Origin of the sequence: Candidatus Bathycorpusculum sp. (assembly GCF_009778815.1) — an archaeon.
In the GTDB taxonomy this organism is placed as follows: domain Archaea; phylum Thermoproteota; class Bathyarchaeia; order Bathyarchaeales; family Bathycorpusculaceae; genus Bathycorpusculum; species Bathycorpusculum hydrogenotrophicum.
Window position 1 is genome coordinate 1 of the sequence record NZ_WRFL01000009.1, and the last position, 52,461, is coordinate 52,461.

Genomic DNA, 52,461 nt, shown 5'->3' on the forward strand with positions numbered 1-52,461 from the left:
CAAACCCGCCCTTGGCGACTTTTTCAGACAAACATTTTTTGCAATGCACCATACGAACTAACCTTGTTTGGCGATATATGTACAGCATCACATAAAATTATCTATAAGTGAACACTCTCAAATATTTAATGAAATGGTGCAGGAAGTTAACTTAAAAGCAAACAAATTGAGAAGAGAGAAGAGAGAGGGAAAAATTTTGTCTGCTTTTAAGTCAATTTTTTCCCACAGGACTAGTTTAGTTTGATCCATAAATATCGATGTGACCCACCTTGTGGGTAACAATTTTCAAGGTCGCAGGCAAAAAATAGCGTTAAGCGGATTCAGCCGCGTGCTAACATTGAGAGGACATAAAAATATTGAGACAGCCGCCTCAACGTTAGCAGCCGGACCCGCCCAACTTGTCGGGCACATACTGCTTTTCCACACAAGTAACCTAAGTTTAAAATAAAGATAAAAGATGATGCTGGTTCAGCTATACAGTAACAAAGCGATAAAAGTGCCGCTTAGGCGACTATGAAAAATATTTCACGCTGTCTCGCCAGAGACGATATAGTATACGCCATCACAAACAGGCCATTAAATCGATAACAGCATCAAACATCAGCCATAAAAAAGAGGTCTATATGCTATCAGTAAAGCAGGACAACACAGGTTATTTAGGATAAATAAGGACTAATTTAGGGTCAGGACAGTTTTTGTTGGTTTAAACTGGGAATATTGTGCTATTTAACCGTGAATTGGGGAAACCCTTTAAAGCCACTCAGAAAAGTTAGCTAAGCTGGTAACTGTGTAGCATGGCGAAAGATGAGAAGAAAGAAGAAAAGAAAGAAGAAAAGAAAAAGCTTGCTTTCGATTACCGATCTTCACGGTTTTTTGCGTTGCTTTTTCCAGTTGTGTATCTTATAGCCATAGCTATTTTTAGCATCACATACAGTATAATTCCCGGCCCTGAATTTTTGATTTTAGCTTTTTTGATTTATGCGGCTTACAATAAAACGACTTGGAGATTTCTCAAAGATTGGTTACCCTTTATCACTGTGTTTATCTCCTATGAAATTATGCGCGGTATTGTTGGCAGTGCCATCACTCAAGAGGTCTGCCATCTAGGCCCCTACATTCTGGAAATGGGCATATTTAACAACCAGCTGCCCTCGATTCTACTGCAGAGTGCAATTCGGTTTCCCATACTTGATTATGCCGGTGCAGCCTTCTACTCGCTGCACTTCTTTGCACCCACCATATTTGCCTATATCCTCTGGAGAGCCAGTCCACCAAATTACTGGAAATACACCGTCGCTTTTGGCATCTGCACCTATGCAGCGCTTATAACGTTTCTATTCTATCCGGTAGCACCGCCTTGGATTCAAGATCCCAGTGTCCTTCGTATATTAACCGAGTCCGTTGATGCTAACTTGGGCATACCGGTTTACCGTACAATGTTTGATTTTGTAAGTCCCAACCAGTTTGCCGCATTTCCCAGTATGCATTCTGCCTTGCCGTTTCTCATCTCCTTGTTTGCCATAAAGATCTGGAAGAAAAAGGCACTGCCTATTCTCATTTTCCCCATCGGGGTATGGTTTAGTGCCGTTTATCTAGGTGAGCACTATATAGTGGATGTTTTGGGCGGAATTGCTTACGCTTTGATAGCGTTTGTGGCTGTGGAAAAGTTGTTACCACTTTTAACCAAAAAAAATGGGCTACTTAGAAGGTATCTACCTCAACTCAAACCCCCTGAAAAACAGAGCACAAAAGAAGAAGATAAGCAAAAGATTGATGCTTAGAGTTTAAGCCAGAGCAGAATGCCTAAGATTAAGCCATAGATGGCCAGGGCCTCAGCCAAGGCAACGATAAGAAAGCTACGGAAAAATGTTTCAGGTTTCTCGGCTAGTGCGCTGATTGCGGCGCTACCAACAGAGGATATGGCAAGTCCAGAAGCGATTGCAGGAATTCCTATGGCTAAGGCGGCAGAGATGGCAATAGCAACTCGATCATAGTTGACAGGGGTAGTTGTTTGGCTTTGGTTTTGTTGTAATTGGACTGTTTGGGCAGTTAATGTTGCAGCCACACTCATAAGGGGCAAAATTACAAGCAACAACAGGATAACGAATAAAACCCTTTGTTTCAAGTTAAAACACGCTCCAATAATTATTAAGTACATGTAATTAGCTATTAAGTTTTTTCTAGTTTAAGATCCAAGCGCTCTCTATTGAAATTATGCAACCGGTTCCTCGACTGAATAAGCAACACTTCTAAGAGCATCCAACAGCAAACAAAGCTTCTCAACCTCTAAAGAAACCCGAACATCAATCTGAGATAACATTTTTTTATAATCAGCCTCTATTCTCTCAGCCATAGCTATACCCCACACTATTTGATAACCAAAACCGGACACTGCGAGTACTCTATAACACGCTCAGCAACACTACCCAAAAGAATACGCTCAGCACCACGGCGACCATAGGTACCCATCACAATAATATCTACATCCAAACTCTTTGCAAACTCAATAATCTGCTCAAAGGGCCGGCCCTCTGCAATCATAGAACGAGCGGCCACACCAGCTTTCTCTGATAAATCCAGAGCATACTTGATATGGCGATGACCATTATTTTTGAGCTCTTGCGCCACCGCCTCACGCGTAGCCATCGCCGAGAGCCGCTCAACAACCAAATCATCCACCACATAAACAAGCACTATTTCTGCTTGATGGGTTTGGGCGATGCTTAGAGCATACTCCTCAGCACGGATACTATAATCAGAACCGTCTATTGGAACTAGAATCTTCTGAATGGACTGGGAACTATACGTTTTCACTCTTAGAAAGCTCCTTTTGATGTTTTTGGATTACATTTTTAATATGTTTAGTTCGAATAAACTCTTCACGATCTTTTTCTTCTAAAACCATCTCAATCCACTTGGCTAGATTACGGTAACGAGGAATAAGCACATAATTAAGAGCGTTTACCCGACGCTGAGTACGACGCACATCATTAGCAAGCTGGAAAATAGTGCCTTCCGCCTTTGCCAAATCAGACAACAACTGCAACACCACATAGAACTGTTTAAACGCGTCATCTAGGTCAGCATTGGTATCAGCAAAACCATAGTCAGGTCTAACAGCAACCGTTTTTTCATTAAAACTTACAAGTGGAACTGGGACACCCATGATGCTTCGGTAATCCACCAGATATTCCGCCTCATTAGTTGATCCCAATATGGCATTGGCTATGGTTTGAGATCCCTTAGCCATGTTTGCCTTATGCAGACTCTGGTAAGCTTTGTTCAAGACCTCCAAAAGCTCACTGCGTGTATGTTCAGCATCGAAAATATTATTTCGAAGTTCGCGCAACAAAATGTCACGTTTGCGCTCTAAAACATCACGTCCGGATTCTGCGAGGTTGAGTGTTTTTTTGGTTTGGATAAAGTTGATTTTTGTGGCGTTGATGTTTTCTGCCATTGCTATTTTGCCTCAGTTTTGGTTTTATGCAGGTACTTTTGGATGTATTCGGGTTTAATGGCAAGCAATTCTTCTTCAGATAAATCAGAAAGCGTACTCCAAGCCAGATCAAGGGTTTGTTCGATGGTACGATTTTCGGTTCTATCTTGATTGATAAAGGTTCGCTCAAAGCGTTCGCCAAAACGCAGATATTCTTTGTCACGGGCATTTAACCCTTCTTCACCTATGATGGTAACCAATGATTTGACGGCATTATATTGGGCATAGGCGCTGTAGAGCTGACTGGAGAGGTCTGCGTGGTCTTCACGGGTGTTGCCTTGGCCGATACCGTCTTTCATCAATCGAGATAGGCTTGTGGTAATATTGATTGGCGGGTAGATACCTTGTTTTTCGAGGCTACGGCTGAGCACAATTTGTCCTTCGGTGATGTAGCCGGTTAAATCTGGGATGGGGTGAGTGATATCGTCGTTTGGCATTGTCAAGATAGGCATCTGGGTGATGCTGCCTTTTTTATTCACGATTCTACCGGCGCGTTCGTAGAGACTGGCTAAGTCGCTGTACATATAGCCGGGATACCCTTTACGGCTGGGCACCTCCTCCATCGCCGAGCTGATTTCTCTGAGGGCCTCACAGTAGTTAGTCATATCGGTCATGATAACTAGCACATGCGAGGCTTGATCGTATGCGAGGTATTCTGCTAAGGTTAAACCGGCCCGAGGGGTAATAATGCGCTCAACTGGGGGGTCATCAGCTAGGTTGAGAAACATGGCGACATTTTTGATTGCACCTGTTTCCTCAAAGCCTTTTCTGAAAAAGTCAGCGTCGTCATGTTTGAGTCCCATGGCAATGAAGACTATGTTGAAGGGTTCGTTGGCATTGCGGATTTGGGCTTGGCGGACTATTTGAGCTGCTAAGGCGTTATGGGATAAGCCTGGACTGGAAAACACGGGAAGTTTCTGTCCACGCACAAGGCTGGATAGGCCGTCAATGGCAGATATGCCTGTTTGGATGAAGTCTTTGGGGTATTCACGGGCGGTTGGATTTAGGGGGTAACCATTGACGTCACGTTTTTCTTCGGTGAAAAAGTTGGGGTGTCCATCTATGGGCTCGCCGTAGCTGTTCATGATTCGTCCCAGCATCTCGGTGGAAACAGGTACTTCAAGAGAATGACCGAGAAAACGGGTACGGGTTTGTGAGGGAGACAAGTCAGCGGTGCCTTCGAAAACCTGTACAGTTACAGCTTTTTGGCTGACTTGTATGACTTTACCTATGCGGGTTTTACCTGTGGGGGTTTTAACAGAGACCAATTCGTCATATCCGACGTTTTTGACGTTTTCAACAATTATGATGGGGCCGTTGATTGAGGAGACTCCTCGGTATTCTAAATTTGAATTTAGCATAAATCTATCCCAGAGTTGTAACTAGATTGTCCATATCTTGGTGCATCTTTTTTTCAACGTCATCTAATTGTTCGAGTTTATTGTTGGGTATGTTGTCTTTCATGCGCATGATATCGACTATAACGGGTAGTTGGGTGACTTTGAAAATTGGAGCGCCTTTGGTAATGATGGTTTCTGCTAGGTGATGGAAGTCAATGATTATTTTAAGCATCTTGTGTTGTTTTTGTGGGCTACAGTAGGTATCAATTTGGTCAAGGGCGTTTTGTTGGAGAAAGGCAATGCGAATTATGCGTGCGGTTTCAAGGGTAAGACGTTGTTTATCTGGCAGAGCTTCTGAGCCTACCAGTTTTACGATGTTTTTAAGTTCGTCTTCGGCTTGGAGGATACGCATTGCCTCGTCACGGTAATTGCTCCAGGTGGCATCCACATTTTTATGCCACCAGTCGGTGAGGTTAGGGATGTATTCGCTGTAACTTGCCATCCAGTTGATGGCGGGATAGTGACGGGATCCGGCGAGTTCAGCGTCTAGCGCCCAAAATACGCGGGTGAAGCGTTTGGTGTGTTGTGTGACGGGTTCTGAGAAATCTCCTCCGGGGGGTGAGATGGCGCCAATGGCGCAGATGGATCCGGTTCGGTTATCGGTGCCTATGGTTTTAACGACGCCTGTGCGTTCATAGAATTCAGCGAGTCGGGAGGGGAGGTAGCTGGGAAAGCCTTCTTCGGCAGGCATTTCTTCGAGTCGTCCTGAGACTTCACGTAGTGCCTCAGCCCATCGGCTAGTAGAGTCTGCCATCAATGCGACCGCATAGCCCATGTCGCGATAGTATTCGGCCAAGGTTATGCCGGTGTATATGCTGGCTTCTCGGGCGGATACCGGCATGTTGCTTGTGTTAGCTATCAGAATCGTGCGTTCCATAAGCGGTCGTCCCGTTGTGGGATCAAGTAACTGGGGGAAGGTATCGAGCACTTCGACCATTTCGTTGCCGCGTTCACCGCAACCCACATAGATAATGACATTGGCGTCGGACCATTTGGCAAGTTGCTGTTGAACAATGGTTTTTCCTGCACCAAAGGGGCCGGGGATAGCGGCGCTTCCGCCTTTAGCTATTGGAAAAAAGGTGTCGATGATACGTTGTCCCGTTATGAGGGGCGTGGATGCAAAAAGACGCTGAGTATAGGGTTTTGGGGTGCGAACGGGCCATCGCTGGAGCATGGGTATGTTAGTTTTTTTGCCGTTTGCACCTTCTTCTTGGATAAGGGCGATTTTTTCAACTATGGTATAGTTGCCTTCGGGGGCGATTTCGACTAGTTTACCTTTGATACCTGCTGGCACCATAATGTGGTGTTCGACTAGGTTGGTTTCTTTTACTGTACCCAAGATGTCGCCGCTTATGAGTTGGGTGCCGGGTTTAGCTTTGGGTTGGAAGGGCCAAATTTTTTCGCGTGAGAGAGCGGTTACGCCGTGAGTTTGTTTGATAAAGGGTCCAGTTAGTTTTCGGATGGATTCAAGGGGTCTTTGGATGCCGTCAAAAACGCCGCCTATGAGTCCTGGACCTAGTTCGACTGAGAGCAGGTTTCCGGTTCCTGTGACGGGTTCGTTTAGTTTGAGGCCGCTTGTGTTTTGGTAGATTTGGATGGTTGCATATTCACCTTCGAGGCGGATGATTTCACCAATTAGGCTATTGCGGCCCACCTCGACCATCTCGTGCATAACGGCTTGGGACATGCCTTTGGCTTCGACGACTGGCCCAGCAACACGTATAACACTGCCTTCTGCAGGGGTCAGATTATGTATCATCTCCTAAAAGAGCGGTTATGATTTGGCTTCGCAGGGTTGATTTGAGTTCTTGGAGACGGCTGTCAAAAGTGGCGTCATAGCTTATTTTGCCGTCCTCGAGTTGGATTTTGCAACCTCCTATGATATTGAGTGTTTCGGGGGCGAGTTGGAGCTCAATGTGGAGTTTTTTAGAAATTGGGCTTAACATTTCTTTTGTTAACCAGGTTTTATCGTTAGTGTTGACATAGACAAGGAGGTTGGGTTGCGCCAGTTTTTCTGCGGTTGTCTGGATTAGTCTTAGGAGATAGTTGTGGTATTTGGGGGTTTTTGTGAATTCTTGGATGGCTTCTGTGGCGTGGTTTAGGGCTTTATCAACTAGGTCTTCTTTGGTTTGAAGTAGATAGTTGCGCATTTCCACTTCGGTTGCAGAGGTGTGTTTGTTTTTTTCGGTTTCTGCGTGTTTTTTTGCGTCGGTGATTAGGGTGTGGTAGGTTTCTTTGGCTTTTTCATGGGCGGTTTGGAGTGTTTCTTTGGCTTGGTTTTGGGCATCTGTGAGGTTGTTTTCGGCTTCTTTTTGTATATCGGTAATGATTTCGTTGGCAATTGCCGAGATTCCAGTTTTTATATCCATAAGTTGGCCTCATATTTTTATACCTAAAATTTTGCTGATAGTGTCGGAGAGTTTAGCGTTGTTTTGGGGGCCTTTGCTGTCGGGTAGTTCAAGGATTATGGGTGTGATTTGTTCTTGGCGGATTTTGTCGACTTGTTTGCGGATGGTGGGTTCTGCGGCAAAGGTTTCGCTTAGAATGATTAGGGCTATGGTGTTATTTGAGAGGGCTTGGCTTAGGGCTTGGTTTGCTTCATCAACTGTGGTGACTTCTGTGCCTTGGATGCCTACAAGTTTAAAACCGGTGATCATGTCGCTGTCACCTATTACATGACCAATCATGTAATCACCAAAAGATATTGGTACTAAACGGTATTAAATGTTTATTAGCAAATTCTAACATTATTATCAAAAATGTTGCGACCCCAACGGATGACGGCGGCGTCTATTTTTTGTCTAAAAAAATATACTGAAATAGTATTTGAAACGCTAAATCGCTTCGGCGAATTCCATATTGAGTCAAGCGCTCCTGAAAATACGGATGTAACAGAGTATGAGCAAAATATCCAACGAATTGAACAACGCCTACGAGACATCAAGGGTCTAAGCAACCAACTTGCAGAGAAAAAAACAAGCCCACTAAGCATTTTTCGATTAAACCAGCCCACAATAGTGCCAATTACCACAGATAACTGGCATAGTCTAATAGAAGAAACAGATCAAAACGTTTTAGCCCTTAAAGAAAAAATAGAAACCCTAAATGCAACCATAGCAAACCTGCAGAAGCAAAGAGACGAACTCACACAACAAAGAGATATGCTTGCCTGCATGAACAGCTTAGAGGTAGATATCGCCAGCATTAAACGGTTTAAACATATACATGTGGAAATTGCAAGTCTACCTATCAACACCTATGAGGCATTTAAAGCAACCACCAGAACCCTACCCCTTGAGATACGCCGATGCCGTCTAAACCCTAGCGCCTACTTGGTATGTCTTGCCATGCCCGCAAAACACAAAGAAGAAATACAAAAAATTCTACACTCCTACCATGGCGAAATTTTTAGTATCCCCCCACATTTGCCCGAGAACACCAAAATGGCCCTAAGGGAAGTTAAAAACGCTTTAAAAGAAAACCGTGAAAAAGAAAAAACAATCTACAATAACCGGCAACATTTGGGCGAAGAGAATCGACCTAACCTTGATGTCTGGGGAGAAACAGCCCAAAACATCTTGGCACTTCTAAACGCTAAAAAACAGATGCTTCAATCAGGCCGATTGGCAACCATTAAGGGATATGTACCCCAAAGCAGATTCTGCGAATTGGAAAGTACCATAGAGAGTATGTTAAATGGAAAAGTCATCATTCTGCCAGATAAGGCTCAAGAAGCCCCAGTTGTAGAACCACCGTCTAAGATTAAGCATAGTCGTTGGATAGAGCCTTTTGGAGAAATCACAAAACTCTATGGGGTCCCAAAATACGATGAAATAGATCCCACACCTGTTATGGCCATAACTTTTCCTATTCTCTTTGGGTTAATGTTTGGCGATATGGGACATGGCTTAGTTCTTCTAGTCGGAGGGGCCGTTGGGGGCAGTCTTGTCAAGGGTAATCAAAGTATCAAAAATATTTGCTGGATTATGGCTACATGCGGAGCCGCGGCCATTATTGCAGGTGCACTGTTTGGTGAGTTTTTTGGTCAGCCATTTTTTGAACCGCTGTGGTTAAACCCTTTCCATGGCGGCGGGGTGTTTGAGTTTCTCCTATTTAGTTTAGTTGTGGGTATTGTGCAGATTACAAGCGGAATAATTATCGAGGTAGCAAATTATGCCATTAAACACAACTGGTCAGATGCTCTGCTCACCTCTGCACCCAAGATTGCATTCTATTTAGGCGGTGTCTACTTAATTGCCGTCTATCAACTAAACTTTACAAACTGGCTTAGTGGACCCATACTAATACCGCTCATTCCCTTCATCATTATGGTTATAGGTAAACCCTTGTTTTTAAGGACTATAAAATCTAGAGGACCAAAATTAGGCGGGTCTTATGCTCAGCAAACAGGAGAACACACCGAACAAGATAGTGTGGCAACTCGATTTTTTGAAGGAGGAAACACTCTCACGCGTCTGCTTAGCAATACTATTTCGTATAGTCGAATTCTGGCTTTGCTTATGGCGCACTGGGCACTGATGATGGTTATCTATACGGTTGCAGGGTTAATTGCACCCGCGGGAGCAAGCCCATTGCTACTAGTTCTAGCGGGGGTGGTTATCGTGATTGGTAATGTATTTGTATTGGCGTTGGAGGGGTTAATTGTGTTTATTCACACTTTGAGGCTACACTTCTATGAGTGGTTTAGCAAGTTCTATGCGGGTACTGGAACAGAATTCAAACCTTATAAACAAAACTTTACCTACACAAAACTGACGCTCAAAGATAGAAATTAGCGTAAAAAAAGCTGCTTTTGGATTGCCTCAGAGGGCACAGAGGCATCGATGCCTAAAGATAACATGCGCAGGTTGGAGGTTTCGGTTTCTTTTAGGGTTATATATGCAAGCGGTAAGCCAATGTTGAAGAAAAAGCGGGGGCTATTTTGGGCGTGCTTGACCACTGCGTGTTGGAATCGTCGCTCGGCTTTTGCCAAGGTTTCATCTGGAGAGGCGTCTTTGGAAAAATAGTTGGCGTAGTAGCCATTGAGAGCGATTTTAAGAGTGGAATCAAAGTTTGGTGCTAAAATCAGGGCTTCAACCTCTTTGGTGGGTAGGTGGAAGTATTTATGGGGCATTGTAAGACGTAGTTCATTAGAGTCATAGTTGAGGTTTTTGCCGCGGAGAATTGAGAGCAGAGTGTAGCTGTCGTTTTTGAGGCTTGCATAGAAGTTTGCGTGGGGTTTTTCTGTTTCAGGTAACTTTTCGTAGGAATCATAGAGATGATCATAGAAGAAGACATCGAGAAACATATCAAAGCAGGCAGCGGAGCCGCTTTTGTTATAGTTATTTAGACCTCTGTTAAGGGTAGATAGGTAGGGAGTTTTTTTGAATGTGTTGATTAGTTGGGTAAGGTTTGAGGCTTTGGCGGCATTCTCAAAAACGTTGTGCCACTCAACATAGCGTGATGCAGAGGAGGGGTAAGTTTTAGATGTTTTCTGTTCTGCGGAGTAACCAGCGAGGGTTCCTTTGAGGAGTATCTTTATGTTTTCTATCTCAAAGTGCAAAAGATAGGTTTGAAGATAATCAGAGACAGATTGAGGGGCATATTTGATTATTTTTTGGCAGGTTTCTATGAGGTTTTCATTGAAGGCGTGTTCCAGTTTGCGTCCTGAGAGAGGAAGCTGAATTTTGCTGATCTGTTTGTGATATGGGGTTTCTTGTAATTGAGCAGTGAAGTCAGGGAGGGTTGGGCTATCGGAGAGGACTTTGAGTTTAGCTTCGCTTAGCAGGTTGCTTCTTTGGGCGCCGATTTTTGCAAGAACAGAAGCATAATGGGTGGTCTGCATCAAGAAGAGGTTTCCTCAAGAACGGCAGTTACAACTAGGCGAACGGCTTTGTCCATGTGTTCTTCAGCTTGGGCTTTGAGCTTGGCGGCAGTTTTCTTGGTAGCCTCTAAGAGCTCAGCATTGTTCTGTTTTGCTTCCTTGTCAACTTGTACGTAGAGTTTCTGGGCTTCTTGTTGTCCATACACTTTACTGTTAGCAACTAGTTTGTCAGATTCTTGATGGGCAAAAGCGAGTATTTGTTTGGCTTGGTTTTGGGCGTCAGCTTGAATTTGTTCGGCTTGGGCTTCGAGTTTTTTTAACTCATCCCACACTCTTTGCATGCTACTATCCACAGTTGTATAGAGACAAAGTCATTAAAGATATTTATGGTTTTTAAAGTTTGTAACTGCCAAGCATTTAATCGACAGCAATTTTTATATATAAAGTTTTAAAGAAAAAATCAAGAGGAATTAAATGAGTTTTATGGTTTATCTGTATTTTTTGGGTTTTGTTTGCAGCACAGTTCTGAACCTTCTTTAAAAAATACCCAACGGTCTCACTACACACCCAATGGTCATAACTGCTTGGAGATTTATCATAATTTTTTGGATATTTGACATATTTTGTGGCATATGGCACTTCGATGAAATAAAAGAGATTAAACGTATCCCCCTCACATAACCAATACCGATTTTATTGCCCTTTTTGTCCAGGCCGGCGTTTGTTAGCTAGGTGGACTAAATGAAACGTCGGTGTCTTTTGGAGGCTGATTAGACCTAGGCAAAGAAAAGGGTGTATGCTCTTTGGCGGTAGATGGATTGGGCTAATTTGAGCTCGGTAGGTGCGTCCGTAAAATGTGCATTTAGTATCGTCGGAAGTGATGATGGATTGATGAAACGTTCAGTTGATCATTTGGTTTACGTGGGATGACTTTAATAACTTGGCTGACTATATTTTTATGACGTTCCAAGTTATAATGGGGATTATAACTATGATCACAAAAAATAAAAAAATTTTGGCGGTATTAACAATCGTTATGGTTGGGGCATTATTTGGCGGTATATTAGCTGTCTCTGTTGCATCCGACTGGAGTTTAGGACAAGAAGCAACCCCTGCACCGGGTGCATCTTTCTATGAGTCGGCGTATGCCAAGGCAACAAGTGAGCAGAAAGAAGAGCTAGACAAAATCATTGCAGACAAAAGCATTGATTTGCCGGGCGAATGGATACGACCTGTTCTTATCGCCATCGGAGACCTACCAAAAGACCAGCCAAGATTAACCGCTGAGCAGGCAGGGAAGATATATGACAGTATAGGTAAAGACGTGGGCGCTTTAGAAAGAGAATTCAACAAAATCGCAGGTGCACCAGACTTTGTTGGCGGTAGCGGAATTGAACGCTCTGTTTACTATCTAAACGACGATAGATCACAAGCAATCTTTCTAATGCTAGACGACGCAATTCTCTGTACAGTTAATGACGACGGAATTTACAACATAAGATTACCGTTAGGCAACCAGAAACTTCCTGTCGACCCAGGCCCATCAATAGCACCAAAAGACACACCTCAAACGTTTCCTGTCCCGCAAAGCCCAACAAAAGCACCAGCACCATAAACACCAACATCAGACAAAGGCAGTTAGCCCTTTTGTATATGCGATGGTTATGAGATGCCCCAAGTGCTATCGATGCCCCCCATGTGGGGGGTTCAAATCCCAGTAGTCCCATGACAGTAGAGCAACAGATTTTCAGTTACCGATGATTTCGCGGTAACTACAGATGAAAAAAGCTCAAATCAAAAGCCGCACTATTCGATCTAAATTGTCAAACATGACGCAGTGACCTTGTTTGGGAAAGATTTCTAGGTTCGTTCCCTCAAATTTGCGGGCTATACCATATGCATTGTTCACGGGACATGTTTTGTCTTCTTGTCCATGCCAAACCCAGAGTTTACCGCTAATTTCTTTGAATGGGAGATTCCAGGGGTTTAGGAAAAGTTGGTGCTCGTCAAGTATCGCCTGAACACCGTCTTTTTGTCGAAATGCCTCAGCCATAGACTGATACATCAAATCCATCCATGCGGGGTCAGAAAAAAATACCTCATCACGAGTTGAACAGCCATTAAGCATCTGTCGGCCATGAGTAGAACGCAAAAAAGATGCTGATCCGTCTGTTTTTAGAACCTGCCGACGCATATTTTGCATGGCTAATGCACCTATTAGGGGAAGTTTTAGCACATATTTAGCAAGAGGCATGTTGTGTGCGGTTGAGACATCAAAGGGCAAATTGGGTGCACCGACGACTACTCCACGGTTTATGCGTTGAGAAAAACAGGTCATGTATGCAAGTGCAAAAACGCCGCCGCCAGACCAGCCCAAAACACTGAAGTGAGAGAGACCTAAGTGGTCGGCTAAAAAGTTGAGGTCACAGTTGAAGTCTTGAATAGTTTTTCGAGGTTTATAGGTGGATAAACCATAGCCAGGTCGGTCGACAGATATGAGTTGAATATTTTGATTGATAAAAGGTTTTAGGAGAAGAGCTTCTAGGCGGCTACTGGCAGTACCGTGGAAATACAGAACTGGGACGCCTTTACCGGCTACAAGGTATCCCAGTTGGCGCCCATCAGGCAAGGTGATAATTTGGCTACTCAAATATCGATGCTCCATTTAACCTGTTACGACTTGGGAAACATATTACAGTACTCAGAGAGCTTTGAAGATAGCGCAAGTGCAACATTAAAGATCTGACAATTAAGGGGATGTCCAGCTGGAGCCATAAAATAGGGTGCCGTTAGTATAGCTTAGGTCATAGTTATTGTAACCCTGTGTGAAGGGTATGGTCCAAGTAACATTTTTTGCTATTTGCGTATTGTATTGTCCATCATGGTCGGAAACTCGATTGTATGCTGTTGAGGCATGATTATAGGAGAAGATAAAACCATCAGCAACATAAAACCTGCCGTAATAGTCTAAGACATTTAGCCAAATTCCACCGCCATCGTTTGATGCAGTGTTAGATGAAATTTTGCCGCTAAGCAATTCTACAATACCGGCTTCTATGTACATACCGCCGCCATCTGTTGCTCTATTGCTAGAAATCACAACCCCAGACAAACTAATGTTGTTGTACTTACGGTCATAGGAGCATACACAGTATACACCACCACCGCCCTGGGTAGCTGTGTTCTCAGAGATCTCACCACCTGATAACCTAACCGTGCTTATGTAGTTGTATATGCCGCCGCCCTCAACTGCTGTGTTACCAGTGATTTTGCCGCCAGAAAAACTGAAGGTGCCACCCCAGTTGTTAACACCGCCACCACCAAAATTAACAATGTTACCCGAAATTGTACCACCCGACAAACTAAAACTACCATAGTTGAGCACACCCCCACCCCCACCCCAGCGAACGGTGTTAACTGAAATTGAACCACCCGACAAACTAAAACTACCCGAATTATGCACACCCCCACCCCCACCCCAATCAACTACATTACCAGAAATTGAACCACCCGACAAACTAAAACTACCACTAGCACCGATAAACACGCCGCCGCCGTTTAATTGAGCAGTGTTATTGGAAATTTTGCCGCCCGACATAGTAAAACTACCATAGAGGTATACACCACCGCCATGGTCAGCTGTGTTACCAGAGATTTCGCCAGCCGACATTAAAAGTGTGCCACCGGACCTAACAGTCACTCCGCTACCAAAAGTATCACCGGTATGTGTTACGATAATACCTGAGAGATCCAATACGCCGCCAGCTCCAACAGTAATGGTGCTCCCCTCAAATCGCCCGCTTAGCTTGAAGAACTCAACATCACTATTGCTCATCAGCACAATCTCAGTAGAAATACGAAGCGACTCTGTAAGTTCAATGTCCCCATCAAGAATAATAACCAAAGGCGTCCCCGACCTCACAGTTTTAACAGCCTCACAAAACTCCACCTCAGACCCCACATGTACCTCATTCACATGTACCTCACCCACAGGCACCTCACCCACAAACACCTCCAAGGCCGCATCCGCCATCAAATCCTCAACCATCTCTCCAGACCCAGAATCAGGCCTATCACCCAAAAACAGCACACAAACAATCACAGACCCCACCAATAGCACAACCAACAGAGAAAGCGATAACAAAATCCTGTGACGAACAGTAGGCGAACCAAACCGGGACATATCAGCCACAGCCATAGCAAACGCCATCAAGTCTAATATTAAAAACATCCAGAATATAAAATTTATATCCACCGCATCCCATCAGAACTCAACAACCCGTCAGGTCTCTAAATGACAACAGAAAAAACTCAACCCGCAGTCAAAAAGACCAACAACAACTTTGTCTATCCCCAATATCACCAAAACTGCATATCAAACATACCCCAACTGATTCTAAATCAGCTCGGAATTCAAACTACAGAACCTAATCCACTCAAAAATCGCATAGAAAGCAGTAGTAATAGACATAGCAAAATCGTGCTTTTGATAATCGATGGATTTGGATTTAATCAGTTCCAAAAACATCAACATCAAAATCCCTTCCTTACCGCCCTTGCATCCAAAGGAACCCTATCAAATATCACAAGCGTATACCCTTCACAGACAACCAATGCACTTATGACGCTAAACACAGGCTTAACACCTCAGGAGCATGGAGTTTTTGAATACTTTATCTACCTAAAAGAAACCGGTGTAATCAACGCACTACGCTTTGAACGCATTAGCACAAAACACAGAAAACTCGAAGAAGAAGGCTTTAGCCCAAATTTGATGTTTAGAGGAAAAAACATCCACCAAACACTAAAAAACCAAGGAATCCAGACATATACCCACCTGCCAGCAACAAATGCCTCAGGGGCATGCTCAAAACTAATTTTTGAGGACAGCACCGTGGTGCCTGCGCAGAAAACCTCAGATTTAATTGTTAATCTAAGAAAAAATCTCGAACAAACCCAGAGCGGCTACTTTTTTATGCACTTAGACAGTCTTGACACCATAGCACATTATTATGGGCCCCAAAGCGACCAATTCACCGCAGAACTCTCAAATCTAACCTATCTGCTCCAAAGAGAACTGGTAGAAAAAGTGGAGGATAAAACCGCCAAAGAAACCCTGTTGCTGATAACCGCAGATCATGGGACCATAGATACCAACCCCAATAACACAAATTATCTTAGCCGAACCCAAACCCCATTAACTTATCGAAAGTGCACAAGAAACAATAAACGCATCCCGCCCACAGGAAGTCCAAGAGACATCTTTCTGCACATAAAAGAAGATAAACTTGAAAAAACCAAAGATACACTAACGCAACAACTTTGCTCGAAAGCACAGGTGCTTGAAACTAGCAAAGCAGTTAAAGCGGGCTTGTTTGGGATTGGTGAGGCGCCTCAAGAATTTTTTGATCGGGCAGGAAACCTGTTGATTCTACCCTACGACAAAGAAACAATTTGGTTTAGCAACCCTGAGGGAAGAAAGATCACGTTTTGGGGACATCACGGCGGCTTAAACAGTGAAGAAATGCTTGTACCGTTTGCCGCGGTAAATTTGAACGACCTAAAGAAATAAATGACCATAACAGTTATCCTGTTAGAGTTTATTTTCCATTCACATCATCTACTACGATTTTTTGCGTCTTTTCATGTGTTATAGCGGTTTGCAACTTAGGGGTTTGGTGTTTCTTGCTTGTTTTGTTTCTTTTTGAAATAAAACAGAGAAACTATAGTACCAACTCCAACTCCAACTATTAACACCAATACAGCTACCGTAGAGTATTTGAAGAAGATCTCAGATGGGTCAGACAGAGGAACTGAAACATCAGGCAGATCTATCATCGTCATAAGCGGATAATAATCGGTGATGTTCTCAAAAACAACATAGGGCGTATCACCTATACCATCACCGTCAGCGTCTATTCCTGTGTAGGTGCTCCAGTAATTGCGATCCCACGTAGTATTAACAGAAAGATAATATGCAGTAAAGGGCCATACATAATGATCCTCCCCGGCATGCTGCACATTATCTATAAAATTATTTTGGGTTATGGTGTTGTCGTTGGCATTATACAAATAGATGCCCCACCTGCACTCCTTTAGGGTATTATTCATTACGCTTGTTAGAGCGCAGTGGTTTAAGCTAATGCCAGTATCACAGTTGATCAAGACATTTTGGGCTACAACCGCTTCAGCTGCAGTCGCTACAGTTATGGCAATTTTTTTACTCTGAAAAATAGAATTACCCAAAATAGAGGTGCCAAACCCCGCACTATAGATACTGCCGATGGTTAGATTATTGTTACAAATTAAGACATTCTGGTTTGATGAAGCACACCAGATATCGGTTTGAGTTAAAAAGTTATTTTTTACCACTATGTTATCTGAATTGCTTATACGTATAACATAATCAGGTAAAGTAGACACCTTGTTTAGAGAACTCCAATTTATCTCTAAATTTTCTACCACTATGTTTTTGCAGTTATCTAATACTACATAACCTGCATTAGAAGGCACCGTTTTATCCTGCTCATTAACCCAGTAGTAAACCGATTTACCCTCCACTAGATTTGTGGAATCAATATAGTTGGATTTAATTTTGACCGGTTGCCCCGAGGCATCCTTATTGTATTCATACAGGCAAAAAGGTTCATAGTTGTTGTTTAAGATATTAGATCTTAGTTTGATTGGAGCATTATGAAAAAAAATACCCCATCTGCCGTTGTCAGCAATAATATTATCTAAAATTGCATTGTTGCTGCCTTCAACATGTATGCCATTACCCGAATTGCCTACAATATGACAATTTTGAATGATGTTGTTCGAACCACTGACAAGTATCCCTGAGATATCAGTAGCAGTACATCGAGTTATGGTGATGTTAGTAACTATGCTATTTGAACCTGCCAAATTTATGGCGTTCCAATAATCGGCTATTTGTATATTTTTTACCGTAACACCATCAACGCCTTGGTGTATGCCAAGTCCATGGCGGAAGTTACGCCATAATTCTTGGGTATCGGCTTTTCTAAGGGTGTATCCTGCGCCGTCAAGGGTGATGCCGCTCTTTTGTATATCGATGTGTCCGTTTATGTCTCCTGAGAATGTGTAAACATTGCCTGATCGTTTAAGCGGTGTTACAGGATCGGAATCAAAGATGGAGCCATCTGTTTGAATTTCGATTAGCCGTTGAGATGTTTGTGTTTGAGCAAAAGGTAATGTGTTAAGTGTCTCAGTGGATGTTTGTGTCTGAATGTCAGATATGGGGTTTGGTAACAATACAAGATAGATAACCCCGGATAATACAACTAGGAAAATAATCAGGCTAACTGCGAGTTTGTAACTCATTAATTTACAGCTTACAGTCATGACACTGCTCTTGCTAGAGACTGATTTAGGCGAAAATAAAGATTTAGGCACCGTTGACGTGCGATTTGTTTTTTTCAACCAAGAGTTTGTCCGATTTGCAGAATACTGTCAGAAGTTTTGTAGCGAGCATACATTTGTTTGAAGCTTCGGACGTTATTTTGAGGTGCAACCATTTAACAGTCACTTTGCATGCAGTGTACTTTTTTATACACCATTTAGCTTCCCTGCTTTTTGACTTGACCAGATTCACTTATTTGAAGGTAACGAGAAACAATTTTGGGAAAAACACTATTTATTCGGCATTGAAAGAGATACAGTAGGGAAAAGGTATTTTGACATGAAAAATGGTGATATAGCGAAGGCCAGCTATCAAATGAGAAAATAATAACGCTCAGGTATCTGTGTCTTCAAATACGTTTAGGCTTTGGGGATCAAAGCATACCTGTACTTTGTCGCCGATACTTAGACCTAACTCTTTTATGGTGTTTATTTGGAGTCTGGCGTGGATGGGAAATCCGATGTTTATGGTTGTTTGTGCGGTTGATCGCATCTGAACCATCTCGGTTATGGTACCTTCGATAGAATTACTTGGTTTGTCACTTAACTGGGGAGCACCTAATTTTGATATGGTAATATTTTCGGGTTTTATTGTTGTAACAATGGTTTTTTCGGTCAATTTGGTTGATGCCTCCGCATAGAGGTGAATACCGTTGATTTCAATCTCTAGTAAATTGTCATGTATGCCCAGTGCTCTGCCCGTATAAGTGTTAAGACCTAGAAATCTAGCGACATAGCTTGAGACGGGGTTATCAAAGATTTCTGGTGGGTGACCGGTTTGTTCTATGTGTTTTTTTCCCATGACTGCGATTCTATCGGCCATAATGTAGGCTTCGGAGAGATTGTGGGTGACATAGATAACGGTGATTTCGAGTTTGCGCAGGTAGTTTTTGAGTTCGGTTCTAAAGGATTCTCTGAGTTGAGGGTCTACTGCGGATACGGGTTCATCCAGGAGCAGGGTGTGGGGTTGAGTTGCTAGTGAACGGGCGATGGCGATACGTTGTTTTTGTCCACCGCTTAGTTGGTGGGGGTAGTATTTGGCATATTCGCTCAGGTCTATGAATTCAAGGAGACTGTTGGTTCGGGTTTTAATTTCATTGTTAGATAGGTGAAGGGCTTTTAGGCCATATGCTATGTTGTCTTCAACTCTCATGTGGGGGAAGAGGGAGGTGGTTTGGAATACGTAGCCTATTTTGCGCTCGGAGGGTTTTAGGTTGATTTTTTTTGTGGGGGTTTGTCCGCTTACCAGTTGGTTGTTTATGCAGATGTTGCCGCTGTCTTGGGGTGTTAAGCCGGAGATTAGGTTGAGCAGAGTGGTTTTTCCGCATCCGTTGGGGCCTAGGAGGCAGAGGATTTCTTTGTTGTTTACTTGGAGAGATAAATCTTTGAGAACTAGTTTTTTGTTGAAGGATTTTGTGAGTTGGTCGAGTTGTATCATTTTTTGGCTCCGAACCGTTTTTGTTCCAAGAGTTTAACGATGACTAAGACGGTAAAGGAGAGTGCAATTAGTATTATGGATAGCAAAATGGCGCCGGTTTGGTTTGAGTAGAGTAGGGTATAGATGGTTAGGGGCATGGTTGCGGTTTCTCCGGGCAGGTTTCCGGCAAACATGAGTGTGGCGCCAAATTCGCCCATGGCTCGGGTCCAGGCCATCAGGGTTCCAGAAATTATATTTCGCATGTTTAGAGGTAAAGAAACTGTGAAGAAGACGTGGATTTGAGATCCGCTTAAAATTCTGGCGCTGTTGTAGATGTCTCGATTTTGGTTTTCAAAGCCTGTTTTGGCGGCTCTAAAAAGAAAGGGGGAAGCTACGAATGCTTGTGCGAGGATAACTGCTATAGTGAATCCGGGAATGGTTATGCCTAATTGTGTTAGAGTGGGTCCTAGGATGCCTTTGGGTGCAAATGCGTAGAGCAGGGCTATGCCGGCTACTGCGGGGGGTAATACTATGGGTAGATCTAGGATGGTGTCTAGGATTGTTTTTCCGGGGAAGCCGCGTGTGGCCATAAAATAGGCGGATGGAACTGCTAAGGTAAATGCGAGCAGGGCGGCAATTGCTGAGGTGTAGAGGCTGAGCTGAATGGCGTTTATAACTTGCCAATTTTGTAACTGGGTGCCTATTTGTGTGGGATCGAGGTTTAGAAAAATAGAGGCTACGGGAAGTGTGATGAAGATAAAATAGGTGATAACGATGAGTCCAAGTATTATAATTGCACTTTTATCAATTAAGGTAAGAAAGTTTTGTAGTTTTTTTGGGGTTGTGTTTTCTAATTCTGTAAGGTTTGTTTGTTTTGGGTCAGAGACTGATTGAGTCAATCCTTACATACACCTGTTGAGGTGTGTTTTGTTCATTTTAGATACCAAATCCGTAGTGTGCCAGTAAAGCTTGTCCTTGTTGGGATGCCCAGAAGTCTAGGAATTTCTGGGCGAGCTCTGACTGATTTGTTGAACCTATGATAGCTATACCATATATGGCTTTTTGGTTTACCTCCGAGGGTATTTGGAGAAATTCTGTAGGCTGACCCGACAAAGCACCATAAACACCATCAGAAGCATACACAATACCCGCATCATAGAGACCCGTAGAAGCAGAGAGCGCAACCTGACCAACAACATTTTCCACATTAGACTCATAGGATCTAACATTACGATAAATACTAGCGTTATAATCGCGGTAAGCCCCAGAGGCAACATAGTGGGGACTGCTAGAGTTGCCCCAGGTGGAATCAATTTTCCATATGGTTTGGTTTGCATAGTTGCCTGCGGGTACCGAGGGTTCAGCTATGACAAGTTTTACGCTGGGTTTAGCTAAATCCGCCAGCGAAACTATACCTGCAGGATTACCCGGAGCTAAGATGACCTCTAGATTGTTGCTGGTAAAATCTATGGTGGTGTCTTGGTAGAGCAGGCCAGTTGTTTGTAGTTGGTTGGTCCATTTGTTGTCTGCGGACATAAAGATGTCGCAGGGTGAGCCTTGGGTGATTTGGGTGTAGAGTGCGCCTGAGGAACCAGAGTTTATGAGGAGTTTGCAGTTGTGGGTTTGTTCGAATTCTTGGGTCATGTTGGCAACGGCGTTGGTTAGGCTGGCGGCTATGAACACGCGCAACTCGGGAGTCGGGTTTGAGGTATTGTTAGTGTAGAGTAGGCAACCTGCGATTGAGGCTACTGCTATGACTGTTACAAGGGTGATTATGACAATTTTTTTATGTATATTGACCACGCCACCGATATTACTTTATAGTCATATCGACTTGGGCGACATATAAATATTTTTTCTAAAAAACAACACAAAATAGTCAAGAATCAAATTAACGATACACCCAGCATAACTAACACATACCCCGTGAGGTTACCAAAAAAGAAATTAAACAAACAACAAAAACGCCTGCATCACAAACTAATGCCCATGACCCTCAAGCATCCCATAGATATGCAGTATCCCAGGAAACAGTGCCGCCAACCCCTCTGAAACCGCCTTGGGACTACCAGGCAGATTCACAATAACACTATGGCCCCTAACGCCGCTCACACCCCTTGAGAGCATAGCAGTTGGTGTTCGCCTCTGACCATAAGCCCGAAGCACCTCAGAGATACCAGAGGTTTCTCTATCCACAACCCGCAAAGTAGCCTCAACAGTTACATCACAAGGACCAAGCCCGGTTCCACCACATGTAAGAACCAAATCCAGTTTTAAGTCATCACAAAACCGCCTAAGTTCCGCCTCAATCCTAGAGGCATCATCAGCCACAACACCATAATTATCCACGATAAAACCATATTTCTCCAAAACATCCACAGCCAAACGACCAGACTTATCTTCCCGCTCACCCCTAGAAGCGGAGTCACTAACAACTAGAACCGCCGCCTTTAACGGTCGACCATATTTTTCTTGGACACCTTTAATACCACCGACCTTTTGGAGCAAACACACCGACTCAATACTCAGAGTTTTGTCGATGGGTTTTAGCATATCATAAACTGTGAGAGCAGCAATTGAGACTGCTGTGAGCGCCTCCATTTCAACACCGGTTTTCCAAACAGTTTTTAGCTCCGCCTGAATTTCCACAGAGGCCTCTTTTAGAGTAACATCAACATGGACATAATCAAGAGGTATGGGATGACAGTAGGGTATTAAATCAGAGGTTTTCTTAGCACCCATAGTTGCAGCTACCCTAGCAGATTCGACAATATCTCCTTTGGGAGATTTACCTGCCTTGATTAATCGGATTGTTTCTGAACTGACCTTAACGGTAGCCTGTGCAACCGCAACACGCAAAGTATCAGCTTTGTCTGCAACATCAAACATACCCATCTTCTTTATTATCCTCCAACATTACGCCCTCAACCCACCTAGAACCCGCGGCTGATATTTCTTTCTTCCAAACCGGCACGGATTGCTTGATAGCATCAATAACATAACTGCAGGCCTCAAAGGCTTCTTTGCGGTGCTCTGAGGAAACAGCAATAGCCACACTGACTTCACCCACTTTAAGAAGACCCAAACGCTGAATCGTCACAAACCCCAACAAATTCCAATGCTCAATCACATAGTGCTCTATTTTTCTAAGAGCATCCTCAGCCATTTCCAGATAGGCTTCATAGTATATCTCAGACACCGCCCCCTTCTCACCATGATCACGCACAGATCCCAAAAACAGAACCGAGGCACCCGAAGAATCATGTGAAGCCTCACGCAGTACCGCAGACACATCGATGGGTTGGTAAACTATGGCAATCATAACTTAGCCTCCCGACACAAACGGCAACAAAGCGACCTCATCACAGGAGGTTATCTTTGCAGTATTATCAGCAACTTTACGATTCACAGCTACAACAAAAGGAACATTTAGAGATGCTAAAACAGGATAACACACCAAAAGATCACGCTTCAAACCCTCAACGGTTATACATTCGTCAGCGAGGATAAGGGTGACTTCGTTAATGCCCACAGCTTCACGCAATAACCCAAACAATTTAACTCTTAAAACCGACTGATTTTTATCAACTGCCATATTCACACCCACTATCCACCTATAGTATTCATCAAATTCAGACCTGAGCGCAGAGTCTTATCTTTAAGCAAGCTTATCAAACCCTGCGGCTTGTTTTGATAACATTTTATGAGATAAGCCGCTATTTCTTTATCGGATTTACCCGATCGAAGCAGGTTCCTAACATCATTGTGAGGACGTTCAAAGATACAGGTTAAAAATTTCCCATCAGAGGTTAATCTAATTCTATCACAAGCCCCACAGAAAGGTTCGCTTATAGAGGGGATAAAACCCAAAGTGCCTTCATGACCCTGGATAGAGTAGAGTCTAGCGGGATCTGAGAGGGGGTTATTTTGGGACAGAAGCACAAAGCCGCTTTTGTTGAGCCGCTGGATCATTTCCTCTTTGGTAACCACAAGAGACCGATTCCAGATATGTGAACCGTCTAGCGGCATGAACTCTATGAAACGAACAGGACATCTCTGATCTATTGCAAATTTGGCAAAGTCTACGAGCTCATCGTCGTTTTGGCCTCGGATAATTACGGTGTTTACTTTAATCTCAAAACCCTCATCGCGCGCAACCTGTAGGGATAAAAGGACTTGGGAGAGACCATCGATGCCTGTTATGGATTTGAATTTGTCAGAATTGAGAGTATCTATGCTGAGGTTGATGCTCTGTAATCCGGCAGCTTTGAGTTGGGAGGCTTTTTCGCTAAGTAATAATCCATTGGTAGTTAGGCCCAGTGTTTTTATGCCGGATATGTTTGAGAGTGCAAAGATCAGTTTTTCAATGTCGGGTCTAACTAGGGGTTCTCCGCCTGTGAGACGCAACTTCTCAACGCCCAGACCGGCAAATATGGTTGCTAAGCGTTGGATTTCTTCGTAACTAAGAATTTCATTTTTGGGATATAGGGAGATGCCTTCTTTTGGCATGCAGTAAACGCAGTGCATGTTGCATCGATCTGTGACGGAGAGGCGGAGTTTTTTGGGTATACGGTTGAATTGGTCTATGATTGGGGGTTTAGCTACCGCCAGAGGTGCGTCGTTGTGGAGCATGTTAAACTGCTCCGGCTCTAAGCAAGAGGACCTCAACTTTTTGACCTTTACTAAGTCGGGGTTTGTTGGTTGCTATTATCACTCCGTCGGGGCCTGTTAGGGTTGAGAGTAAACTTGCCGCGGCTGCACTCACCGGTTCAGCTTTGTAGCATGGAAGGCCATTTGGATCGGTTGTTGTTGTGAGGTTTACTCTAACAAAGGCCTGCATATCTTCGCGTAATTTGATGCCTGAGACCATTTTGGCAATTATGGTTGCTTGGGGTAAGCCCTTGGTTTTGAGCATGGTAAAAAGCAAGGGTCGGCCAAAGGTGTAGAAAGCAAAGAAGGAGGCAACGGGGTAACCGGGGGTTGAGATAACGGGTTTACCGTTAACGATGCCTAGTGCAGTTGGGGATCCGGGGCGCATAGCAACTCCGTGAACTAAGAGTTTACCTGCATTGTTTATGATGTCGGGGACGTAATCTTTTTCGCCTACTGAGGAGCCGCCAGATATCACGATCATGTCGTATTGTTGGGCTTTTTTTAGCGTGTTCTCTATACTGGCGGGATCGTCTTTGCATATTCCTAGATCGATTGCTTCGCCGCCGCATTCGTTTATCATTGCAGATAGCATGTAGCGGTTGCTGTCATAGAGAACCGCGTTGGTGGATAGTTTGGAGCCGGGTTCGACAAGTTCGCTACCTGTGGAAAATACTGCCACTTTTGGTTTGGAGAAAACTGTCACTGACTCTGTTCCTACGGAGGCGATTAGGCCAATGTTTTGGGGTCTGAGCCAGGTTCCAGGAGTGAGAAGAAGCTGACCTGCTTGTATGTCCTCGCCTTTTATGATGATGTTTTTGGCTTTTTTTATCTCTTTGAAGATTTTTACGGTTTTTTTATCGCCATTGGTGTCTTCCACCATCACCACGGCGTCTGCGCCTTGGGGAATTCTAGCGCCGGTTGCTATAGCAACAGCTTGTCCGGGGCTGATTTTGTATGTTGTATCGTCACCGGCGCTGGCGGTGGCTATCACTTCAAGTGAAACGGGTTTTTTTTGGGATGCATTTTTGGTGTTGGTTGCTATTACGGCGTAGCCATCCATGGCGGATTTGTTAAATGGAGGTATATCTATGGGGCTACTGGAGTTTTGGGCGAGAACGCGGTTTGCGGCGCTATACAGGGGTAGGTGTTGGGTTTTTGGGGTGAAACAGTGTTTTGTGTAGGAAGACAGAAAAATGTTTAGGGCGTCATTTACTGGCACGTATTTTTTGAATCCAGCGGAGCTGGCTTTTTTATAGTTGGGGGCTGTGATAGGGGTGACCTCCGAAGACCAGATAGAATCCTCGATAGTACTGTTCAGTAATAACAGCTACTCAGAGAATTAATAAACATTCTCAACAAGCAACACCTAAGAGAACCATAAAAAATAACAAACCACAATCGACAAACAACATATAGGCAATAACTAACCGCATGCTAAGCTTAGCGTTTAACACATTGCCCCGATGCTACATCAAAATGATTTTTGTCGCCGTAATCACAATTTTTACAGTCATTTGCTATGTCTTGCCCAAAAGGACAACCCTTCAAATCCGCCATATCCTCACCAGTTGGGGTATCAGCACTCAAGATATTAAACCATTCTATAGAAGCTCCTTTAGATAATTCAGCTCAAAATTAAGGTTGGTAGCCCAGAAGAGATTCGAACTCTTGTCAAGGGCTCCAGAGGCCCCTATGCTTGACCACTACACCACTGGGCTGCAAACAAACAGACACAGAGAAACAATATTTACATTTATTAACTTTAAGCTTACGCTTAACACCGTTACTGGGTTATACTTAGTTTATGCAACAACAACAACAACAAATCCACTGATGCCAGATAATCTATTACCAGAACCCCGGCAACTAACGGCACAGTTGTTAGTGGTGTTATAGACCGTGGATTTGCTTAGGGGTTGCTATTGTGAGCTAAAGAAAGATTCCAGTTTGGAGGTTCCGGATTTTTTGAGCACCAATGCGCAGTCTTTGGGGTCTAGGGCTTTAAATTCTAAACCTAAGCTGACCAGCAGGCGCTGTACGTCTTTGGCAAGGCTGGGTGCGGCAAGAACGGCACGTACCGGACGGTTAACTTTGGCTTTGATGGGTTCGATGTATTTTGAGAGCTGCAGTGCAGCGTCTTTGGTGGCAGCTCGACGTTTAACTTCAACGATAACAAGGTTGCCGTCTTTATCTTCACCATAGATGTCTATAAAACCGGGTTCGACATGCTTTTCCCAGCTGATGGGTTTGAAGCCTTCTTCAAACAGGCTGGGTTTTAGAAGTATGGCACGATGCATATCATCCTCGCTTGCATGCAGGAGAAATTCACCTGCATCAAAGAGGTTGATGGCTGAGACCATTAGCACTTTATCAAAGGTCGCTTTTACGCTTTCATGGGGTTTGCTACGAATACCCTGTATTTCGAGTTTGTTGTCTCTAACTTCGACATGAAAAACTCCTCCGGCAGGTTGCCAGTTAACGGGTTCGTAGCCAGTTGGGCGGTGAACAAGCAAAGATCCATCAGATTTGACGATGATAAGTCGCTCACCGGTCTCAAGGGTCGAGCTGGCTCGGCCGTCATAGTGCACATGACAGCTACCTGCGATAAGAAGGGTGTGTCGGTGTGCAAACGCACGCTCGATTAAGACGGTCGCTTCTGCTAAGGTGGGTTCTTTTAACACTGCAAGTTTGTTATTTTGAGTCTGCAAATTGTTTTCCGCCAACGTATTTTAGTCAGGGCTTGGGTACATAAGATTTCTTAGGGAAACACCAATGACCGCTTGGAAAGCTAAACGCAACATAATGAAACGCTATGACATAACGGCCGAGATGTATGATGAGCGCTACTTTGACGAACAACACCGAAAATATCAAAAAGCACTCGAAAATGTCGATATGGAGGGTTTAGAGGTTTTAGATGTGGGATGCGGTTCGGGCTTATTTTTTTCGCATGTTGCAGAGCAGGCAAAGATTGTTGTGGGTATGGATGTCTCCCATGGACTTTTGCTCAAAGCCAAAGATCAGGCTAAGCGATTTGAGAACGTTTTTTTGGTACAGTCCGATGCGGATCATCTACCCTTTAAAGCAGGTTTTTTTGGAGTAGCGGTGGCGTTTACAATGCTACAAAATATACCTAACCCTGCAAAAACCATAACAGAACTCAGAAGAATTGTAAAAACAGGCGACAGAGTGGTTGTGACGGGACTAAAGAAAGCGTTTACACTCAGTGAGTTTATGGATATATTGGAAAATTCCAAGCTGACATTAACAGCGTTTATAGATGAAGAAGCCCTGAATTGCTATGTTGCCATCCTAACGGCATAGTACACTCAGTACCCATCGCATCAAAATTAGAGAGAAAGGTAGGTTTTATGGCGTATAGCTTAGCATCTCTATATCAGCCGCTTCGCCGTTGTCTGCATAGATGCCAACAGCGATTTGGTTTATACCGTTTGGATAGGTTTTGTCAAGGGAGAGAACCACATACCAGTATGGAACCAGTGCTACCGAGTTGTCTCGGGGGTGGGGGACAAAATCTATCGAAAAGGGCTCACCTTGGGAGTTAAAGCCGCTTATTTTTTCACCATCGATGATCCAGGTCAGGGTTTTGATATAGTTTCGGGCGGTGGCAACAGCTTCTTGCTGACTGATATTTAGATCAGTGCTAGCGATGGTGTAGAAGAAGTAGCCGTCTATGAGTGAGATTAAGACACGATTTTGGAAAACCATACGAAGACTCTTAGGACTAAAGTCTATGCCGTTCTCAGTATATATCCACATAAACTCAGCGATTTCACCTCTGAGACTGATTTGAAGTTTTAGGTTATCTGAGGTCACCTCTATATTCTGTGTGGTATTAACAGAATTCAAAAGACTGCTCATCTCATCTAGATAGGCATCTTTGGAGTAGGCCTTGTAGCCTTCTAGGGTGTTTTTGGCGGTCTGTAAAATACCTATGTTGTCTGCTTGGGTTGAGTAGAGTTGGGAGTCAAAACTCAGTCCAAGTTCATAGTGAGAGACATGGTTGTCACGGAAACGAAAAGTAGCATCAACACTGCCTTGGCCGCTGGTAAGGGAGTATTTGATGATCTCCTCAATTACGCCTATGTCGGGGCGGGGCTGCACAGTGTTACTTAAGAGTGTAACTGTATATTTGGAAGTATCCAGCTGTACGACATTTTGTAACAGATTGACGATTTTATTTGTGTCCGCACCCCAGGCGAGTAACTGCTGGTTTTGTGCTTTGAGCTTAGCGGTATCGGCTGAGAGCTGATTGACCATATTGAATTGGAGCGTTGTAAAGGCCGCAAGCAGAATAATAACAATTAATAATACCGAAAAGATAACTCGCCAGCTAGAGGCTAATCTAAGGGGACGTTTAGGTTCGATTTCAGGGGTTTCCTCCACACCCTTCATGGCGCTAACGGTAGCCTGACCAAAGGAGGAAAGTTTGTAGCGACCGTTTTCTACCTTGTAGATGAGCTCCCCTAGGTTTTCTAGATGGTAGGTCAAATTAGAGCTGGATACACCTATATTATCAGCTAACTCCATAAACGTCATGGATTTGTTGTTTAACATCCGCAGAATTTTACGGCGGACAGGATGCTTAAGTGACGTAAACATTATGGAGTAGATTTCTTCCTCAGAGCCATCCATACCCTGCATTATAGGAGCCTTCTAAGTATAAAAGTTCCGAAAAACTACCAGACAAATATATAGACAGATTAACCGATTTTTCATCCTAACACACTTCTAACCCAATAACAGCATAAACGGCGACTCATAACTCGTGAGGAACTCGAATGAAGCACCGCAATATCAGCCATACTTTTTGGAATAACACTAATCCTATACAAAAAAAGATACCGCAAAACGCATAACAAAAAAGTTTTTGAGGGTACTGTAAGGTCAACTGTAGGTCCAAAAGAAACAGGAAATCAAGTTTCGTCGGTTTGTATCTCGTCAGTTTGTTCTTCTGGTAGAGATTTGGCGGCTTCTGCTGTCTGTTTCTCTGCTAAGAGCAACATCTCAATGAGTTTCTTTTGGTCTATCTCTGCGCGTGTTCGCCAGTCTAAAAACAGCTGGCCGCTTTCATCTTGTGTGAGGTAGCCATGTCGGATATAACGATCGAGGTTTAGACCCACTTTCCAGCCGGGCATCTTTTCGTTTAGTAATTTTTCGATGTCTTTGCGGTTTGCTTGGCCTTTTTTGCTGATAATATAGCTGATTGTGACAGCTAAACCTGCGAGATCATCTACACGCCAGCCCATTAGTTTATCTTTGGAGGCAACATCACGTAAAACTACAAAAAAGCGAGCCTTATCTAACTCCTCAATTGTTGGATTTTCGGGGGTTTTTTCTTCCTCAAAGACAATTTTAACCATCATATCCATTGGCTTTAGGTAGTCGTCTAAGACGTCGAGAACCTTGGGGTAGTCACTACCTAGGGCTTTGTGTAACTCCCAGCCTTTCACGCCGGGTTTTGCATGGCGTTTGTAGAAAAGCATCTGGACTGCTTTTTTGACTTTACCTGCATAGAGGCCTTTTTTTCTTGTACTCATGGTTGTTTGCCTTCTCGCCATTTTTGCCAGTCTTCATAAGATACCACAATAGGAACCGAGACGGCTTGTGTTGCCAAAGTTTCCTCTCTGGGGGTCTCGTAGGGTATCAGGGTTATGGTTTCTTCTAGGCGATCGATTTCTAGGGTGGCGTAGCCGTAGGTTACCAGAAAGCTTGTGAGAAAGGCGCGTTGGACGGTTTTTTCGTAGGTGTCAGCACCTATGAAGTCCCAGTAGTTAATTTTTCCATCGGCGCTTTTTTCTTTGACTTGATGTTTGAGTTCTTGCCAGCAGTCGTTGAGTTCTTCACTAAATTCCTTGTCGCTTAGGACACGTTGTTTTATCATTTCTTCTTGGCTCACTGAACCGATTTCAACTGCGTTAACGTCTATGTTTTTCCAGCGTGCACCCAGAGACTCCAAGGTCTCCCAGTAGAGCAGGCCTTGGGATAGTGTTTGGAGGCTTAGCTGTTCGAACTCGACCAACGGCGTCCAGGCGGAGGAGAATACTTGGATCATGCCCTCTTTGCTTGTTTGGCGGATTTTTTCCTCCAAAATAAAGGGGTCAGTATAGAGTGAGGTGGAGCGTTGTTTGACCCATTCGCTTTGGATTTTGATAACTGAGGCGAGGTGATGAAGTGCTTCGGCGTCAAGGCGGAGTTCGTCGGGGTGGTTCCAGTGGGGGAAGTATTGTTTGACTATGGCAATTATGTCATCAACATTTAGGGTGAAGGGGTCAACTTGATGGTTTTCTATGGCGATACACATTTCGATGATGTATTCAAGGCGTTCTTTGCCTAGTTTTTTGTCGGGGATATTGATATTGGTGCTCATTTGATAACTTCTCGCACTAGAGAGTTTCCTTCGAGGTTTTGCACAGTTATGACGTGGGCATTTTGTTGGGCAAAGGTGATTTGGCTGGGTGTGATGATAACATATTGGGATGCGGCGTCTTTTATCATGGCGACTAGGACTTTGGCTATCATTTCACGGTTTTTGGGGTCCATGTGGATGTCGTATTCGTCAACTGCACGAAAAGGTGAGCGGACGTGATGTTGGAGAGCAAGTAGAAAACCCATGGTGGCGGTTGTGCGTTCACCGCCGCTTTGTGTGTAGGCATTGAGTGTGACGGGTTTGCTACCTTTGAAGCCAACATAGATGTCTAAGCCGGCGGTTGTGATGTCTTGGGGGTTTGAGAGTTGAACCTCTCCTGTTGCTAGGGTTTGGTTCATGATGCGTTGATATTCCAAGTTGACACGACTTAGTAACTGCTCAATAACAGTGCGCCATGCATTCATACGGATTTGGACTTCTTCGAGTGTTTTTTCGCGGTTTTCAGCAACTAGTTGGGCTTTTTCTTTGAGTTCAAAGTAGAGCTTAGAGTAGGATTCGTATTGGCGTTCGATTTCATCAGATATATTGGAAAGGGCAACTAGATGACCAGCAGTTAGACCCAATTCTTCTTGGATTTGAGCGGCGGATTTAGTTACAGCAATGCGTTCACCGGATTGTTGGGCATTTGTGAGAGCAACATTGAGGGTTTCTTGGGCTTCTTTTAGGGATTTTTCAATGGTTTCCTGTTCTTTTAGAGCACGATCGTGTTTGAATTCTAAGAGACTCGAAGTAACGCGTTTATCAAGTGTTGCAGCGGTGAGTTTGTTTGTGGATTCTTCGAGGCGTTGCACCACGGCTTGGTTGGCAATGATTTGTTTGGTAGCTTGCTCTATTTGCTGTTGCGAGTGCTCTAGTTTTTCTCGGAGGTTTTTGGGATGCAACAATTTGAATTTGCTGATATCTATAATGGATTGGAGGTACTCCGCTTCAGAGAGCAGGGGTTCTATGATGGCGAACTGAGATTGATTTTGGGCAATTTGGCGTTCTAAGCTTAGTCGTTCCTCAAACATGAGTTTGATTTCCTCTTTGAGGTTATGTTGCTCGACGCGTTGTCCATCTAGTTCGCCAAGTAGGCTTTGGCGTTCTTCATCGATTTTGCCCAGCGCCTGCTGAGTGCGGCTAAAATTAGCCTGTAAGCCTTTTAGTATGTCTTCTCGGCGTTCAACCTCTGCCCAAACTAATTCGCGGTCCAAAAACCGTCTTTTTAGTTGAAGCTGTTTTTTCTCTTGGAATTTTTCGTATTGTTCGCGCCAATAATTGAGGGTTTGCTCAGCTTGCTCAAGGAGTTTACCTACTGATTCCTCTTGGGTTAGAATACGACTAAGTTTGGTTTTAGCGGCAACTACGTTTTCGCGAAAAGGCTCAAGGCCCACGGCTTCTTCGACCATACGAAGTTTGTCTATGTTGCTTAGCACACTAAACTGCTCAACCATATTTTGGTGCATAATGATAAGCATGTTGTCTGGGTCTACTCCGAATTTACCTAAAAGTCGTGCTACGTCTTGTTTTGAGGCGGCATGGTTTTCGAGTTCGAACCAGTATTTGCCGTCTTGGCGCAGAATACGGGTTAGAAACAGTTGGTCTTTGTTGAATTTGGGTTCGGGTCGACGGTTATTTTGTTTTGTGTTATCCAATATTAGGGTGACGCGAGCTTGATCTTGGCCCCAGCGAATGAGATCGCTGAGTTTACGGCTACGTTCTGTGCTGGTCTGGCCTAAACCTACGCTTATGGCAAGTAACAAAGAAGATTTGCCTGCGCCATTGGGACCACCAATTATGTTAACGCCCTGCTTGAAGGGTACGCGGGCATATTCGTAGCTCATAAAATTTTCAACGATAAGTTCTTGAATTAACACTAATATGTCCTCGATCTTGAACTCGAACTATGGGAAAAGCGTTGTATTAAAACAATTTGATATCTACATGCAAAAATAACAATCCGTAAAAGAAACGTGAATCGTTTAAATCACCTATGTTAAGAAACAATTAACAGATAGGCTGTTTAGTCTGCCGCTTAATCAGCAACTCACAACGCGCTTTTGTTTGTGTGTTGAGGGATTTTTCTGTAAATAAGTAGGATTTTTAAGCTAAAAGCTTTTATTCTTCTACAATGGGGAAGTAGGCTTCATGAAGTTCGCTGAAATTGCCATTTTACTTAGAGAGATAGTGGACAGATGTCCGGGATTAGATGGAAACACTATCACATTGATTCCTCAAAAAGCAATGTACCCAGCATATCAAGGGTATCACATTAACATAAAGGGAAACGTATCCAAAGAATGTTTAGGCGGACTGAGGAAAATCGTTGAAGGCCACGATTTAGCTATGCAGATTAAAGCAGATTGTGTAGTAGTCTACGAAACCCGACCGATCTAATCATCCAAAAAACAAACCCGCTTTGAACGGGCTTAAACCCATTTATCAGATACGTTGGAAACATTTTGAACACACTAGAACAGCAGCATATTTAACAGCAGACAACAGTAAAATCTCAAAATAGGCACCGCCAATTCAGTACAGTATGTTGGACAGCAAATATCAGTAATGGCGGTTAACTATCGTATCCTGAAATTATTTCGCTAGTTTCACTTATGTAAGTTGTATGGTAAAGTTAGCAAGTCAACGTAAGCTTAAGTGGTGTTTAGTTCACTTTAAAGCCGGTGAGCTGACAAGTAATTGGACTGCTAAATATCTGGGTGTTTCTCAGAGAAGATTTCAACAGATATACAAAGAATACCAAATAACAGGAAAAATACCCTCCATCGGATTAAATGTTGGAAGACCTAAAAAAGAAGTACCTCAACAATGGAAAAGTCTAATCAAAGAACAGTATGAAAAAACACACTGCGGCGCACTTTATTTAGAGAAAAAGCTAATCACAAAGCATGGTGTACATATTTCTCATAATATAATTCATCAGGTTTTGCTAGAATTGGTTACGCTGATCACGAAGTATCAAAGCAGAGGCGAAGAAAACCTTGGATACACTATGAGCGAACTCATTCGCTGTCTTTGGTGCATACGGATTATCATTATTGCAAAGATGGGCGGTATCTTTGTGCTGTGCTAGATGATGCTTCTAGAAAAGTTTTGGCGGCAGGTGAGTTTGATCATAAGACCACTCTAAATGTGCTTAGCGTTTTGGTGCAGGCGTGTAGTGTATGTGGGCCCTATCACCCTATTTTGGCGGTGGTTACGGATCATGGGTCAGAGTTTTATGCTAATAAGCGTGATGCGAGAGGTTTTGCTGAGCATGTGTATGAGCAGTTTCTTAAAGAGCGAGGTATCGAGCATGTTTTGTGTGGGGTTAATCATCCGCAGACTAATGGGAGGATTGTGAAGTTTTATGATCTCTACATTAGGCATCGCGGTCGGTTTGTAAACTTGGAGGATAGGCTTTTGTGGTATAATGAGGAGAAGCCTTATGGTGCGTTTAATTTGGGGATTGCGGAGACGTCAAGTCAAGCTTTTATCCGCATGATGCGTCCTGAGGTCTGGTTAGGGCTAGCCGCAAAGATGTTTAACTGGTGAATGACATGAAATCAGAAACAAATCTTCGGGCGAAATAATTTCAGGATACGATAGTAATGGCGGTTAACCGCTATCGTCAAATATTTAAAAATTATAAGTGCATACAGGCTTATCACTATGAATTTATTCAGCGACGTTTCGTCACCTAGCTAGCCGGGTTTGCGGTCTAGACTTAGGTGATGCTTACGTTCTGAATATCAAAGTACCGTTTCGCTAAAAAGCGTAGACGTTCAGCATTTTTGCCGTTTTTACCTATTGCGACGCCCTTATCTTTAGGGTTGACTGTGATAACTGCCATCTTTTTGCCGTCGGTGCGTTCACTGACGCGGATTTCGCGAACTGTTGCAGGTTTTAAGGCGTTTTTCATAAATGTTACGGGGTCTTCACTGTATTCGATGATTTCGTGTTTTTTGCCGGTCATGCGTTCAAGGGTGTGGATGTTGCGTCCGCCTTTGCCGATGGCAACGCCCACTTGACCTTGGTTGACAATAAAGATCGCGCGTTCTTGTTCTTCATCTATGATGCAGTCTTTAACACTAGCGCCGCTGATGCTTTCAAAGAGAGCAATGTATCGCATTTCGTCGCAGGTGATTTTTATGCCAGTTGTGATTTTTTTTCCTCCAATTTAGTTTATTGTTCGATTAGTTTGAGAATATCGCTGTCCCCTGTTTCACGAATGCTTAGCGCAGAGATAATGAAGAGCTTCTTACATACTTCAGCGAGATCCATTGAGCCACCTTTGTAGGTTATCACGGGAACTTTAGAGATTTCTCCATAGTATTCGATCTGTTCTTTTATGTCTTTTGGACAGTTTGCGGCTAAAACAATCATTTTTGCTTTGCCGGTTTTGGCGTTTTGCAATGCCGTGTTAGATCCAAAGGATACCTTACCGGTTTTCACTGCTGACGCTAATGCTTTATCTATGTCTATCATGCTTCTGTTTTTCCTCCATCTTTACTTTGACATTCGAAAGTTGACATGTAGAGCTCAACTAAGCCAGTGCCGATTGGTATGGACTGCCCAACTATAACGTTTTCTGTTACACCAGCTAAAGGATCACTTTCACCTTTAACGGCGGCTTCAACAATGTTGGGAACAGTAATTTCAAATGCGGCGCGGGCGAGCACACTTGCTTTCTTACCACTGATACCATGTCTGCCGATTTGTTGTACATCACCAGTAGTGGTCATCATGTCTGCGACAAGCATAACGTGCCGGACATCAACGTCTAAACCTTGATCCTCAAGAACACCTTTGGCTTCATTAACCAATGCGTTTCTTGATGCCTCTACACCTAAGGTTTTGGCGATCTCATGAATGTTGTTAGTGGAGGTACGAGAAGTATCTACACCTTCAACCTCGAGCACTTTACCAAGGTTTGAGCCGTCAGTACGAATAACCCACTCACCGCTTTCTTCAGTGACTAGGACACGTTTGATATCTGGGACACCTTTAACTTGGAAGTCAGGCACTTTGGTAAGCATACGTTTAATTTGTTCAGCTTTTTTGGGCTTGATCTCAACGGTGGTATCGGTGATGGTTACAGTAGCATTTTGAAGTTCTAGTTTCGCTTTGAGCTCATCCATGCTGATGTTGCGGTCATCCATCATTTGCTTGTTGAGTTCAATGATAATTTCTTCACGAACTGGGTCTTCATAGATTGCAGAGGCCAAGTTTTCTACTGAGGTGTAGATGATGTTGCGTGCAACTTCAACAGCCGCTTCTTTGCTCTTCGCATGATCACCTGTGAGATAGATAGTCATAATGGGTGTTGAGGGAATTCGACGTGCATCCACGATTTCAATAAGACGCGGCAGACCCAAGGTGACGTTTTGTTCTTTGACACCGGCATAGTGGAAGGTTCTAAGGGTCATCTGTGTACCGGGTTCACCGATTGATTGTGCTGCAACAATACCAACAGCTTCACCAGGCTCCATCAAAGCACGCTTATACTGCTGTGCAGTAACGCTTACAGCTTTCTCCACGCCCTTAGCAGTGAGTTTGTTCTTGGCAAAGTTTTGTTTAAGCTGACTTAGCAGTATTGGGGTAATCTGGTCTTCAACGCTTTTTAGTTGCTTTTTGATGAAATCAGCTGAAGCAGTCTCGCCTTTTTCTTCACCGAGTTTTACCTGCTCGATTAAACGGCTAACGTTGACAGCTTTACCGTGGTCACTCTTAGCTGGGTCCACACCGTCTTCGCCATAGCGGAACTGGATGATATCACCCGCGCTGTCACGAACAGTGCTGTCGTATTCCAACCTGATGTGCTCTAAGGCGTTGATAAGTCTGCGCTGCATATAGCCGCTTTGTTGTGTACGCACGGCTGTGTCGACTAGACCTTCTCGGCCACCCATGGCGTGGAAGAAGAACTCGATTGCGTCAAGACCTGTTTGGTAACTGTTGTAGACAAAGCCTCTTGCTTTTGGACGAGGATCGTTGGGTGTAAAGTGTGGCAGTGCACGTCCGGCATACCCCCTTAGGATACGTTTGCCACGGACTGATTGCTGGCCAACACAAGCCGCCATCTGGCCGATGTTTAGACTGCTACCTCTTGCACCACTACGGGTCATGACGATACCTGCGTTTTCTAGGGTAAAGTCATCGTCTGCAATTTTACCAGATTCGTCTCGAGCGGTTGAGAGCTCATGCATGACATAAATTTCAAAGGATTCTTCGAGGGTTTGGCCAGGAAGACGGGGCAGATTGCCGCTTTGATAGTTAGCGATGTGTTCATCGATTTTTTTCTGGGTACGTTCCATAGTTTTTGCCATACGGCTTCTTGCGCGCGGAGAGAGAACGAGTTGCTCATAGGTGTAGCTGAAGCCTCGCAAGGATATGAAGAGTTTAAGCATGTGGGTGATGTTATTTAGAAATTCACGTCCGGCTTGTGTACCGTAGTCTTTAATTATTCTGTGGAGCAAACTCTCAGATTGTTCAGAACCGATGCTTCTGCGGTCGATAATACCAGAGACGAGTTGGCCGTTTTTAACAACGACATATGCATCGTGTTTACAGTCAGCCTCGTCACATTTTGTGCATCCTTGGCAGATGTTGGCTTTGAGCACATAGTTGAGTGATTTTGGCAGAAACAAACTGAAGAGTTGTTTGCCTGACCATAAGGGTTGGGGTTCGGTGATTTCGGGTTCAGGTATGGCACCTTGGTAGTTGGTGGAGGTTAAGAGACGGTCGACTTGTCCACGGGTTAGATAGTTGCCTTTTTTGGTAAAGTAATAGGCGCTTGTGACAAAGTCTCTGATGGCGCCGATGATGGGTCCGCCGAATCTGGGGGAAAGAATCTGATCCTGTACTTGCATTAGTAGAAGTGATTCGGTTCGGGCTTCTTCACTCTGGGGAACGTGGAGGTTCATTTCGTCGCCGTCAAAGTCTGCGTTGTATGGTGGGCAGACACAGAGGTGCATTCTGAAAGTCTTGTAGGGTAGGACACGTGCATAGTGAGCCATAATAGACATGCGGTGAAGGGAGGGCTGGCGGTTAAAGATGGCTATGTCGCCGTTTTTAAGATGCCGCTCTACGACAAAGCCTAACTCAACGGCTTCGGCGATTTTTGTGCGGTCCACAACGAATTCGAGACGGATACGTTTGCCGTCGGGACGGATGATGTAGAGTGCGCCGGGATATTGTTCGGGGCCGTTAATGACAAGTTTTTTCATTTCTTCAAGGTTCCAGGCAGTAACTTTTTCTGGAACGCTAAGTCTCATGGCGACATCTCTTGGGACACCAACTTCGTTTATGTCAAGGTTGGGGTCGGGGGAAATGACGGTACGGGCTGAAAAGTCGACACGTTTACCTGAGAGGTTACTTCGGAATCGACCTTCTTTACCTTTGAGACGCTGGCTAAGGGTTTTGAGTGCTCTGCCACTACGGTGACGTGCAGGTGGAATACCTGAGGCTTCGTTGTTAAAGTAAGTGGTAACGTGATATTGAAGCAACTCGCTTAGGTCTTGAATGATAAGCGTTGGAGCACCGGCTTCCATGTTTTCCTTCAATCGTTGGTTAATACGGATGATGTCGACAAGTTTGTGGGTTAAGTCGTCTTCACTGCGTATACCAGATTCTAAGGTGATTGAGGGACGCACATACACAGGTGGAACGGGGAGAACTTGAAGAACCATCCATTCAGGACGAGCAACTTTGGGGTTAAAACCCAAGATTTCAAGATCTTCATCACTTATGCGTTCAAGCCTTTCGCGGATCATGCTGGGTGTGAGTGGTTCAGAGCCTAACTCAGTTTGCTCAATAAACTTTGTTGGTTTTTCAAAAGTGATTTTGAATTGTGTTGCGGCACAGTAGGGGCATTGTTTAACTTTGATATCGGCCATGATTTCTTTGTAGACCTCATCGGGAATGTTGCCTAAGAGTTCGTTGAATCGCTCGATACGTTGGCGGGCTTTTTTGGATGCCTCTTCGCTTAGAAGGATGCGCCCGCAGGTGCGGCAGGTAGATTTGAGCATGTCAAAGATGATTTTGGTGAATTCGATGTGTACAATGGGAACGGCAAGCTCGATGTGACCGAAGTGACCAGGGCAACGGATGGCGGTGTTACCGCAGGTTTTGCACCGTTGGCGAGGTTCAAGAGTGCCGAGGCGACCGTCCATTAAGCCGGCAGTGATGGGGGCACCGTCTTCGTCGTATGTGTCTGGGGTTTGGATTTCGACAACAGATTGTTTTCTGAGGTCTTTGGGCGAGATTAGCCCGAATGAGATTTCATCTACTACTTTGTGGATTAATTCTTCCGTTTGTGCCATGTTAAGCCTTCTCCTTTAGTCTGAGTTTGGGGGTGATACATAGACTTTGAAGCTCCTGCAAGAGTAGCTTGAAAGCGTATGATACGATTACTGGGGCAATCTTGGCTTTTTCGTCGCAGATTTTGCAGACATAGCGTCTTTGCTTCATATCGAAGTAGGCGATTTGCCCGCAGTTTTCACAAATATAGAGGGTATATTTGTCGGATTCTTCTAGCAACCTGTCACGTAGCAACATTGCTGCACCGTGGCCGATGAGGCAGTCTCGTTCCATTTCTCCGAAACGTAAACCACCACCCCGAGCGCGGCCTTCAGTTGGCTGGCGGGTAAGCATCTGGACTTGTCCGCGAGCGCGGGCGTGGATTTTGTCAGCGACCATGTGGTGGAGTTTTTGGTAGTAGACAACACCAATGAATACATCTGCAACGAATTTTTCGCCGCTGGTACCGTTGTAGAAGACTTCGCTACCGGTGTGGCTGAAGCCTAGTTTGACTAGGTTTTTACGTACTTCGTCGGGGCCTTCGTTGCTAAATGGTGTGCCGTCTCCGGGTTTGCCTCGGGCGGCTGCGGCTTTGCCTGAGAGAGACTCGATGAATTGTCCAAGGGTCATACGACTGGGGATAGCATGTGGGTTGATGATGAGGTCTGGAACCATGCCTTCTTCGCTAAATGGCAGGTCTTCTTGGGGAACGATTAAACCGATGACACCTTTCTGGCCATGGCGTGAGGCGAATTTGTCTCCGAGTTCAGGGACACGTTGGTCGCGGACACGAACTTTGACAAGTTGGCTACCTTCGCCGCTTTCAGTGATAAATATTCCATCGACTATACCGGTTTCTGATGGACGCATGTCCACAGAGGTATCGCGCATGCTTGGGCCTTTGACTTCGAATTCTTTGTATTCTTCGAGGAATCTGGGTGGGCTGATTCTGCCGATTAAGACGTCTCCACCGACCACTTGTGATTCGAGGCTGATGATTCCATCGGGTTCGAGTAATCGGTAGTATTGTTCGCCTCGATAGCCACGGGTGCCTGCTTCTGGAACAGTGAATTTGTCTTTTAATCCGCCTAGATATTGACGGCATTCTGCTTCGTAGATACGGTAGAAGGTACTGCGTGCAAGTCCGCGTTCGATGGAGGCTTTGTTGAATATGATGGCGTCTTCCATGTTGTAGCCTTCAAAGCTCAGTACTGCAACGATGCAGTTCTGGCCTGTGGGGCGTTGTTTGTAGCCCATGACATCCATGTTTTCAGTTTGTACAAGGGGAACTTGTGGATAGTGTAGAATGTGGCTACGGGTATCGACGCGATGGTGGAAGTTTGTTCCATAAACGCCCAATGCCTGTTTAGCCATGGCTGCTTGGTATGAGTTTCTTGGTGACTGGTTATGTTCGGGGTATGGAATAGTTGAAGCACAGATACCAAGGATTGTGTAGGTGGCTATTTCAGCGTGAGTACTTTTAGGTTCGATTTCCTCATAACTTAGTGCGATGAAGGCGTTTTCTTCTTCTTCAGCATCGAGGTATTCAACTAGACCGTTTTTAATGATATCTTCCCAAGTCCATTCGCCTAAACTGATTTTTTCAAAGTGCTTAGCTTGTAGTTTAGGCTGGCCGTTTTCTACGATGATAAGAGGACGACGGACTCTGCCTTCGTCACAGTTGGCGTGGACTTCTTCAGTTTCGGTTTGGGGTTTGGAGAAGTGGGTTACGTTGACTTCTGTAGAGATTTCTCCAGTGCGCCGTTTCTGGCGGAAGCTCTGCACCATTTCATGTGGGTTGTTGCAGTAGCCGATAATGTTTCCATCCACGAAAACTTTGGCGCCTTCGACGCGAAGCTCGTTGGTTGCTTCGTATGCTGGAACGGTTCCCATTTCAAAGAGTAACTGCTTTATACGGTCAGGATTAACGCCTACCGCGATGGATGCAGATAGAGCAAGGTTTTTTACAAGACCGCAATTTGAGCCCTCAGGGGTCTCGTTGGGACATAATCGGCCCCAGTGAGTTGGGTGTAAGTCACGGGCTTCAAAGTTAGGCTGGCTTCTGCTCAGCGGAGATTGAAGCCTTCTTAGGTGGCTCAGGGTTGAGATGTAGTTGGTTCGGTCAAGGAGCTGTGTGATACCGACTCTGCCTCGGCCCCAGTTGCCTGTTGCCAATGCATGTTGGAAACGTTCAGTGATAATACCGGGACGTACAGCAACTGAGACGGTTATGATTGGACCTTTAACGCCTATGCGTTCAAGTTGGTATTTGATGTCGCGTGTGAGGTTGCGGAAGGAGACACGGAAAAGGTCGGCAAGAAGGGGTCCACCGAGACGGAGACGTTTATTTTTGAAGTGGTCTTTGTCATCGGGGGTGCGTCTGCCTGTTTTGAGTTGGATAACACGGTATGCCATTTCGCCTAGGAATATGGCTTTTTCTTTTCGGTTTTTGTCGCTTCTACCCAAGTGGGGTAAAAAGTTTTTGTCAAGAGCGGTTTCAGCTTTTTGAAGTCGATATTCTTCGACTTGTCCGTGTGCAACACGGTTACCGATGAATAATATAGCATCTTGTGGTGTGTCTACACCGATGGCTTTCTCAAACGATGCGCCTAGCTGAGTTTGAATATCGCTGTCAAGACTGACGGCTTCGGCAATATCTTTGTCTTTTTCCATGCTAAGAGCACGCATAATGACAACAAAGGGGATTTCTGTTGGGACACCCGGCATGGTAACATAGATTGCATCGTCGGACTTGAGCTTAAGTTCGATTCTTGCACGGAAACCCACAGTTGTTGAGAAGATTTTTGCTTGATAAACAGGACTGGTTCCTTTCTCATCGACATCAACGATAACACGGTTAGGTGCCAAGTCTTCCATGGCAACAATAACACGTTCAGAGCCGTTAACAACAAAGTACCCTCCAGGGTCATCTGGGTCTTCTCCGGCGGCTATGAGTTCTTCGCGGCTGAGCTGGCTTAAAAAGCACAGTTTGCTCTTGAGCATAACTGGGATATTGCCGATATAGACCAACTCAGTATCTTGTTCGCGGCCATCAATGACTGGGGTCATCTCAAGTGCGATGGGAGCGGAATATGCCAAGTTTCTAAGGCGGCCTTCCATGGGGTAGATTTCGTGTTTTGTGCCGTCTACTTCGGTTGCGTATGGGCCAGTGATGCGGCTCTGAGGGTCGATTACCCAGATTTGGCCGAGTTTAACTTTGTAGGGGTTTTCAGGCACTTCGATTGGGATTTCAGCAACTTCATCCACGACTTCTTGGAGTCCGTGATCGATGAATTCGTTGTAGCTGTCAAGGTGCTGGCGGACTAGGCCTTTTTCGGCAAAGAAGGTTTTAAGGAGGTTGTGAACATCATCTTTCTGGATTTTCGGTATAGTTGTCAAATTTTTAATTCTCCCATAAATTTAATGTAAAATTATAATAATTACTATGAACTTTAGGCAGGGATGTATTTTTCATCTTACATTTCCTCCGATGCTGGTGTCGTCCGGCGTCGAAAAAGGAATCCAAACTTTTCAAAGAGCACAAACACATGCTACACACCATGCATATAAACGTTGTCATCAGATATACAACAGAAAGCAAGGGCTCCCAAACTTTCCACACCACACAACCCAAAAACACAAAACACTCACACACCCAAAACAAAGAAAAACCAAAACACCAACCCACTTATGGGGCAGATTGTATTTTTTGCTGTGCCCAAATTTTAGCTTGGGCTAAATCACCAGCATTTGGCCTGTCTCTATGAGTAAACCCAAAGGTTTTACCCAGACAAATAAAATAGTCACCCTCAAGCATCTGCCCCCTTGCCTCAAGTTGCTGCTTCACACGCTCATACGCCAACCTGTTGCTTGCACCACCGCCAGCCCAAGTCATAAAAAGTACAAACCGCACCCCAGCTTTGAACTCCGCAGTTTTGATGTAATTCTGCAACTCAACATAGGGTTCACCACCTCTAATACCAGTGCCCAAGAAAACCAAACGACAACCCTCAAGAGACAAAGATTGCACATCAAAGTTTTCAGTCAATTTCACAGCTGAACAGTTAAGGTGAGCCGCTATTGCTTGAGCTACTTTTTCAGTATTACCCCGATGACTTGAATAGATAACAACCACAGACATCAACATTCCCCATACCGAGTAACGATTTTTATCTGTGACATAATATCGGTTTGGAGAGCTATTTGTGTTTCCTCAAGCCTTGCCTGTATGATTGGCAATAATTTGGGATCTAGCTCATAGCCGATGCTTCTGCGCCCACTCTCTATTGCAACCTTTGTCGTTGTCCCCGAACCCAGAAACGGATCCAACACCAAATCGTCCTTGATACTAAACATATGAATAAGCCGCTCTGCAACCTCAGCTGGATAAGCAGCCGTTCGCCGCTCCAAATCATTCACATTTTGACGAGCCCCTTTGAGAGACCAAATTTGGCTAAACCACTCATCCCGTTGCTCCTTTGTAAATTTACTCTCATATCGGGCAGGGTCTTTGGTTTTAAAATGACGCAAAGTACCCTTACGAAACAAGAGAATAAACTCACAATCCAAGGTAACATACGCATTAGGCGGCAAAAAACCCGACCCCAAAAAAGAACCTTTACCCTTATAGGCAGGCTTTGTTGTAGGTTTTTTCCACAAAATGTAGGGAAGAGTAGAAAACCCAATTTTTTCGCATTCTTCTATGATACGACTGTGATTAGGAAAAAGTTGAAACCTATCATTGATACGACGGGTGGCATCACCAATGTTTATAGCCGCTATACCACCATTGCAAAGCACTCGAAAAGTTTCAGCCCAAACTTTGGCCAAGTTATGGTGCATAGCATCATAGATTTGGCGAACGGTTTTCTCGTTACCATCAAAGTTTAGTTTCTGCCAATATTCAGCAATTTTTGGATCAGAACTACAAAACTGGTCATCCCACATAGCTATCATAGGATAAGGCGGTGAAGTCACCATCAGCTGAACACTACCGCTCTCAAGTTCAGACATATGTTGGCTGTTACCGAATATTATGCGGTGCTGAAAGGACATAAGAACTATATTGACAGAGAATGCTTTGACCTTTGCGGTAAAAAAACAAGCCCCAAAAACAATTACCGCAACAAACAACATCAAACGACAAACCACCCACATTAAATCAACCAAAATAGCACCCCACAAAAACCCCGCATAGAACAAAAACCGCCAACCAAAGCAACAATTACTCTCAGAAAGACCACCTTCTCAGAGACAGATAAGCTTGTTCCTAAACAACACTAAGCTTCGGCAAATAGTTAATAAACCAGAATCAAACATTTTGTACTGCAACAGGCTACGGTAACCAAGCCAGGTCAAAGGTGAAGGACTCAAGATCAACGTTTGGCCGGCAGGTCTGGCCTCCGCGGATGGGACATCCTTTCCCGCAGGGGTTCGCAGGTTCAAATCCTGCCCGTAGCACTTTACACTAATTATAGTTAAGGTTGTTTTAACCTTATTTTTTAAAATAGATCACAAATAGCCGTCATTTGTTTTTCTGAAATTTCCAAATCAGATTCACTTTTTCGTTTACACCGTCGCTTAAAGTGTTGAACTGCAAGGTCAAGTGGTGATTATAGTTGGGTGTTATTTTGATGAGACATATTTGAAGAGAAAAGAAAAAGAAGATACAAAGCAGATACTGTAAAGAGGCGATTCAGTTAAGAGAGGTAACTAAATTTTCTTTAACTCGCTAATAACCATCTCTTTAATTGATTCAGTAAACTCTGTTGTGACAAAAGTTCCTTTCCAAGAATCCAAAAACCGCTTACCAGCAACATCAGAGATAATTAATGGCAAATTTTTGTCTATTACTTCAGGATAAGCCAGCATTTTCTTCGCTTGTGCTCTAAGATTTTCTGGTATACCCTTTTTCCACACTAAAGTGGTAATATCTCGCACATCACTGAGCCGCGCAGACATCAATTTAAGAATGAAATAATCAGTATAATCTGGAACATACATCTCAAATACCTCTTTAGCAATAGCTATTTTCACTTTTTGGGCTTTACTCAAAAACTCATCTGAAACAAAGAACGCTTGCGCATCGGTCCTTCCCCGTACCTGACCTTCCATGAAATCAATCGAAATTTTCGCACCATCACAAAGCACCTTAACGCAACGCATAAAACCATAAACATCACGCTTCTCACAAGTATCTGTACCCATCTCAGTAGACAACAACTTTTGAAGTCTATCCAAATTCCAACTTTCCGCTCTTTGAAGAACAAAGTCACAATCTCGTGTATACCTCGAAAAAGAAGTAAACGCCCTAGAGCATAACCCCCAATCAAAACCAACTTCGGATCCGCAAATCCACCCGTCTGATCCGACAAATACCTAACTATCCTGCTGATCTCTACCTCCCGTAAATTCATCAATTCAGTATGCTTAACCAAACTCAACAACCCGCTCTATTGCTTCATCAATTTCTCTTCGCACAAAATCATCACGCACTTGTGTTTCCCGATGCAGAAACTTTACACCCCCCCCCAGCTCTTCAAACTGATGAAAACCATACTCCAAAACCTGTCTAGCGCGTACGTTTGTTTTAGAGACCCTCGTCCAGTAAGCATTTTGATACAACCTATCCCAATCAATTTCACCTCTATGCTCATATAATGTAGCAAACGCATCCACAAAAGCCCACCTCTGCAAACACCCAACCACATTATCCTCAAGAGTCTCCACAAACAAATTCCCAACTTTACGGTATTTGACTTTTGATGAAGCTTTTAAGTATTCAATTTCAATCTGCCATCCTCTTTTTTTGGCAAATTCTTGCAAAGCACGCCCATAGGACCTATCCGCGACTCTTAAGGTATAGATGTCTCTGTGGACAAAATCGTTATTCCAAAAGGAAGCGGCGGTCTGAGCTGAGATAACCTTAAAGTTTTGATCTTTTTCCAAAAAGTCCCAAATGTCGATGAGTTCAGTTGGAACCCAATACCAACCCCATACAACCCGCTCTATCAAACCTTGTTGGATAATTTGTTCAAATATTCTTTAGCCTTTGGTTCAATACTTTTTATAGCCTTAACCCTAATCAACCCCCCTTGATAGGGTCGCAATTTTCTAAGAAAATCGGCCAAGTAATTAACCATTTTTATTCACCTTTTAGCATTATTTGGCAAACTACTTAAAGATGTACATAGCAAGCAAATTTTGGAGATATAACTATCAAACACATAATGATATACAACAAGGCACACACCCTACTGAGTTACCCCTAAAGATAGTTCAGCATGTTTTCCATCAACAGCTTAGAAAAGGAACAAAGTATCACACCCCAAGTGCGCTCTCAACAACCTCTCTAAGCAACAAACTCTTTCGCATCTAATTTAAGAACTAAAAATTACATAAAAATGCGTTCGACCCTGTAAACGACCCCGTCAAGCTATCCCATAGCACTTCACACCACTTTAATTGAACGTATTTCAACCTATTTTTGGAAGAAAAGAACAAATAGACGTCATTTATTTTTTTATAGTTCCAACTGTTGAACACTCCATGCGGCCTCTACACATTCTTGAGCATAAAATTCACGACGGTAATTATCACATCAAGTTTAATTAAAGGGTGATTGTGTGACCAACTCAATTCATGGAACAGTGTCGCACGAATTGTGAAGATTTTATTGAACTTTATTTTGTTTTTTGAAGCGTTTTATGAGCTTGTTTAAATCAAATTTAAGCAAAATTATCGTAATGATGATGGCTGTAAATGTTGACATTATAGTTAGTAGAATTTCTGGAGAAAGCCAAGCTGGAAACATGTTACTCAGCCATGTTGTAGCTGTGTTGCCGATGGTGTTTCCTGCAAATGCACTTATGGTAGTAAGGGCTAATTTACCTAAGAAGAATGCTATGGAAAACTTGGCAATGTTGTACTTCATTGAGGCAAGTGAAATAATGACTGGTTCTTCTGGAAGCGGTGTCGCAGCAGTAAAACAGAGCAACAAAAAAGCACGTTTATTTATTTTTGCAGCATTAGCCTCAAAAGCCGCCCGTTTTTTTTCGCTAAAACGATTGCTAATGAGCGGAATGACTTTATAATGGACAATTCTTGCCACAGTAGCACCTAACGAGACAAGAACACCTATAAGTAAAACAGAATAAAAATTGTTAACATCTACATTAATTGCAGCTAATGAGGCAATAAATACGTTTGAAGGGCCAAAAAACGGTATAACATTAATCCCAAAAGATACTGCAAAAAGAAACATAGCCTCAAATAGTGACAGCATCTTTGATTCGTTACACCTCTTCTTAAAAAGAAATTACCCGACATTTATAAGCAGATGGCAACAGTAAGAGCATTTCGCATAAAAAAATTTAAAACCAGCTCTACAACTCAACAATCGGCGCTATCATTAATGCGGGATTACATTGCAGACCTTGGTGGAAAACCAGTTGAAATTTTAAGACGGAGGCTACATGTCATATCGATGATATGTTGTGAACGCAACTGCCGAAAATAAAACATACAAAATCTTGTCATATCGAAGCATTGGATATATGGTATAACTCGCCTTTTGCGAAGATTTGTGATGTTAGAACCAGATTATATCGTGAGAGTGCAGGATATAACTATGACATATTGCAAGATGAATTAAGATACGGCAAGCTTGGTCAATATGGCAAGTATAAGCAGCTCAAGGTTGGTTTTCACTAAAGCATTAGGAAGTTTTAGTGATCTTGGGTAGTGGATGATTATTTTAGTGAACTGACAAAGTGTTCTATGTCATCGATGTATCTTAGTTTTAAAACTGTGCGTGTGTTTTGTTGTGTTGTGTAATCTTTTAGCATCCAGAAAACATGTTCTCTAACTTCTTGTGATGATTCGCGGTTTTCGTAGTCATTGTATAGTTCTATGAAGCGCAGAATCTGGTTTTTTATGCCAGCATTGTTGATTTGTTGTTTTTCTGGGTCAAATATCCAGGGGCGGTCTCTTGCGCCTCTACCGATCATTACGAAATCACATCCAGTCTTGTTTAAAAGATCAACGCCTCCGGCGTAGCTTGTTACGTCGCCGTTTGCCATCATGGGGATGGCGAGTTTTTCTTTGGTTTGTTTCATTATGGTCCAGTTTACTTTTTTGGCGAGTTTTTGTTGTACTGTTCTGCCATGAACACATATTGCCGCGACTCCGGTGTCTTGTAGCATTGTGGCGACTTTTACGGCGATTATGTGTTGGGAGTCCATGCCTATGCGCATTTTTACTGTTAGAGGTTTTTTTGTTGTGTTGACCATTTTTCTTACAAGGTTTTCTAAAAGGGGTAGGTTTGAGAGCAAGAATGCGCCGTAGCCTTGTTGGAGGATTTCTTTTTCGCTACAACCGACGTTGAAGTCGATGATGTCTGCGAATTCTTCGACTTGTTTTATGCTCTTGATTAGGGAGGTTTCGTTGTTGCCTATTAATTGGACGCTTACAGGTCGTTCTGGTTCGGTTATGTTGAGGAGATCTTTGATTTCGCGTTTGGTTTTGTTTTTGATGAGTTCAGCGTCAAACATTTGAGTATAAACTAGACCTACTTTGTTTTCTTTGCACAGCATTCTAAAGGCAGTGCAGTTAACGGCTGCCATAGGTGCGAGAATGAATTGACTATCGATGTTGATGTTTCCAATTTTCATCTGCGTTCTTCTTTTCATGGTGATGAATGAATGTTTTTAAGTTTATGTTCAAAAATGGTCAAAGAGGAACCAGAACAGCAGTTTTTATCCGTAGACCTTTGTGATTTTTGTTGTAGCGAGGTGTTGCACAATAAGGTTAATACACCAGCATACAGTATATGTGATGATACAAGTAAGCTGTTTCTATATAGTTGTCGTCAACTACAGTCAAACGCTTAATTGCATACAACCCAAAAATTAAATGGATGAGAAACTATGAAAACAACAATCGCCACATCAGTTCAGTTCACCTGCCCCCAATGCAGTGCAAACTTTGAATTCGATACTGTTGGAGAATTCGAGCTAGTCCCATGCCCAGTCTGTGGATCGAACTTTGTAACCATCAAAAATGGCTACAAAATGAGACTTGAAGCCCTAGAACAGACCCTGATGTGCTAAAAGAAACCAACGCTTCCGGCTAAACCCGGATTCGCTTTTGGTTCCCTATTTTCTGTAGTCTTTAAAATTAAGTGGCAATATAATAGAGTATCAAACGCAGAGTTAGGATAGAATAAGGGTGAAATGTGAAAGGGGTGAAGGGGAACATAACACAAAATAACCAAGTCACCACAACTATCTTGAGGCATATACTTTGGTATCACAACAAATTACATGGGATTTATCAGGGCTTTTTTTGGGCGTGACTGATCCTAAACTCAATCAATCCATCACTGAGGCGGCTATGTGGGCAGACAGCTTTGAGGGGAAATATCGCAGTAAAATGGCCGGATTATCTGCTGAGGGGTTACTTGAGTGTATCAAAGAGGTGGAGGCATTTGAGGTGAAATTTAGTAATGTTTCATTATTTGCGAGTTTGGCGTTTGCCGCCGATATGACACAAGCAGAGACACAGGCGCTCAATGATCGGGTGAGCAAATTTGATGCCAAGCTGGCCAAACAATTGGCATTTTATTCACTAGAACTGGGTAAGCTGGTGAAGGCTAACCCACAACTCATAGAGAACCCGGCTTTGGTCAACTATAGGCACATGTTGGAGCGGGTGTTGCAATTGGTTGAGCATCAACTAAGTGAAGTGGAGGAACAAATAGTTATTGAGAAGGATCAGTTTGGGGTTAATGCTTGGGAGGAGTTGCAGAGTAAATGGCTAAACACTCGTCTCTTTGAAGTGTCAGTTTTGGGGGAGAAAAAGACCCTTAGTTATGGGGAAGCTAATGGATTGTTTGCTCATCCCGATCGTGCAACACGTCAATCCGCAAACCAGGCAATTTATGGACTTTTGGGTAGAGATGGCGAGATTTTTAGCACTGCGCTTCGAAGCATATGCAATGATTGGGTAGCAATTTCTAAACGGCGAAAGTATAGCTCACCTATGGAATCCAGCTTGATAAGCAACAATACCCAGCAGAGTATAATTGACAATCTGCTTAGAACCGTTGAGGAAGGCTCCGCAGTCTATCGTCGTTACCTCAAATTGAAGGCGAAGCTTATGGGGTTGCCTGTGCTGGCTAACTATGATATAACAGCCCCCTTATCTAACATACCCGAGCAAAAATTTAGCTACACCGAGGCTCAAAGCATAATTACAGATGCCTATAACCGCTTTGATCCCAAATATGCTGAAGCGGTAAAAGAAATGTTTCAAAACCGACGCATCGACGCTTCGCCGCGGTTTGGTAAACGCAATGGAGCCTTCTGTGCAAGTGACTACAATGCTAAATCGGCCTATATCTTGCAGAGTTTCAATGGCACACTTAGTGATGTCTTTACATTGGCACATGAATTGGGCCACGCCACCCATGACTGGTACATGGCCAGAAACCAAACCCGCCTAAACACCAATGTCCCCTCGACTGTTGCTGAAACAGCCTCGATTTTTGGTGAACTTTTACTCACAGATTTAATGCTCAAAAATGCAAAAACAGAGTCAGAGCAAAAGGCGTTGCTTTGTATGGTTTTAGACGAGGCGGGTATGACTGCATTCCAAGTTACGGCCCGGGTGTGGTTTGAGCAGGCACTCTATCAATCCATCGAAAAAGAGGACTTTTTGGATTATCCCACCATATGCAGGCATTGGATCCAGGCACGAAACCGCATCTTTGGCGATGCCATAGAGTGGTTACCAGAGATGGAGGCCGAGTGGACAATGAAACCCCACTACTATATGGCAAACTATCGTTTCTACAACTACCCCTATGTATATGCACAAATGTTTGTTTACTCACTCTATGAACGCTATCTAGAGGAGAACACAAAATTTGTGCCCAAACTGGTGGGACTACTCTCAGCAGGCAACAGTAAATCACCCCAAGAACTCGGCAAAATCGTTGGATTGGATTTGTCGGCACCGGATTTCTGGAAAGGCGGACTGAAAGTGTTTGAACGCTTCGTCACCGATTTGGAAAAAATTATCTAAACAAATCTCTAAAGAGCAACAGATAATATGCATCTGCTGATGACATGACATGTGATTAAACATTAGCTGTTGTCACCAACCCTATTTTTGATATAGATATACACCAGTGGAATTTGTTGTGGAATGAATTATTTGGATTTGACAGATTTTTAGCGGTTGCTTTGTTGTTTATAGTTGGTTTGTTGAAGTCACATAGATTTATGTGGTGTAGGGAGCTAGTGAATTGTTTGTTTGGTTTTGGAGGTGAATTTTTGGAGCAAAAAAAGAATGTTCCTACACCTGAAATGACGACTCATGGTAAATACAGATGCCGTGCAGACAACCAAGAATACGATACCCGAGAAGACTATGAAACACACTGTATGGAAGAACATACAGAGGAAATGTAGGAACTAAAAAGTGGTGAAATTTAGAAAGCTATCGTTTTTCCTCTTTTTCTTGGAAGAGTTTTTTGATTGCGCTTATCCTTGCTTTCTGTGCCAGTACATCACTTGTAACTACTGTGAGAGCTTCTTCGGGACACCATTTGACACATTGAGGGCCTTCGGGTTTGTCTCTACATAAGTCACATACGTAGACGACTTTGGTTTCGGGATGGAGCATCATAGCACCATAGTCGCAGGCTTCAATACACCAACCGCAACCGTTGCATTTTTCTTTGTCAAGAACAATGTTTCCGACATCGTCAGTTTGGCTAAGTGCATTTCGGGGGCAAGCGGCTACGCATGCGGGATCTTCGCAAAGACGACAGGTAACAGCCATGTTAGCAAGCTGGTTAACCCGGACTAGACGGATACGTGATTTGAGTGGGTTGAAGGCTTTTTCTTTGTTGTACGAGCAGGCGTACTCACAGATTTGACAACCAACACATTTTTCGGGGTCAGCAGAGACAAATTTTCGTTTTCTAACCATATTTATGCCTCTTTGTCCTGAGTTATTGTTTTGAATTCTTGCAGGCCTAATTCTTGGAGTTTAGTTTTCGGTGGGATACCCTCAACAGTCCAGCCGCGAGCTTGATAGTAATCATCTATGAGCAAATCAAGCTCATCCTGAGTTACTATGGCACCTTTTGAGGGCCCATCATCTGTGATGGGCTGATTCATAACTTTCCAAGGCAGAGTGTCATCGTCACGGGTGAGACCTTCACGGAGGTTGATGAGTTTAGCAAGGGTGATAATTCGTTCTGCGGCAATGTTTAGATCTTTGGAAGTGACTTCAAAACCTGTGACTGCACTGTAGAGTTTAGCCATATCAGCGAGTTCTTGATAGAAAGTACCCTTAGCATTTTTACACACAATTAAAGAATCAATGATTGCTATGAGGTCTTCGTTGTCTTTAACAAGCCGACCCTGACCAGACTCAACAACACCAGCACCCTCAAGCCGACCCTTCAAATCCAACACCACAACACCACTCCGACTATGATCTGCACCCCTAAAA

Annotated in this window: 50 protein-coding genes and 2 tRNA genes; 12 read left to right on the forward strand and 40 right to left on the reverse strand. The window is 43.7% G+C overall.

What is annotated here, in order from left to right:
• Window positions 1-794: 794 nt before the first annotated feature.
• Window positions 795-1,781, forward strand: a complete 987-nt coding sequence (locus FWF39_RS03110; RefSeq protein ID WP_343381979.1) for a phosphatase PAP2 family protein — start codon at window positions 795-797, stop codon at window positions 1,779-1,781.
• Here the strand turns inward: FWF39_RS03110 and FWF39_RS03115 are convergent.
• The 8 genes from FWF39_RS03115 to FWF39_RS03150 all read right to left on the reverse strand — a co-directional run bounded on the left by FWF39_RS03115 (window position 1,778) and on the right by FWF39_RS03150 (window position 7,583).
• Window positions 1,778-2,071 (reverse strand): ATP synthase subunit C, encoded by a 294-nt coding sequence (locus FWF39_RS03115; RefSeq protein WP_343381980.1) that lies wholly within the window; start codon window positions 2,069-2,071, stop codon window positions 1,778-1,780. The genes FWF39_RS03110 and FWF39_RS03115 overlap by 4 nt on opposite strands.
• Window positions 2,072-2,212: 141 nt before the next feature.
• The gene (locus tag FWF39_RS03120; protein WP_343381981.1) at window positions 2,213-2,353 is read right to left on the reverse strand and encodes a hypothetical protein; all 141 of its coding nucleotides are present in this window, start codon (window positions 2,351-2,353) and stop codon (window positions 2,213-2,215) included.
• 14 nt (window positions 2,354-2,367) lie between these two features.
• Window positions 2,368-2,814, reverse strand: coding sequence for a universal stress protein (locus FWF39_RS03125; RefSeq protein WP_343381982.1), 447 nt, complete (start codon window positions 2,812-2,814; stop codon window positions 2,368-2,370).
• Window positions 2,801-3,457 (reverse strand): V-type ATP synthase subunit D, encoded by a 657-nt coding sequence (locus FWF39_RS03130; RefSeq protein WP_343381983.1) that lies wholly within the window; start codon window positions 3,455-3,457, stop codon window positions 2,801-2,803. The genes FWF39_RS03125 and FWF39_RS03130 overlap by 14 nt, the downstream gene beginning before the upstream one ends.
• A 2-nt stretch (window positions 3,458-3,459) precedes the next feature.
• Window positions 3,460-4,857: a V-type ATP synthase subunit B gene (locus FWF39_RS03135; protein ID WP_343381984.1), complete on the reverse strand. Its 1,398-nt coding sequence runs from the start codon at window positions 4,855-4,857 to the stop codon at window positions 3,460-3,462.
• A 4-nt stretch (window positions 4,858-4,861) separates the two neighbouring features.
• A complete protein-coding gene (locus FWF39_RS03140; RefSeq protein WP_343381985.1) occupies window positions 4,862-6,655 on the reverse strand; it encodes a V-type ATP synthase subunit A in 1,794 nt (597 codons plus the stop codon).
• The gene (locus FWF39_RS03145; protein ID WP_343381986.1) at window positions 6,645-7,265 is read right to left on the reverse strand and encodes a V-type ATP synthase subunit E family protein; all 621 of its coding nucleotides are present in this window, start codon (window positions 7,263-7,265) and stop codon (window positions 6,645-6,647) included. The genes FWF39_RS03140 and FWF39_RS03145 overlap by 11 nt, the downstream gene beginning before the upstream one ends.
• A gap of 9 nt (window positions 7,266-7,274) precedes the next feature.
• Window positions 7,275-7,583: a V-type ATP synthase subunit F gene (locus tag FWF39_RS03150; RefSeq protein WP_343381987.1), complete on the reverse strand. Its 309-nt coding sequence runs from the start codon at window positions 7,581-7,583 to the stop codon at window positions 7,275-7,277.
• Window positions 7,584-7,655: 72 nt separating this feature from the next.
• Between FWF39_RS03150 and FWF39_RS03155 the strand changes: the two genes are divergently transcribed.
• The gene (locus FWF39_RS03155) at window positions 7,656-9,692 is read left to right on the forward strand and encodes a V-type ATPase 116kDa subunit family protein (protein WP_343381988.1); all 2,037 of its coding nucleotides are present in this window, start codon (window positions 7,656-7,658) and stop codon (window positions 9,690-9,692) included.
• Here FWF39_RS03155 and FWF39_RS03160 read toward each other — a convergent pair.
• Together FWF39_RS03160 and FWF39_RS03165 are read right to left on the reverse strand one after the other, a co-directional pair.
• A complete protein-coding gene (locus tag FWF39_RS03160; protein ID WP_343381989.1) occupies window positions 9,689-10,741 on the reverse strand; it encodes a V-type ATPase subunit in 1,053 nt (350 codons plus the stop codon). The two genes, FWF39_RS03155 and FWF39_RS03160, sit on opposite strands and share 4 nt — an antisense overlap.
• Entirely contained in the window at window positions 10,741-11,061 is a 321-nt protein-coding gene (locus FWF39_RS03165) for a hypothetical protein (protein ID WP_343381990.1), read from the reverse strand. Before FWF39_RS03165 ends, FWF39_RS03160 begins: the two co-directional genes overlap by 1 nt.
• A gap of 650 nt (window positions 11,062-11,711) precedes the next feature.
• On the opposite strand from FWF39_RS03165, the gene FWF39_RS03170 reads away from it, so the two are divergent.
• On the forward strand, window positions 11,712-12,335 hold the full coding sequence (locus tag FWF39_RS03170; protein ID WP_343381991.1) for a hypothetical protein: 624 nt from the start codon (window positions 11,712-11,714) through the stop codon (window positions 12,333-12,335).
• A gap of 174 nt (window positions 12,336-12,509) precedes the next feature.
• Here FWF39_RS03170 and FWF39_RS03175 read toward each other — a convergent pair whose 3' ends face one another.
• Both FWF39_RS03175 and FWF39_RS03180 read right to left on the reverse strand, forming a co-directional pair.
• Window positions 12,510-13,370 (reverse strand): alpha/beta hydrolase, encoded by an 861-nt coding sequence (locus tag FWF39_RS03175; RefSeq protein WP_343381992.1) that lies wholly within the window; start codon window positions 13,368-13,370, stop codon window positions 12,510-12,512.
• 99 nt (window positions 13,371-13,469) lie between these two features.
• Window positions 13,470-14,918, reverse strand: coding sequence for a hypothetical protein (locus FWF39_RS03180; RefSeq protein WP_343381993.1), 1,449 nt, complete (start codon window positions 14,916-14,918; stop codon window positions 13,470-13,472).
• A gap of 96 nt (window positions 14,919-15,014) precedes the next feature.
• On the opposite strand from FWF39_RS03180, the gene FWF39_RS03185 reads away from it, so the two are divergent.
• Complete coding sequence (locus FWF39_RS03185; protein WP_343381994.1) at window positions 15,015-16,292, forward strand: alkaline phosphatase family protein; 1,278 nt, start codon at window positions 15,015-15,017, stop codon at window positions 16,290-16,292.
• A 95-nt stretch (window positions 16,293-16,387) separates the two neighbouring features.
• Here FWF39_RS03185 and FWF39_RS03190 read toward each other — a convergent pair whose 3' ends face one another.
• The 12 genes from FWF39_RS03190 to nucS form a co-directional block, all read right to left on the reverse strand.
• The gene (locus FWF39_RS03190; RefSeq protein WP_343381995.1) at window positions 16,388-18,064 is read right to left on the reverse strand and encodes a right-handed parallel beta-helix repeat-containing protein; all 1,677 of its coding nucleotides are present in this window, start codon (window positions 18,062-18,064) and stop codon (window positions 16,388-16,390) included.
• A 412-nt stretch (window positions 18,065-18,476) separates the two neighbouring features.
• A complete protein-coding gene (locus FWF39_RS03195) occupies window positions 18,477-19,580 on the reverse strand; it encodes an ABC transporter ATP-binding protein (RefSeq protein WP_343381996.1) in 1,104 nt (367 codons plus the stop codon).
• On the reverse strand, window positions 19,577-20,458 hold the full coding sequence (locus FWF39_RS03200) for an ABC transporter permease (RefSeq protein ID WP_343381997.1): 882 nt from the start codon (window positions 20,456-20,458) through the stop codon (window positions 19,577-19,579). The genes FWF39_RS03195 and FWF39_RS03200 overlap by 4 nt, the downstream gene beginning before the upstream one ends.
• 37 nt (window positions 20,459-20,495) lie before the next feature.
• A complete protein-coding gene (modA, locus tag FWF39_RS03205; protein WP_343381998.1) occupies window positions 20,496-21,362 on the reverse strand; it encodes a molybdate ABC transporter substrate-binding protein in 867 nt (288 codons plus the stop codon).
• 177 nt (window positions 21,363-21,539) lie between these two features.
• Window positions 21,540-22,448, reverse strand: coding sequence for a bifunctional molybdenum cofactor biosynthesis protein MoaC/MoaB (moaCB, locus tag FWF39_RS03210; protein ID WP_343381999.1), 909 nt, complete (start codon window positions 22,446-22,448; stop codon window positions 21,540-21,542).
• Complete coding sequence (locus FWF39_RS03215; protein WP_343382000.1) at window positions 22,441-22,881, reverse strand: molybdenum cofactor biosynthesis protein MoaE; 441 nt, start codon at window positions 22,879-22,881, stop codon at window positions 22,441-22,443. The genes moaCB and FWF39_RS03215 overlap by 8 nt, the downstream gene beginning before the upstream one ends.
• 3 nt (window positions 22,882-22,884) lie before the next feature.
• Window positions 22,885-23,154 (reverse strand): MoaD/ThiS family protein, encoded by a 270-nt coding sequence (locus FWF39_RS03220; RefSeq protein WP_343382001.1) that lies wholly within the window; start codon window positions 23,152-23,154, stop codon window positions 22,885-22,887.
• A gap of 11 nt (window positions 23,155-23,165) precedes the next feature.
• Entirely contained in the window at window positions 23,166-24,191 is a 1,026-nt protein-coding gene (moaA, locus tag FWF39_RS03225) for a GTP 3',8-cyclase MoaA (RefSeq protein ID WP_343382002.1), read from the reverse strand.
• A gap of 1 nt (window position 24,192) precedes the next feature.
• Window positions 24,193-25,431 carry a gephyrin-like molybdotransferase Glp gene (gene glp / locus FWF39_RS03230; RefSeq protein ID WP_343382003.1) on the reverse strand — a complete coding sequence of 413 codons (1,239 nt, stop codon included), beginning with the start codon at window positions 25,429-25,431 and terminating at the stop codon, window positions 24,193-24,195.
• Between the two features lie 221 nt (window positions 25,432-25,652).
• A complete protein-coding gene (locus FWF39_RS03235) occupies window positions 25,653-25,799 on the reverse strand; it encodes a hypothetical protein (protein ID WP_343382004.1) in 147 nt (48 codons plus the stop codon).
• Window positions 25,800-25,854: 55 nt separating this feature from the next.
• Window positions 25,855-25,930 (reverse strand) — tRNA-Gln (locus FWF39_RS03240).
• A 201-nt stretch (window positions 25,931-26,131) separates the two neighbouring features.
• Window positions 26,132-26,920 carry an endonuclease NucS gene (nucS, locus tag FWF39_RS03245; protein WP_343382005.1) on the reverse strand — a complete coding sequence of 263 codons (789 nt, stop codon included), beginning with the start codon at window positions 26,918-26,920 and terminating at the stop codon, window positions 26,132-26,134.
• Between the two features lie 64 nt (window positions 26,921-26,984).
• On the opposite strand from nucS, the gene FWF39_RS03250 reads away from it, so the two are divergent.
• Window positions 26,985-27,536: a class I SAM-dependent methyltransferase gene (locus FWF39_RS03250; RefSeq protein ID WP_343382006.1), complete on the forward strand. Its 552-nt coding sequence runs from the start codon at window positions 26,985-26,987 to the stop codon at window positions 27,534-27,536.
• Window positions 27,537-27,581: 45 nt separating this feature from the next.
• Here the strand turns inward: FWF39_RS03250 and FWF39_RS03255 are convergent, their stop codons facing one another.
• The 4 genes from FWF39_RS03255 to FWF39_RS03270 all read right to left on the reverse strand — a co-directional run bounded on the left by FWF39_RS03255 (window position 27,582) and on the right by FWF39_RS03270 (window position 32,519).
• A complete protein-coding gene (locus FWF39_RS03255; RefSeq protein ID WP_343382007.1) occupies window positions 27,582-28,877 on the reverse strand; it encodes a winged helix-turn-helix domain-containing protein in 1,296 nt (431 codons plus the stop codon).
• Window positions 28,878-29,149: 272 nt separating this feature from the next.
• Window positions 29,150-29,773: a hypothetical protein gene (locus FWF39_RS03260; protein WP_343382008.1), complete on the reverse strand. Its 624-nt coding sequence runs from the start codon at window positions 29,771-29,773 to the stop codon at window positions 29,150-29,152.
• Window positions 29,770-30,603 (reverse strand): hypothetical protein, encoded by an 834-nt coding sequence (locus FWF39_RS03265; RefSeq protein WP_343382009.1) that lies wholly within the window; start codon window positions 30,601-30,603, stop codon window positions 29,770-29,772. Before FWF39_RS03265 ends, FWF39_RS03260 begins: the two co-directional genes overlap by 4 nt.
• Entirely contained in the window at window positions 30,600-32,519 is a 1,920-nt protein-coding gene (locus FWF39_RS03270) for a hypothetical protein (protein ID WP_343382010.1), read from the reverse strand. The genes FWF39_RS03265 and FWF39_RS03270 overlap by 4 nt, the downstream gene beginning before the upstream one ends.
• A 271-nt stretch (window positions 32,520-32,790) precedes the next feature.
• Here FWF39_RS03270 and FWF39_RS03275 point away from each other — a divergent pair, with 271 nt between their 5' ends.
• The 3 genes from FWF39_RS03275 to FWF39_RS03285 all read left to right on the forward strand — a co-directional run bounded on the left by FWF39_RS03275 (window position 32,791) and on the right by FWF39_RS03285 (window position 34,194).
• Window positions 32,791-33,039 (forward strand): hypothetical protein, encoded by a 249-nt coding sequence (locus FWF39_RS03275; protein ID WP_343382011.1) that lies wholly within the window; start codon window positions 32,791-32,793, stop codon window positions 33,037-33,039.
• A gap of 226 nt (window positions 33,040-33,265) precedes the next feature.
• Complete coding sequence (locus FWF39_RS03280) at window positions 33,266-33,733, forward strand: hypothetical protein (RefSeq protein WP_343382012.1); 468 nt, start codon at window positions 33,266-33,268, stop codon at window positions 33,731-33,733.
• A complete protein-coding gene (locus tag FWF39_RS03285) occupies window positions 33,679-34,194 on the forward strand; it encodes a DDE-type integrase/transposase/recombinase (RefSeq protein WP_343382013.1) in 516 nt (171 codons plus the stop codon). The genes FWF39_RS03280 and FWF39_RS03285 overlap by 55 nt, the downstream gene beginning before the upstream one ends.
• Window positions 34,195-34,366: 172 nt before the next feature.
• On the opposite strand, the gene FWF39_RS03290 is transcribed toward FWF39_RS03285, so the two are convergent.
• The 6 genes from FWF39_RS03290 to FWF39_RS03315 all read right to left on the reverse strand — a co-directional run bounded on the left by FWF39_RS03290 (window position 34,367) and on the right by FWF39_RS03315 (window position 43,950).
• Window positions 34,367-34,819, reverse strand: a complete 453-nt coding sequence (locus FWF39_RS03290) for a NusA-like transcription termination signal-binding factor (protein WP_343382027.1) — start codon at window positions 34,817-34,819, stop codon at window positions 34,367-34,369.
• 5 nt (window positions 34,820-34,824) lie between these two features.
• Complete coding sequence (locus FWF39_RS03295) at window positions 34,825-35,127, reverse strand: 50S ribosomal protein L30e (protein ID WP_343382014.1); 303 nt, start codon at window positions 35,125-35,127, stop codon at window positions 34,825-34,827.
• Window positions 35,124-38,960 carry a DNA-directed RNA polymerase subunit A' gene (locus tag FWF39_RS03300; RefSeq protein WP_343382015.1) on the reverse strand — a complete coding sequence of 1,279 codons (3,837 nt, stop codon included), beginning with the start codon at window positions 38,958-38,960 and terminating at the stop codon, window positions 35,124-35,126. Before FWF39_RS03300 ends, FWF39_RS03295 begins: the two co-directional genes overlap by 4 nt.
• 1 nt (window position 38,961) lies before the next feature.
• The gene (locus tag FWF39_RS03305) at window positions 38,962-42,327 is read right to left on the reverse strand and encodes a DNA-directed RNA polymerase subunit B (RefSeq protein ID WP_343382028.1); all 3,366 of its coding nucleotides are present in this window, start codon (window positions 42,325-42,327) and stop codon (window positions 38,962-38,964) included.
• Between the two features lie 298 nt (window positions 42,328-42,625).
• Entirely contained in the window at window positions 42,626-43,078 is a 453-nt protein-coding gene (locus tag FWF39_RS03310; RefSeq protein ID WP_343382016.1) for a flavodoxin family protein, read from the reverse strand.
• Window positions 43,078-43,950 (reverse strand): site-specific DNA-methyltransferase, encoded by an 873-nt coding sequence (locus tag FWF39_RS03315; protein ID WP_343382017.1) that lies wholly within the window; start codon window positions 43,948-43,950, stop codon window positions 43,078-43,080. The genes FWF39_RS03310 and FWF39_RS03315 overlap by 1 nt, the downstream gene beginning before the upstream one ends.
• Before the next feature lie 321 nt (window positions 43,951-44,271).
• Here FWF39_RS03315 and FWF39_RS03320 point away from each other — a divergent pair.
• Window positions 44,272-44,397: transfer RNA gene (locus tag FWF39_RS03320), tRNA-Leu, on the forward strand.
• A gap of 252 nt (window positions 44,398-44,649) precedes the next feature.
• Here the strand turns inward: FWF39_RS03320 and FWF39_RS03325 are convergent.
• The 4 genes from FWF39_RS03325 to FWF39_RS03340 form a co-directional block, all read right to left on the reverse strand.
• Window positions 44,650-45,177, reverse strand: coding sequence for a hypothetical protein (locus tag FWF39_RS03325; protein ID WP_343382018.1), 528 nt, complete (start codon window positions 45,175-45,177; stop codon window positions 44,650-44,652).
• A gap of 189 nt (window positions 45,178-45,366) precedes the next feature.
• Entirely contained in the window at window positions 45,367-45,951 is a 585-nt protein-coding gene (locus FWF39_RS03330) for a hypothetical protein (RefSeq protein ID WP_343382019.1), read from the reverse strand.
• Window positions 45,952-46,609: 658 nt separating this feature from the next.
• Window positions 46,610-47,221 carry a hypothetical protein gene (locus tag FWF39_RS03335; protein WP_343382020.1) on the reverse strand — a complete coding sequence of 204 codons (612 nt, stop codon included), beginning with the start codon at window positions 47,219-47,221 and terminating at the stop codon, window positions 46,610-46,612.
• A 466-nt stretch (window positions 47,222-47,687) separates the two neighbouring features.
• Window positions 47,688-48,608: a tRNA-dihydrouridine synthase family protein gene (locus FWF39_RS03340; RefSeq protein WP_343382021.1), complete on the reverse strand. Its 921-nt coding sequence runs from the start codon at window positions 48,606-48,608 to the stop codon at window positions 47,688-47,690.
• Between the two features lie 255 nt (window positions 48,609-48,863).
• Here FWF39_RS03340 and FWF39_RS03345 point away from each other — a divergent pair, with 255 nt between their 5' ends.
• The 3 genes from FWF39_RS03345 to FWF39_RS03355 all read left to right on the forward strand — a co-directional run bounded on the left by FWF39_RS03345 (window position 48,864) and on the right by FWF39_RS03355 (window position 51,410).
• The gene (locus tag FWF39_RS03345; protein ID WP_343382022.1) at window positions 48,864-49,046 is read left to right on the forward strand and encodes a hypothetical protein; all 183 of its coding nucleotides are present in this window, start codon (window positions 48,864-48,866) and stop codon (window positions 49,044-49,046) included.
• Between the two features lie 193 nt (window positions 49,047-49,239).
• Window positions 49,240-51,021 carry a M3 family oligoendopeptidase gene (locus tag FWF39_RS03350; protein ID WP_343382023.1) on the forward strand — a complete coding sequence of 594 codons (1,782 nt, stop codon included), beginning with the start codon at window positions 49,240-49,242 and terminating at the stop codon, window positions 51,019-51,021.
• Window positions 51,022-51,272: 251 nt separating this feature from the next.
• Window positions 51,273-51,410: a hypothetical protein gene (locus FWF39_RS03355; RefSeq protein WP_343382024.1), complete on the forward strand. Its 138-nt coding sequence runs from the start codon at window positions 51,273-51,275 to the stop codon at window positions 51,408-51,410.
• A gap of 28 nt (window positions 51,411-51,438) precedes the next feature.
• Here the strand turns inward: FWF39_RS03355 and FWF39_RS03360 are convergent, their stop codons facing one another.
• Window positions 51,439-51,933, reverse strand: coding sequence for a 4Fe-4S dicluster domain-containing protein (locus tag FWF39_RS03360; RefSeq protein ID WP_343382025.1), 495 nt, complete (start codon window positions 51,931-51,933; stop codon window positions 51,439-51,441).
• 2 nt (window positions 51,934-51,935) lie between these two features.
• Window positions 51,936-52,461, reverse strand: a 526-nt coding sequence (locus tag FWF39_RS03365; protein WP_343382026.1) for an aldehyde ferredoxin oxidoreductase C-terminal domain-containing protein, incomplete at its 5' end; no start/stop codon positions are given.

What these genes read in the sequence shown, in the direction of transcription:
- FWF39_RS03110 (WP_343381979.1), top strand. Translation starts at nt 795, where the DNA reads ATGGCGAAAGATGAGAAGAAAGAAGAAAAGAAAGAAGAAAAGAAAAAG.
- FWF39_RS03115 (WP_343381980.1), bottom strand. Translation starts at nt 2,071, where the DNA reads ATGAGTGTGGCTGCAACATTAACTGCCCAAACAGTCCAATTACAACAA.
- FWF39_RS03120 (WP_343381981.1), bottom strand. Translation starts at nt 2,353, where the DNA reads ATGGCTGAGAGAATAGAGGCTGATTATAAAAAAATGTTATCTCAGATT.
- FWF39_RS03130 (WP_343381983.1), bottom strand. Translation starts at nt 3,457, where the DNA reads ATGGCAGAAAACATCAACGCCACAAAAATCAACTTTATCCAAACCAAA.
- FWF39_RS03135 (WP_343381984.1), bottom strand. Translation starts at nt 4,857, where the DNA reads ATGCTAAATTCAAATTTAGAATACCGAGGAGTCTCCTCAATCAACGGC.
- FWF39_RS03140 (WP_343381985.1), bottom strand. Translation starts at nt 6,655, where the DNA reads ATGATACATAATCTGACCCCTGCAGAAGGCAGTGTTATACGTGTTGCT.
- FWF39_RS03145 (WP_343381986.1), bottom strand. Translation starts at nt 7,265, where the DNA reads ATGGATATAAAAACTGGAATCTCGGCAATTGCCAACGAAATCATTACC.
- FWF39_RS03150 (WP_343381987.1), bottom strand. Translation starts at nt 7,583, where the DNA reads ATGATTGGTCATGTAATAGGTGACAGCGACATGATCACCGGTTTTAAA.
- FWF39_RS03155 (WP_343381988.1), top strand. Translation starts at nt 7,656, where the DNA reads ATGTTGCGACCCCAACGGATGACGGCGGCGTCTATTTTTTGTCTAAAA.
- FWF39_RS03160 (WP_343381989.1), bottom strand. Translation starts at nt 10,741, where the DNA reads ATGCAGACCACCCATTATGCTTCTGTTCTTGCAAAAATCGGCGCCCAA.
- FWF39_RS03165 (WP_343381990.1), bottom strand. Translation starts at nt 11,061, where the DNA reads ATGCAAAGAGTGTGGGATGAGTTAAAAAAACTCGAAGCCCAAGCCGAA.
- FWF39_RS03170 (WP_343381991.1), top strand. Translation starts at nt 11,712, where the DNA reads ATGATCACAAAAAATAAAAAAATTTTGGCGGTATTAACAATCGTTATG.
- FWF39_RS03180 (WP_343381993.1), bottom strand. Translation starts at nt 14,918, where the DNA reads ATGGCTGTGGCTGATATGTCCCGGTTTGGTTCGCCTACTGTTCGTCAC.
- FWF39_RS03185 (WP_343381994.1), top strand. Translation starts at nt 15,015, where the DNA reads ATGACAACAGAAAAAACTCAACCCGCAGTCAAAAAGACCAACAACAAC.
- FWF39_RS03190 (WP_343381995.1), bottom strand. Translation starts at nt 18,064, where the DNA reads ATGAGTTACAAACTCGCAGTTAGCCTGATTATTTTCCTAGTTGTATTA.
- FWF39_RS03195 (WP_343381996.1), bottom strand. Translation starts at nt 19,580, where the DNA reads ATGATACAACTCGACCAACTCACAAAATCCTTCAACAAAAAACTAGTT.
- moaCB (WP_343381999.1), bottom strand. Translation starts at nt 22,448, where the DNA reads ATGTTTGATGTTGCAGACAAAGCTGATACTTTGCGTGTTGCGGTTGCA.
- FWF39_RS03215 (WP_343382000.1), bottom strand. Translation starts at nt 22,881, where the DNA reads ATGATTGCCATAGTTTACCAACCCATCGATGTGTCTGCGGTACTGCGT.
- FWF39_RS03220 (WP_343382001.1), bottom strand. Translation starts at nt 23,154, where the DNA reads ATGGCAGTTGATAAAAATCAGTCGGTTTTAAGAGTTAAATTGTTTGGG.
- moaA (WP_343382002.1), bottom strand. Translation starts at nt 24,191, where the DNA reads ATGCTCCACAACGACGCACCTCTGGCGGTAGCTAAACCCCCAATCATA.
- FWF39_RS03250 (WP_343382006.1), top strand. Translation starts at nt 26,985, where the DNA reads ATGACCGCTTGGAAAGCTAAACGCAACATAATGAAACGCTATGACATA.
- FWF39_RS03255 (WP_343382007.1), bottom strand. Translation starts at nt 28,877, where the DNA reads ATGCAGGGTATGGATGGCTCTGAGGAAGAAATCTACTCCATAATGTTT.
- FWF39_RS03260 (WP_343382008.1), bottom strand. Translation starts at nt 29,773, where the DNA reads ATGAGTACAAGAAAAAAAGGCCTCTATGCAGGTAAAGTCAAAAAAGCA.
- FWF39_RS03265 (WP_343382009.1), bottom strand. Translation starts at nt 30,603, where the DNA reads ATGAGCACCAATATCAATATCCCCGACAAAAAACTAGGCAAAGAACGC.
- FWF39_RS03275 (WP_343382011.1), top strand. Translation starts at nt 32,791, where the DNA reads ATGAAGTTCGCTGAAATTGCCATTTTACTTAGAGAGATAGTGGACAGA.
- FWF39_RS03280 (WP_343382012.1), top strand. Translation starts at nt 33,266, where the DNA reads ATGGTAAAGTTAGCAAGTCAACGTAAGCTTAAGTGGTGTTTAGTTCAC.
- FWF39_RS03295 (WP_343382014.1), bottom strand. Translation starts at nt 35,127, where the DNA reads ATGATAGACATAGATAAAGCATTAGCGTCAGCAGTGAAAACCGGTAAG.
- FWF39_RS03300 (WP_343382015.1), bottom strand. Translation starts at nt 38,960, where the DNA reads ATGGCACAAACGGAAGAATTAATCCACAAAGTAGTAGATGAAATCTCA.
- FWF39_RS03310 (WP_343382016.1), bottom strand. Translation starts at nt 43,078, where the DNA reads ATGTCTGTGGTTGTTATCTATTCAAGTCATCGGGGTAATACTGAAAAA.
- FWF39_RS03315 (WP_343382017.1), bottom strand. Translation starts at nt 43,950, where the DNA reads ATGTCTGAACTTGAGAGCGGTAGTGTTCAGCTGATGGTGACTTCACCG.
- FWF39_RS03335 (WP_343382020.1), bottom strand. Translation starts at nt 47,221, where the DNA reads ATGCTGTCACTATTTGAGGCTATGTTTCTTTTTGCAGTATCTTTTGGG.
- FWF39_RS03340 (WP_343382021.1), bottom strand. Translation starts at nt 48,608, where the DNA reads ATGAAAATTGGAAACATCAACATCGATAGTCAATTCATTCTCGCACCT.
- FWF39_RS03345 (WP_343382022.1), top strand. Translation starts at nt 48,864, where the DNA reads ATGAAAACAACAATCGCCACATCAGTTCAGTTCACCTGCCCCCAATGC.
- FWF39_RS03360 (WP_343382025.1), bottom strand. Translation starts at nt 51,933, where the DNA reads ATGGTTAGAAAACGAAAATTTGTCTCTGCTGACCCCGAAAAATGTGTT.